This is a genomic window from Bacillus cereus group sp. BfR-BA-01379 (genome assembly GCF_022663605.1).
Lineage (GTDB): Bacteria > Bacillota > Bacilli > Bacillales > Bacillaceae_G > Bacillus_A > Bacillus_A mobilis.
In genome coordinates, this window is record NZ_JAKUFT010000036.1 from 1 (window position 1) to 52,262 (window position 52,262).

Sequence of the window (52,262 nt, forward strand, 5' to 3'; positions counted from 1 at the left end):
AAAAAATACATTTGTAGCTGATACACTACCTGCATTTATAATTTCGATTGTATATACTAAAACATCCCCTACCGTTGCGACATTCGTATTCACTGATTTCACAACTTCAAAGTTCCCTGATTGTACTGTTGTATTCACAACATTACTCGGAACATTGATTGTTACTGGTGGTTCACTCGGATTCACTTGAAAACTCGCTGTTACATTGGCTTGATTTAAAATATCTTCGTTTTCTGGATCCTGTACAATTAATACGTCAAATGTGACTACAACTGTTTGAGCCGCAGGAATATTCGGAATAGAGAATCCTGTATTTGGATTCAATCCACTTTGTGGTACTCCATTAATTGTTACAGAATTTGCAACAAATGAAACAGCAGAAGGAATAGGGTCTTGGAAAAATACATTTGTTAACGGAACGTTTCCTGTATTTTGGACGGCAATCGTGTACGTTAAAGTGTCCCCTACCGCTGCTTGCGTTGTATTCACTTCTTTTATTACATTTAAACCACCTGTATTCACTTGTGTCACAACGGTATTCGTTTGTCTATTAATCGTTATCGGTGGCTGATTCGGAATAACAACGAAATTAGCAGATACATTTCCGCGATTCGCAATCGTACCTCCTGATGGCGTAGATGTCACCCGGACTTGAAATGTAACCGTCCTACTTCCGCCTGGAGAAATATTTGCTACCGTAAACCCAGTCGAAGGATTTGCTCCAGGCTGTGAAACCCCATCTACAGTTACACTATTTGCTATAAAAGTCGTTCCAATTGGGATTGGATCTTGAAAAATAACATTTGTCGCAAGTACATTTCCTATATTCTCAATTGTAATAGTGTACGTAAGAATATCGTTAACCGTTGCAAAAGCTTTATCCACTATTTTTCTCGTTCTTATATCAGCTATATTAATAGTAGTAACTACAGTATTACTTGTCGCTTGCCCTGAAACTGGTTGTTGACCAGGTACTGGAGTAAAGTTAAATGTTGCACTCGCACGGTTCGGAATTGGATTGACAAGTGGATTAGATGTTACTCGAACTTGAAAACGCACCACAGTCGTTTGCGAAGCATTAATACTTCCTAGATTAATACTACTTGCTGGATTCGCTCCTGGACGTGCTACTCCATTCACCGTAACACTATTTGGAACAAATGTTGTTCCACCAGGGATACTATCGACAAAAACAACATTATTGGCAGTGATATTTCCATTATTCGTCACATTAACCGTGTATGTTAATACATCATTAAGTGTTGCTGTCTGTAAATCTACAGATTTTTGCATACTTATAGTTGCTTGATTCACTGTCGTTTGTACTGTATTTGAAGAAGACATACTAGTAATAGGTGGACTACCGACAAAAGGACGGAATTGATATGACACCATTGCACGATTTGAAATAGGATTTGGGTTTGGGAACGATGTTATTCGCACTTGAAATGTAACAACTCTTTGCGTGTTATTTGGAATTGTACCTAAATTAATTCCATTAGCAGGGTTCGCATTCGGCTGTGTTACTCCACCTACTGTTACACTACCTGTAACAAACGTCGTTCCGTTCGGAATACTGTCTTGTAATATGACATTTTCTGCACTTCCCGTACCTGTATTAGGAACTGTAATTGTGTAGGTAAGAATATCTCCAACTCCTGCAACTGTTCTATTGACCGATTTAACAGGATTAATAATTGGCCCCGTTGCATCAATTTGAACTCCAAAACCAGCTGCCGCATATCCATCTCCATTTGTAACGAATCGAACCGTTGCTGACGTTTGATTATTTACTAATGATGCAGAGGCATTTACATTTGTAATATCCCACCCTTGTCTTCGGACCGCTAAAGCTATCCCTAATGGCTGATTCAAATCTCCAAACGTTCCAGTTGTATCTAACTCTCCAATGTCGTTACAAATTTGTGACTGAAAGAAATTATTAGCAGGGTTTCTCGGGCCGGATAATGCAACTGTAGCATTTGCATTCGGTCCAAAGCGAAGTTGATCTCCAACAATGTTAGAATCACCTTCTTGAGCAGTTACGAGCACTCGTCCTGTTACAGCTCCTGTCGCTGGAGTAGCAAATCCTGAAATAGTAGCATCAACTGGTGGTGATGAAGCATCGATAATTTCTTGACCTGCATAAACTGACAAATTTCGAAGTGGCAAACTTGCATTTTGATAAACAACCTCAAGTGTCCAACCAGCCGAACGACTGATAGTTGGGTCAGATGAAGTTCTTGCAGCTGGCACTGCACCCGTTGTATAAGTTCCTGCCCCACCTGCACTAACAAGATTCGTTACATTAGCAGAGCGAGCATAATAAAATTGATTTCCTACTGAGCCTTGCTGTGCGGTAGCAGGATCTGGCGTAACAGAAAAGGTCCCTGCTGGCGTTGTAAATATAATGTTATCATTTAAAAATGGTAAAACATCTTCCGTATCAGTCCGGAAAGTACCAGCCCAAACTAATTCTGCATATAACACACTGCTTCCCGCTGGAAGGTTTAAAATGGCACTTGAAGAATTCAATTGCCATTCATTCGTTGTTCCTGCTGGGAATCCTGGTACTTGCAGCGCTGTATTTACTGTCGTAAACACAGCAAGTGTACCAAAAATATTACCTGGTGCAGGTGATGTAGGACTAAGTCCCAACGTATTCCCAGTGAACGTGACGGCACCAGGTACTGTTGTTGTAAAACGATTTATAAAAGGCACACAATCATCTCATTTCAATTATAGTAAAAAGTGCTCTATACTATAAAATGTAGACAAACTATGCAATGTACTTTGTCCAACAAAATTCCGCACATACGAGAGGAGCTTACTACACTATGCGTTATGTTATCGTAACAGGAACTTCACAAGGTTTAGGTGAGGCAATCGCCGCGCAATTGTTAGAAGAAAACACGAGTATCATCTCTATTTCTAGAAGAGAAAATAAAGAACTTACAAGACTCGCAGAGCAATATAACAGCAATTGTGTTTTCCACTCCTTAGATCTTCAAGATGTACATAATTTAGAAACGAACTTTAACGAAATCATTTCATCTATTCCAGAAAATACTGTATCATCTATTCATTTAATTAATAACGCTGGTACACTCGCACCAATGAAACCAATTGAAAAAGCTGAAAGCGAACTGCTCATTACGAACGTTCAAATTAATTTACTTGCACCGATGATTCTTACCTCCACTTTCATGAAACATACGAAAGATTGGAAAGTAGATAAACGTGTTATAAACATTTCATCTGGTGCAGGTAAAAATCCTTATTTTGGATGGGGCGCTTATTGTACAACGAAAGCTGGTGTAAATATGTTTACACAGTGCGTAGCAACCGAAGAAGCTGAAAAAGAATATCCGGTAAAAATCGTCGCATTTGCACCTGGTGTTGTTGATACAAGTATGCAAGCACAAATTCGTGAAACAAATAAAGAAGACTTCATAAATTTAGATCACTTTATCGCACTAAAAGAAGAAGGGAAACTACTATCACCTGAATACGTTGCGAAAGCAATTCGTAGCTTACTAGAAACTGAGAATTTCCCGCAGGGTGAAGTAATTCGAATTGATGAATAACAAAAAGGCACGCTCTACTAGCGTGCCTTTTCATTCTATTTCTCTAAAAATATAAGTACAGACTCCGCAATTTGTTCATAACCAATCTGTTGGTAAATTTTATTTGATGTCGGATTTGCCAGATCCGTATATAAAGTCGTTGTTTTGTAACCTTCATCTAACATACGTTGACTAAGTGCGGCAACACAACTAGATGCGTACCCTTTTTTCCGCGCTTCTTTCGGTGTATATACGAAATTAACTGTTATATTGTTTGTAGTCGGTCTCGTTTTTGCAGCTACAGAAACAAGTTTCCCGTCTACTTCTAGACCAAAAAGACGACGATTAGTAATGAATGTATGGGCGGTTTGTTTCGCTTCTTCTTTCGTAGTAGGAAGCTTCACATCTTCGCAAAATTGATATATCCACTGTTCTATTAACGGTAGCTCCTCACTACTTACTTCTCGAAAGATTCCATCTCCGTTCCACTTTTTCTTTACTTGTTTTAATTCATATACACCTTGCTCCATTGCAACATTCGTTTTCTTATTTTCTATCGCCGCAATCTCTTCCGCTAATCTCTGTACAATTTTCTTATTTCCAATCAACCCAGGAACATTTGGATACACTTCCGCTAATTTTTTTGCAAGTTCCACGATGTCCTCTTCTTTAATTTCAGACGTAGCAACAATGATTTGTTTCTTCTCTTCTGTTTGAAGAAATACAATTGTAATTTCTTCCTCTTGTTTTACTACCCCCATAAATATCGGTTGTTGGCCCATTTGTAATACACCTAATATAAGATTATTTTCCTGCTCATTCTTTTCTAAAAATGACGTAACTTCTTCTTTAAAAGTAAGAATCTCTTCATATACATGTAATTGAATCATCGACAATCTCTTCTCTCTATTTATAGTTTCATTAAGTATTGGCGATTAATTCACTAAATCCCTCTTTTACGATTCAATAATATTCAAAGCTAATGCATTCAAATCATTTTCAGCTTGTAAAATTCTTTGTTTTTCCCTTTCAAATACCTCTTCCTCTTTTTGAAATGACTCTTTTCGATTTTTAATCATGCGCTCCATTTCTTTTTTACTCGGGCCACCGTATACATTTCTTTTTTGAATAAAAGCTTCTGGCGATACAATCTCTTCCCACTCTTTTTCTAATAAATATATTTTAAAATTTTCTTGTAAGTATATATTTACATCTTTTACATGTAATTCATGTAGCTCCTTTTGTTGATCCAATGACATTTTCGCAATAACACTTGCTGCATGATGCGCCTGCCGAAATGGAATGTCATAGTTTTTTGTTAAAACATCTGCGAAATCAGTTATCGTAATTGCATGTTTATAGGAACGACTTTTCAACGTTTCTTCTTCTACTTTCATCGTTCGAATCACTGCATTCATAATACAAAAAACACGAATGGTCTTTTCAATTCCTTTATATAAATACGGCTGCAAGTCATCTTCCGTATCAACAATATCACCAAATGGCGTATTATGGATCATTTGAAATACTGTAAATGCTTCTCCTAAAGCGCTACTCGTAATTGCACGTGCATGCTCAATTGAAACTGGATTTCGCTTTTGCGGCATAATACTACTAATTTGTACATATGGCTTCGCAACAGTAATACCATCATATTCCTTCGTCGCTAATAGTAAGAAGTCATGAATCCATCTGCTCGTATTCGTCATAATTACCATAAGTAACGAACTAACTTCTAATAAATAATCCGCTCCAGCAACAGCATCATATGAGTTCTCAATTACATTAGTAAACCCAAGTAAATTGGCAACTCGCTCTCGTTTAATCGGGAAACTTGTTGTAGAAAGAGCCGCAGCTCCCATTGGAGATTGATTTAAAAGTTTGTACGTTCGTTTCATTCGTTCTAAATCTCTCTGCATCGTATCATAAATCGCTAACATATAATGACCAAATGTCGTTGGTTGAGCTGGTTGTGTATGTGTATAAGCTGGCATAATCGTTTCCTTGTGATCATCGGCAAGTTGCAATATACTTTCTTGCAATAACAAGTGATGCTCCATTAATCGTAGTACATATCGCCTTAAACTCATGCGATACATCGTTACACCCATATCATTTCTACTCCTGCCAATATGCATATTACTTACAAAATCGCATTTCGCTTCTTGAAAAATTAAATGTTCGACTAAAAAAAAGAGATCTTCATGCTGCTCTGTATATAGCAATTGATCTTTTGGAATTCCCTCTATCTTTTTTAGTGCGTGTAATATAACTTTAGCTTCTTCCTTTTTCATTAAATTCTCTTCTGTCAGCATCACAACATGCGCTTTATGCACCTGAAACATATCTTTTAATAAGTGATCTCGCTGAAAATGAAATACATGTTGTAATACACAATCGACATATGTTTTCCCAGGGAAATCAGCGCCTTCACTCTTTATAAACTCTTCTTTACTTTGTTTCATCACCTTTTCCCCTCTCGCCTAAGTATTACTACCCATCATACCCAGAGATAGAAAAAAAGTGCTTGTACATAAAGTGAAACTTTAATCAGCCCTCACCAATCGGACTTTTATGGGCAGCCCGATCCCCGGCTAACTTCTTTGCTTTCGCTGAATTTTGGGGTGAGGGTCTTACTGCCCATTAAAGCGGGATAAAAATAAACTCGGCGCCCTCTGCACCGAGTTTACTTAATAAAAGTCGCATCATACTTATCACTTTGCAACACTTGGAAATGTAAGTTCGCTAAATGTTTTCGTATTTCTGCACTGTCGTCCTCATTTAAATTATTTGCTAAGAACACAATTTCTGTACAGTTCCCGCGTTTATCCATCGCATAAACTGCTTTTGTAACTGTCCATGGCGTATAGCCATTTTTTTGCCCTGCATGTCTAAATGTTTTACGGTATTTCTTAGCGCTCATATCTGTTTCAACGATATTCGCCCACACTTTTTCTTCTGCGTCTGTTAGGCCACCTTTATGATTTGCCTTTTGAAGTAGTACCATATAATCATTTGCAGAAGCTGCTGGTAATCGATCTGACCAAATTTTATCGTAACGTTCCTCTAAGTAAAGAGGAATTTCCTTCTGTAATAATGGTCCCTTCTTTTTTAAGCGTTCATGAATAATCATCGCATATTCACGATATTGCTCTTGAGACATTTCTTTTAACTTTTTCTCTATTTTATATTTCGGAACATGTAGTTCTTTATGCAAATATCCAGGGATGTATAAAGATGAAACAATCGGAAATAGCGGCTGATGTGCTGGAAGTGATAAACTTTGTAAATTCCGATTAATATTATCTAATCCTAACACTTCCATTAAATATTCAGCATTCGCATTCGAACTAAATTTGACCATTCCTTTTGCCACTTCTTCTAAAGAAACTGCTCCTTCTGTTATCTTGTCTGTCTTTTGTAAATACTTTTGCCATCTATCTTGTGCACCGCCATCTGTATTCGGTACGTAATAACGATTCACATCATTAATGGAAACAAAACTAGACGGATCAATTTTCCCTTCTGTAACTTGTTTCGTATATTCAAGCGCCACGATTAACTTCATCGTACTAGCAACCGGCAATACAACACTGGGATTTACAGAATAAACAATTTTATCATTTCTCTTTACTAGAAGTGCACTATTTTTTTCATCTTTATGTTCTTCAATAAAGGATGCGATATACTGCGCATCATCATTATTTGAACTCCACACTTTTTCCACTAAAAAATTACCCGATATTAGCAAAACGAAAATACCCACAATTACTGCGCATACTATAGTTTTTTTCAAGTAAAATTCCTCTCCTATTGTGTAACTCTTCTCTATTTATCTTTTAAAAAAATAATGGAGACGGTTATTTACATAACCGTCTCCATTATTTTAACTTGTATTCTCCTATTATGTCTACGTCATAATTTTCACGAAGTCTTCGAGAAATTTTTTATAATGTAACGACCAACCGATTCGCACCCAATTCTTTAAAGCTTTTGAGTCCGGCTGAGGCCGGAAATCAGCAATACTCTCTCCTTTTGCAATTCCAACTGTATCTACATCGACACGGCGATATACATAATCTAAAAGAGACGGATTTGCCGCAACCATCATTGTAACGACGTCATGAACTGGACTGCCTGTTATTTTCGGGTTTAACTTTTTATATGCTTTATAATAATACGTAAATATCGGCTCGATTAATTTATTAAAACTCGTTTTAGAATGTTTCGTAATATATTTTACCATTTCTGGCGTGATAATTGCTTCAGATGTAACGTTTAGTGGAACTAATGTCACATTCTTGGCATTTTGCATAACTAATTGTGACGCAATGGGATCACCATGAAAATTCGCCTCTGCGACTGGTGTTACATTGCCAGGCATTAAAAAAGCACCACCCATTATATAATATTCTTTCACATACTTCATCATCGGCTTTTCTAAAATAAATGCTGTCGCTAGTGTCGTTGACCTACCAGCATCCACAATGATTAATTCTCCTTTATACTTTTCCAGAATATCAAAAAAAGCACAAAAAGGTTTTATATTTGGCGCAAAAGCTTTTGGTGGTTTAATCGGTCCTAATCCATCTGCCCCATGAATTTCTGGATAATACGTTGTAACATCCCCGGATAAAGGGATCTTTGCACCATTTATAACAGGTATATCTTCCCGCCCCGCCATTTGCAGCAAATATGCTGCATTACTCGTCGCCTTTTCTTGCGTTACATTTCCATATCCGGTTACAACACCAACAATATCAATATCAGGATGCATAATTCCGTACATGATGGCTAAAGAGTCATCAATTCCTGGGTCTCCCAAAAATAATACTTTTTTCATCGACCTCAACTCCATCCCCTCAATTGTTATTAATTTATGAATAACCTTACATATACAGAATAAAAAAGAATAAATTCACACAAAAAAACGCAGTCCTCTATAAGGACTACGTTCTTCCTCTAACCTATACTGTTTTTCTTCACAGCACTCATACTTCCAATGATATAAGCGATAAACGCAAAACAAATTGGGAAAACAACTGTATGTATACCGAACGGGTTTGGATAGAAAAGGTGAATACACATATATGAACCTACCCCAACTAAAATAGAGGCAAGCGCTCCTGTTGCATTTCCCTTTCTCCAATATAACCCTAATACGATTGGCCAAATGAATGCTGCTTCTAATCCACCGAAAGAAAATAAATTTAACCATATTAAAAAATCTGGTGGTTTAATTGCTGCTGCATAAACGAGCAGCCCTACGATACCAGTAATCCACAAACTTCCTTTTCTAATCGTACTGTCTGCTGCATCTTTATTTATGTAATTTACGTATATATCTTTAATAATTGATGAACTTACAAGTAACAATAACGAGTTTACTGTAGACATAATTGCTGCCATTGGCGCAGCTAAGAAAACACCGGCTAACCAAGGTGGCAACACTTCCATTGCGAGTAGCGGCATGACTTTATCCGGTACCGTTATACCCGGAAGTACAACTCGTGCAAATACACCCGTTAAATGCATACCAATCATAATTGTACCTACAACAACCGTACCAATTATTAACGCTTGATGCATAGCTTTTGAATTTTTATAAGACATGGCACGCACACTAATTTGCGGTAAACCAACAACGCCAATTCCAATTAAAATCCAAAATGATGTCACGTATGATTTCGTTAAACTACCATCCGCTCCGAACGGTGTAATTAAATTCGGATTGATTTGAATAAGTTCCTGCATAATCTTTTCAATTCCACCACCAGCAATGACAGTAGCAATTAAAATGATTGTCGTTCCAACTAACATAATGATACCTAATAGTGTATCTGATAAAGCGACTGCACGAAACCCACCAATTAATACGTATACAAGTACAGAAAAAGTAAATAGAAATAGTGCTGTTGTATAAGATAGACCCGTTAGCGACTCAATTAATCGGCCACCGCCGACCCATTGAGCTACTGTTGCTGAAAATAAAAAGATAATAATACATAACGCAGAAAGTATAACAACTGCTTTATTATTGTATCTTCCCTTTAAATAATCGATAAGAGTAATGGCTTCCATCTTTCTAGCGATAATTGCAAACTTTTTACCGATAACCGTTAAAACGATATACCCTGTTACAACTTGAATCGCAGATAATAATACCCATCCGAGACCCATATTGTACGCAATACCTGGACCACCAATAAAGCTACTCGCACTACCGTACGTAGCAATCATTGTCATCGCTAATAATAAACCGCCAAGTTCACGCCCACCAAGAAAATATTCTTGTAAAAATTTATTATTAGCAGTCGCTTGTACGCGTCTTGAAGCATATACACCAATTAAAAACACAACGATAAATGAAATTATCATTGGAATGATTACATACCAATTCATCTATTATTCCTCACTTTTTTCTTCCTCATCGAGTGAAATATCTTGAAATACAAAACGAACAACTAAACTAAGTAAAATAACCATAACGACAAACCCAACGATACAGCTATAAAAAAACCATGCTGGAAAACCGAATACATATGTATATTCACTTGGATTTTTACTACCAAGCCCATAAGCAAATCCGTACCATATTATAAAATTGATAATAGCAAGTCCAAGACCAATTAACGCTTCTCTATGGGCGATTCGAAAGCGTGGATCATCATGATAATCCTTCATTTTTCTCCCTCCTCTCACGATGTATTATTGTACCATTGTTCTTCTAGTTTTTCCTACTAGAAAGCAAAAACAAGCAGGAGTTTTTATATTCATATAGAAGATTCTCTTACATTACATATTTTTTACAATTGTAACACAAATGAAATTTGAATTTTCAGTATTTGTTAATTATGATTTAAATTAGAGGCTTTCCATCTAGTTCCCACATCCTTGGTTTTGGAATAAACGCCGTCTCGTACTGCGTTTACATTATATTTTCAAGGGGGTTATACAATGAGTCAACTAGCTGTAAATCTTCATGAAAAGGTAGAAAAGTTTCTTCAAGGTACAAAAAAGTTATATGTGAATGGATCTTTCATTGAAAGCGCTTCCGGTAAAACATTTAAAACACCTAACCCAGCAACCGGCGAAACACTTGCCGTCGTTTCTGAGGCTGGTCGCGAAGATATTCATAAAGCTGTTGTTGCAGCTCGCATGGCTTTTGACGAAGGTCCTTGGTCTCGCATGAGCACTGCTGAGCGAAGCCGTCTTATGTACAAGTTAGCTGATTTAATGGAAGAACATAAAGAAGAGCTTGCACAGCTCGAAACATTAGATAACGGAAAGCCAATCCGTGAAACAATGGCAGCAGACATACCACTTGCAATTGAACATATGCGCTATTATGCTGGCTGGGCTACGAAAATCGTTGGTCAAACAATTCCTGTTTCCGGTGATTACTTTAACTATACACGCCATGAGGCTGTTGGTGTCGTCGGTCAAATTATTCCTTGGAACTTCCCACTTCTTATGGCAATGTGGAAAATGGGAGCAGCGCTTGCTACAGGATGTACAATCGTTTTAAAACCTGCAGAACAAACTCCACTATCCGCTCTATACTTAGCTGAATTAATTGAAGAAGCTGGATTCCCGAAAGGTGTTATTAATATCGTTCCTGGATTCGGTGAATCAGCTGGACAAGCTCTTGTTAATCATCCACTCGTTGATAAAATTGCATTTACTGGCTCTACTCCAGTCGGTAAACAAATTATGAGACAAGCATCTGAATCATTGAAACGTGTTACTTTAGAGCTTGGAGGTAAATCGCCGAACATTATTTTACCAGACGCCGACTTATCTCGCGCGATTCCTGGTGCACTTTCTGGTGTTATGTTTAACCAAGGACAAGTATGCTCTGCTGGATCACGCTTATTTGTTCCAAAGAAAATGTACGATAATGTCATGGCTGATCTCGTCCTTTATTCTAAAAAATTAAATCAAGGTGCTGGTCTAAGTCCAGAAACTACCATCGGTCCTCTCGTTTCCGAAGAACAACAAAAACGTGTAATGGGCTTCATTGAAAAAGGGATTGAAGAAGGCGCTGAAGTACTTTGCGGAGGAAGTAATCCATTCGATCAAGGTTACTTCGTTTCTCCTACAGTATTCGCTGACGTAAATGACGAAATGACGATCGCAAAAGAAGAAATTTTCGGTCCAGTTATTTCTGCAATACCTTTCAACGATATTGATGAAGTAATTGAACGTGCAAATAAATCACAATTCGGCTTAGCGGCTGGTGTGTGGACAGAAAATGTTAAAACAGCACACTATGTTGCAAGTAAAGTGCGCGCTGGTACTGTATGGGTAAACTGTTATAACGTCTTTGATGCAGCATCTCCATTTGGAGGATTTAAACAATCTGGTCTTGGCCGTGAAATGGGATCTTACGCATTAAATAATTATACAGAAGTGAAGAGTGTTTGGCTCAACTTAAACTAACGAAAAAGAACCTGACCTATCCGGTCAGGTTCTTTTCATTATGTATTCCTTTAAACTTGCAGTCCCCCGCTCACATTTAATACTTCTCCTGTAATATAGGATGCGTATTCTGATGCTAAAAAGGCCGCTGCGTTCGCAATATCTTCTGGCGTTCCAATTCTACCAACTGGAATCGCGCCAACCATCTTTTCTTTCACTTTATCTGGTATCGTTTTTGTCATATCTGTATCCATAAACCCTGGGCAAATCGCATTACAAGTAATACCGAAACTTCCAACTTCTTTCGCTGCTGTTTTCGTTAAACCTACAACTCCTGCCTTTGTAGCAGCATAATTCGCTTGGCCTATATTTCCTTCTCTACTAATTGAAGATATATTAATAATGCGTCCATACCCTTGTTGTCTCATGTAAAGAAGCGCTGGCTGCATACAATAAAAAACGCCAGTTAAGTTCACTTGTAATACTTGTTCCCAAGAAGACTTCTCCATTTTATGTAACATTGCATCTCTTGTAATCCCAGCATTATTCACCAAAATATGTAATGTACCGAATTTTTGAACCGCATATTCAATTAATGACTTCGCTTCATTTTGATTACTCACATCACATCGATATAAACTCACTTCATATCCTTCATCCGATAATTCACGTGTCGTTTTTTGTAGCTTTTCTTCATTTACATCGCTAATTAATACTTTTGCCCCTAGTTTTGCATAAACCCTTGCAATCTCTTTTCCAATTCCCTGTGCAGCTCCTGTTACAACAGCTGTTTTCCCATTTAAAAACTCCATCCCTATCCCCCATTTCTATTACTTATACTGTATATTTCGGCTTTTTGCCTTCCAATCCCTCTTTGTATAAAAAAGTCTATTTGTGTCAAACTAACTTTGCAACGTCGCATAAAACACAAGGAGATTGTGTCGAATGAACAAAAAAAATTTCAAGCAAAACAAAGCTGCTGATGGCATTGATGTTGAGTTCTCTCGTGAACTCGCTGACCACAATGACTTAGAAGCAAACGCACGTGCAAATGCCGCTGATGCACGTCAAAAACGCCAATCAACAGAAAAATAAGGAAAGCACAACCTTATTCTTTTCAACAGGGACCTACTACCCAACAAAATAAACCGAGAGATATCCTCTCGGTTTATTTTCGATATTTTTTTATATAATGCGCCAAAGTAAGTAGCGGATATATATGGGCATAGCTATGATAACGAATATAAAAACCACCTGGTAAACCTGTTCCAGTAGGATATTTTTCATTCACATAACGATTCGCAAGCAAATATGAGATACCCTTTCGAATTGCTGGTGTTTCCTTATCATAGTAAGAAATGAGAGCATCTAACGCCCATGCTGTTTGAGATGGGGTACTGAATGGTAAAGTAACGAACCTTTTTTCCACACTACTGTGGCATGATTCTCCCCAGCCACCATCTTCATGTTGTATATGTTCAAGCCATAAAGCAGCTCGTTTCAATGATGGATTGCTAGATGGAATGCCGAGTGACCGTAAACCGGTCATCACCGCCCACGTACCATATATATAACAAATCCCCCATTTTCCATACCATGATCCATTTTTCTCTTGTACATTCATTAACCAATTTATTGCACTTTGTTTTTGTTTCTCTGGCAATTCATTTTGCGCATATGTCCCAAAAAGCTCTAACACTCTTCCTGTAATATCTGGTGTAGAAGGATCTGTAATCATGTCGCTTGCATTTTCGATTGGTAAATTTGCTAATAAATTGCTCGTCACACCTTTTTCAAATGCTCCCCAGCCACCATCATTATTTTGTAATCCTTTAACCCAAGTAACCCCTTTCTTCCATGCATAATCTACATTTTCGTTCCCTCTACTTTTTGCCAATACTCTTAACACCGCTGTTGTATCATCAACATCAGGGATTGTCGTATTCACATCCGAGAAACCCCAACCGCCTGGTGCAAGCGCTGGTGCATGTACGCTCCAATCAGCTTTTTTTGTATGCTGTTTTTTTAATAAATATGTTACTGCATGTTGAATCATCTTATTATCTTTCGGTACTTGGGCCTCTTGTAACGCATAGCTGAGTAAAGCCGTATCCCATACAGCTGAAGGCGAGTTTTGCAAATGATTCCCGCTTTCCATCTTCCATATATAAGATGTTATCCCGGTTATAGCCTTTTGAATGATTGATGATTGAAGAGAATGTCCTAACGCGAGTAAAGCGTAAATCATATAAAACGAGGCAGTTGCGTAACTATATAACGTTCCATTCTCATCAATACGTTCTTTCATAAAACGTTCGACTTCCTTATTCCCTTTATGATGTAAAGATAGTGGATACGATATAATTTGTTTTACATCACTTACTAACGTTTGAAACAACGGAGACCGATCCTCTCGAAACCATTCTCCGCCCCCTCCCGAAATATGATTTAAATTTGGCAGTAACTTTTTCCCTACTCGAAATCTTTTATTTAAACAAACCATCATCGGAATTAAATGAATACGCGCTGAGCTACTTAACTCAAATATACTGAGAGGTGAATCACTTTGGAGAAACATAATTGGTGTTGGCAAATGAAAGAGCGAAGGATATTCATATTCTCCATGAGCCGCTAATAAAAACTTCGTCATAAAATGAGCACGCGCTACCCCGCCACGCTCATTTATAAACATTTCGGCTCGCTTCATATTCGCATCTTCTTTTGTATATTTTTTTGAAGCAAGTAAGGCAGCATAAGATTGAATTGTAGCAGATAAATTACCACCTACTTCATCTTCATACAATTTCCATGTTCCTTCATTTGTTTGAAGTGATGCTAATCTTTTTACAAATGGTTCTATCTCTTTATCTCTACCTAATAATTTTAATAAAAAGATCATATGGCAATCTGTTAATGGTGCTCCTTCAAAACAAAAGCGCCACGTTCCATCTCGCCGTTGCATCGTTTGAAGTGCAGTTGTTCTTCTTGCTATCTCTTCATGCACTTTTTCATATAATAACAAGTTACTCACCCACCCTTTCGAAATCCGTATAACGATATTCAAAAAGATAACTGAATATGTATGAAAACAAAGAAAAGCAGAACATATAAAATGTTCTGCTCATAAACAATATCCTACTCCGACAATTATCCCTACTAAAGCACCGACTACTACTTCATACGGTGTATGCCCGACAAGTTCATTTAATTTCTTATATTCTGTTTGTCTACCGTGAAAAAACTCATTTAATATTTTCGCTTGTTTACTTACCGCGAGCCTTACTCCTGAAGCATCATACATAACAATAATGGCAAAAATAGCAGCGATTGCAAACATGGAACTTTCCACACCTTCCACAACGCCAACACCTGTTGCAAGTGCTGTAACAGTTGAAGCATGAGAACTTGGCATCCCACCTGAAGCAAAAAACTTTGCAAAATCAAATTCACCCGTTTTGAATAATTTAAAGACTACTTTCGTTAATTGTGCTAAAAACCATGAAATTACAGCGGCCATAAGCGGATCATTATGTAAAATTGTTTCCACGTTCTCAGCTCCCTACTGACTATAATGGAAATTCTATATAGTATCAGTATAAAGAAAAATGCGTAGAAAATACTACGCATTATGATACTTTTGCTGATTTATTTTTTATAAATTTCGGTTGTTTCTGCACTAAAAACTTTGTTTTTGCTATTGAAAACACAAATAATGCAATCCATATACAGAAAAATGCCATCATATGAGTAGATGTGAAATGCTCACCAAATACGAATACACCTAAAATTAAACTAATTGTTGGTGCAATATATTGTAAAAAGCCTACCATATAAAGCGGAATAAGTTGTGCTCCTTTTGCAAAATAAAAAAGTGGTAAAGCTGTAACAATTCCTGCTCCTATTAATAGTAACGTCGATAACATGGAAATAGATCCAAATGAGCCGAAACCATGTACTCCTGTCATAACGAGATAAATAATCGCAAAAGGCGTCACTAACATCGTTTCCATCGTAAGACCAATTGTCGCATCATAGTTTAACAATTTTTTCGTTAATCCATATAATCCAAATGAAAAGGCAAGTGATAAAGAAACCCACGGAATAGATCCAAAACGTACTGTTAAAATGATAACCCCTACGCCAGCTAAACCAACTGCAACATATTGCCAAAAGTTTAGCTTTTCCTTTAATACAACCGTACCAAGTAAAATACTAATAAGTGGATTAATATAATATCCGAGACTTGCTTCAATGACATGATTATGATTAACGGCCCATATGTAGACAAACCAGTTTCCGCTAATCAAGACCGAAGCTATTGTTAATGACATTAATAATTTAGGTCGTTTAAAAAGATTCACGAACTCCCCAATAAACTGACGAAATCTCTTCGTAACACCTAATACAAGTAACATAAAAACGAACGCCCAAACGATGCGGTGTGCTAATATTTCATCTGCTGGAACTTCCTCAACCCATTTCCAATAGATTGGTAGGATTCCCCACATCGTATAAGCACCAGCCGCATATATAATCCCTTTTTTTTGCTGTGCTGATTGACTCCCCATCTTCCCTTTTCTCCTCTTCTCATTTTTCTCCATTATACGGTCCCGCATGCTCACTTTACCAATAATCAATCTGCAATTCTTTCGACATTTCTCATACAGCAAAAAGTAAACACATTGTTATAACGACAAGTAACGGTATACCGAAAACAAATTTCTTTTTATGTGTTTTATGATGAAACATATACATACCGATCCAAGCACCAACTGCGCCTCCAGCTGCCGCTGATAAAAACAACGTACTTTCTGGCGTTCTCCACTGTTTCTTCTTCGCTTTTCGTTTATCAAGCCCCATAAGGCTAAAAGCTATAACGTTAATAATAATAAAATAAATCCATTTCATCGCTTTCTCTCCCTATGAAAAATTCGCTTAATGGTAACATGAAAAAACGATAGAAACAACTGAAGAACGCTTTTTACCAAGCTAATTAGTTACCTTTATATTTACATAACCAACTAAAACCGCAGTTACAGCGATTAAATAGAGCGATGTTATGAGCAGAACCTTATATTTCATTCCCTTCACCCACTACCATATCATCGAAAAAACTTCTCTCAATCTCTTTTTCATCAAAATGAAGAACTATAATTAGTCCTATATATAAAGAAACGAAATTTAGAAACCATTCGCCATTTTCATCTTTGTTAGCTAAACATTTAAATATCTCTTGAAATTGCATACGCTCATCTGCAGCAGCAACCGGACGCACACCAAAGTATTTCAATACGAGATTCAGCTTCAGATGCACGGATAATGATAAAATATATTTTAATAACTCCGTATACTCTATACTATCTTTTTGACTATACAGCTTCACAAGCTTTTGATGTAAAGTAGAAATCGATAATCCTTCGTCGGTCACTTTAGTTGCTTCTACCATTTCAATCATCTTTTTCATATTCATTACATTCACCCCTTCTGCAAAAAAACAAAAGCCAAAGCGTATTTATTTTATAATCAGCAATAATTGAGTATTTCTCATCTCTCGTTCTTCTTCACTAACTAAGTCATACTTCTTTAGAAGATGAAAGACATCATTTAATATTTCCTGTGAATGATTCCCTTGCAAAAATCCCTTTACCTCTTTAAAAATCACTTCCGGTAAAAAACCTTTTTGACTTTCAAGCTTATTCATTACATCTTCCATAGAATGATCAATATTACAAGCCATACTAAACTTCCCCCTCTATCCTTTATAAATAATATCCTCCGCTAACAATGTAAACACTTCTCCTACAAGAGAGTCTTCATCATATACAGATGAACCGTTGTTTTCTTCTCGTTTTGCAAAAGGTATTTGCGCGATCACTTCTGTTTGCAATTGTTCTGCAAGCATTTCGCCGCCACCTTTTCCGAAGAGATAGTTTTTTGATCCATCTTGTTCTTCATAATAAGCCATATTTTCTACAATCCCTAAAATTTCGTGTTTCGTATGTTTTGCCATAACACCTACTCTAGATGCTACGAATGAAGCTACATTGTGTGGTGTTGTAACGATAATCTCTTGCGCCTGCGGGATCATTGCTGCAACATCAATAGCGACATCTCCTGTACCAGGTGGTAAATCAAGAAGTAAATAATCTAATTCTCCCCAGTGCGTATTCGCAAGGAAATTTTGAATCCATTTATTTAACATCGGCCCGCGCCACATAACCGGGTTATTTCCTTCCGTAAAAAATCCCATCGACATAATTTTAACACCGTGACTAACGACTGGAATTGCTGTTTGATCAATCATCGTCGGTTTTTGATTCGTTTCCATCATAGCTGGAATACTAAAACCATATATATCCGCGTCTAATATCCCCACTTTTTTGCCCATACGAGCTAAAGCAGTTGCAAGGTTAATTGTCACTGTTGATTTTCCAACTCCACCTTTACCACTCGTTACAGTAATAAACCGTACCCCTGAATCAAGACGAAGCATACTCGGCATACCAGTTTCTGTTCTAGTATTTTCCTTTAACTTCTCTGTTAGCGCGGCTCGTTCTTCTTGTGTCATAGAACCAAATGTCAAATCTACCTTAGATGCACCAATTGCCTGAAGAGACTCTTCCACATCTTGTTGAATTTTTGCCTTTAATGGACAACCTTGAATCGTTAACACTACTTCAAGTTTAACCTCTGTTCCATTCATTTGTATATTTCTAACCATATTTAATTCTACAATACTTTTGTGTAACTCCGGATCCTCTACATGTTTTAATGCGTTCATTATTTGTTCTTGCGTAATCATAGCACTCATCCCTTCTCGTACTCGAATTTATATACAACATTTTCTTGGTGAAAAAGCTTTTTATCCCCCGCTAACAGGCGGGATTAATGCGACTATATCTCCAGCTTTTATCATCTCTTCATTCGTTACAAACTCTTCATTAACAGCCACCATCACTTTATTAAGCGATTGTAAACAATAACTTGCTTTCAGCCATTCTTTTAATTGCTGAACTGTCATTTCTTGTTTTTCTAAAATTACGAATCGATCCGATCCGACTTCCTCACGCAAATTTGCGAACAATAAAATTGTAATCATCTTCTCATTCTTCCTTCTTCGGTTTTCCTTCTGGATATGCCGTATTTTCAAGTTGATCTCCAATCCACATCGTTCCATCTTCCCAAAATTCTTTTTTCCAAATTGGGACGATTCGTTTTATACGTTCAATCGCGTATTCATTCGCTTCATACGCTACTTTACGATGCGGTGATGAAACTGCAATGACTACCGCAATATCCATGATTTCTAGCCGCCCTACACGGTGCGTAATTGCTACTTTTGCGTCTGGCCACTTTTCATTTATTTCTTCACCAATTCTCATAAGTTGTTTCACTGCCATCGGTTTATATGCTTCGTACTCTAAATGTAGCGTTCGTTTTCCTTTTGTTAGTTCTCTCACCGTACCAATAAATGTTGTAATTGCACCTGCTTCTCTTCTTGCGACTTTATTCGTTACTTCTTCAACTGAAATCGGTATATCTACAATTTCAAATAGTGCTTGTCCCATTAGAAACACCTCTCACTTTATCCCGCTTTAATGGGCAGTAAGACCCCCACTGATTAAAGTTTCACTTTATAAAATGTCCCAGGCCATTCACTACCTTCATTATCTTCCAGTAAGAGAATATCTACGAACATATCTTTTTTATACCCTCTCGTACCACCTGGAAGTACAATAAATATATTTGTCTCTGCTAGGGAAGAAACTGAGCTAGATTTATCAAACCCTGACGGATAAGCAATTAGTTGCCCTTCGTTATATGTCAGTTTTGCTCGCACAAATCTTGTAAATGGATTTGGTTTTAGAAAATCTTCTCCTAATAACGCTTTTTCTCTCTTCATATGTGCTTTTTCACTAAACATATACGTCCGAATACAAGGTCTTACAAACAATTCAAATCCTACGTAACAAGCAGATGGATTTCCTGATAAACCAAATAATAACTTGCCATTTAATTGCGCTACAGTCGTAACACTTCCTGGCCGCATTGCAACTTTATTGAAAAGAACCGATGCACCTAACTTTTCGTAAATAGCTGGTAAATAATCGTAATCCCCTACTGATACACCGCCTGTTGTAATGAGCATATCCACTTGGGTTAACGCTTCTTTTACAGCTGTGAAACATGTATGAAAATCATCGCTAAACTTCCCAAAATATTTTACTCTTCCGCCCGCTCTTCGAATTTGAGACAATATCATATACGTATTACTATTTCGGATTTTCCCTGGCTGTAGTGAATCATTTACATCTAGTAATTCACTACCAGTCGCTAACAATCCAATTACAGGCTTTCTTGCCACTGGTACCTCACTATATCCGAACGTAGCAAGAAGAGCCGAAATACCTGGATGAATGTATGATCCTTTTTTTGTAAGAACCGTTCCTTTACGAGCATCTTCACCTTGAAAAGAAATATTGTCACCCGTTTTGAATGATCGCTTCACTTCCATATAATTGTTGCCAGCTTCCTCATATTGACGAGTCAGTTCTAACATAACAACTGCATCACACCCATTCGGAATTTGTGCTCCCGTCATAATTCGAACTGCTTGAAACGGCCCTACTTTCTCGTGGAATATTGATCCCGCACCAATTTCACCAATTACTTCAAACACAATTGGCGTTTCATAACTTGCTACATTCGTATCTTCTGCTCTAATAGCAAATCCGTCATACGGTGAACGATTGAATGAAGGTACGTCATGGTCAGCTACTAAATCCTCTGCTAATATACGCCCGTAAGCTAATTCAATAGGTAGTAGCTCCTTTAATCCCTCATTAGCAAACCCCATTACTTTACGAACAGCTTCTTCAACCGTAATTGGCACTCTTCTTTCCATTATTGACAACCCTTTCTATTAACCGAATACGCGATAATATAATTGTTTCGCTTTCGAAATATCATTTGTACCATGAATGAAAACACGACCATCCCGAAAAATAACGACGCGGTAATCATCTAGGTGGCAAGATAGTAAATACGGATTCCGCTCTACTTTCCCTAGTTTATTTAATACTTTTTCTATATCATCAAAATCGTACTTTCTATTTTCTACTGGCCTAATTTGCACTGTATTTCTTCCGCATAAAGCAGCTACCTTCGTTTGGTTTTCGTATGATAAATAAGGATAAGTTCGATTTAAGCCGCACGAAGGGCAATCGTCTGTTTTGATTTTCCCTAGTTTTATAAAATGGTTTTGATTACTCCATATATCAAACATGAAAAACGTTTTTCTAATTGCTGCAAAATCTCCTACTAAAATTTTGAATGCTTCCGCCACTTGATATGCTGCGACAATTTGAACAGTCGGGCTAATAATTCCAGCGGTATCACATGTGACACCTGTAACAGGAACGTTCTTCAGCACACAATGTAAACATGGTGTCTCTTGCGGAATAACCGTATAACTCATACCGTACGAGCCAACGCAAGAACCATATACCCACGGAATCTTATGTTTTTGTGATAAATCACTTATTACAAATCGAATATCAAAATTATCTGTTGCATCAATGATTACATCTACATTTTTTAATAGGTCTTCCATGTTTTCTGCACTTGCATCCATTACGAAAGCATCTATGTGTACTTCCGAATTAATTTGCTCTAACCGATTTTTAGCAGCAATTGCTTTCGGTATTTTCTCTCTCGCATCTTCTTCAGAGTACAATTGTTGCCTTTGTAAATTACTCCATTCAACGTAGTCACGATCAATAATCGTCAACTTGCCAATGCCTGCACGTACGAAACTTTCAGCACTTGCACTTCCTAATGCGCCTGCTCCTACAATTAACACATGTTTATTTCGAATTTTTTCTTGTCCTTTACTCCCGATCGGTTTGAACAACTGTTGTCGTGAATACCGCTCAGCCATTACATACCCTTCCTCTCACAAACTCTATTTCATATTAGAATGTTGTTTTTGATAACAAGCAAAGTAAGCAAATCCAACAAATCCAGCTCCCCCAATTACATTTCCGATAAAAACAGGAACAAAATTTCTAGCAAGATCCATCCACGTCAGATGACCTGCAAAAATAACTGCCGAGATGACAAACATATTTGCTACCACTTGCTGAAATCCAATCACGACAAATGCCATAATTGGAATCCAAATTCCGATTATTTTTCCGACAAAATCACTCGTCCCATAAGCGAGCCAAAGCGCAAGACAAACGAGCCAATTACAACCAATTGCTAAAATTAAAGTTCTCCCAAACGTTTCATGTAACTTTCCTTCTGCAATTGCTACCGTTTTATTTAAATAATCTCCTTCTGTTAATCCGCCAAGATGACCGAAACAATACGCAACAAAAATAGCTCCCACGAAATTCATGAAAGTAATCCAAACCCAATTATTTAGTACACTTACCAATGTAATTTTCTTTGCATAAAGTGCCATAGAAAGTGACATCATATTTCCGGTAATTAATTCTCCTCCTGCTAATACGACGAGCATTAATCCAACAGGGAAAACCGCTCCTCCTAAAACATTGACTAAACTACCCCAACGCTCTGGTAAATTACCTAAAACGCGAATGTTAAGCAAAAAACCTAACGAAATAAACGCTCCTCCTAAAAAACCGAGAATAAGCATTGCTGGCAACGTCTGACTTACTTTTTGAACACCGGCCTCAATTACAAGCTCAGCAATTTGTTCCGGTTTATGAAATGCCATTACTAATTCCTCCATTTTCTCCAAATAAAAAAGCAGCTTCAAAAAACCTCCTCAAAATAAAGGTTTTTGAATGCTGCTTAATTTCTCTGCACATCTTTTACAGAGATATCAATCATCACTTTTACTATAAAATAGAAAACCTACAACCGTTGCACATTTTCCATTTTTTATATACTTCCTCAAAGCGTCACTCTTATATCAACCACCAATATGTGACATTTCAATTTTAGGCGCTCTTTTGTTACTTGTATGACTTAATCGTTCATCTGAATAACAATCTTCTCGGTTGTTCCATATATCACGCACGATATATGTTATTTCATCGTCAGTGTATTCAGATCGAAGTAATTCTCTCAAATCATTTCCTTTAGAAGCGAACAAACAAGTATATAATTTTCCTTCTGCAGAAATACGTGCTCTCGTACATGAGGAACAGAAGGAATCTGTTACGGATGAAATAATACCTATCTCTTCATCACTTCCAATATAACGATAACGAGTCGCAACTTCACCTGCATAATTCGCTTCTATCCGTTCTAACGGCATAACTTGATGAATCGCATTTACTATTTCTTGTTTCGAGACGACCTCTTTTAATTCCCAACCGTTATAATTCCCAACGTCCATATACTCAATAAAACGAAGAATATGCTTATTTTCCTTAAAGTATTGTGCCATCTGCAAAATGTCCTGTTCGTTTTTTCCCTTTTGAACGACCATGTTTATTTTTATTTTCATACCAACTTCAGCTGCAGCCTGTATTCCTTCTAGAACCCTTTGCACTTTGCTTCTATTACCATTCAAATAGAAAAAACGATCTTCTTCTAGGGAATCTAAACTAACTGTCACACGTGATAAACCCGCCTTATATAAATCAGGAGCAAACTTTTTAAGTAACGATCCATTGGTTGTTAAACCGATATCCTCCACACCATCTATTTTATTAAGGCGCTCAATAAGCTGCGGAAGACCTCTTCGAAGTAACGGTTCTCCGCCCGTAATTCGTAACTTTCTTACACCTAAAGAAACAAAAATACGTGTTATCCTTTCAATCTCATCAAAAGATAAAATTTTATCATTAGACAAAAACGAATAATCAGGACCAAATATTTCTTCTGGCATACAATAACGACAGCGAAAATTACAGCGATCAGTAACAGAAATACGTAAATCCTTTAAAGGACGTTGTAGTTTGTCTAATGTGACAGATTTCATATTTATTGCCTCGCTTTTACTTATTTTATATTTAAAACACGCTCTGGATGTGTATATACATTTAAGGATTGATTCCGAATAAATCCTATCGTAGTAATACCTAATTCTTCTGCTAGCTGCAAAGCCAACTCAGTTGGAGCTGATTTTGAGAGTATAATTTCACAACCAATTTTTGCAACTTTCAATAATATTTCCGAAGAAATACGACCACTAAAAACAATGATTTTATCACTTATAGAAATATTATTTTTTAAGCAATAACCGTAAATTTTATCTAATGCATTATGTCTACCAATATCCATTCGGCTTAAAATAATAGCATTCACATCACACAAAGACGCATTATGAACGCCACCTGTATGACGAAATGTCTCTGCAGATTGCTGCATTTCTTTCATTAATCGAAAACAGTCTTCTGCAGCAACCTGTACATGGACGCCATTCATTTTTTTTGCACTTAGTGCATCATTTGCAAAAACAAACCCTTGTCTACTCATACCACAGCATGAAGTAATATAACGTTTATTTTGCATTTGTTCGTAATACGGATTCACTTTTTTTGTTGTGACATGTACAAATCCTTCTTTCTCTTGTACCCATATGTCATCAATATCTTCATACTTCCGAATGATTCCTTCAGATGCTAAGAAGCCTATTACCATATCTTCTATATATTCTGGAGTACTAACCATTGTAACAAACTCCTGTCCATTCATTTTAATCGTGACTGGAAACTCTGTTACAATGCTGTCCTCTATATGTTTAAACGCCCCTTGTTCATAACGAAAGATTTCTCTTTCTACCTGTATCGGTTTCACGATCAGTATCCTTCTCTCACGTTATATTTTTATCAAAAACGAATACCGAAACTGCAATATCTTCTTCTACTTTCATATCTGAAAATAAATTCACTAATTTTGCTCCAACAAGTTCCTCCAAATGTTCACGGGAATTCGCAGCATACACTTCTTGAATCATTTTCGTTCTAGCCAAATGAACCATTTCCGCACCGTCCATCGTACTTGAAATGAATTTTTCAGTAGGTGTTAAGTTTCCGTAAAGTGTCGCAATCGCCATATTTTCAGCAAAAACAGTATGAATTCGTTCCGGTCCTTTTCCGAAAAGTTCCTTTCGAAGTTTTCGTATCATATCATTAAATTCATGTACTTTTTTTGACATACAATTATACCTCCAAAAAATCCTCATTTTACTTTATTATATATTTTACCAAAATGATCCTTCCGCCCAAACTATTTCGTACAAACATTTGGGCGAAAAGATTCACTTCATGAAGATTATTCGTCTTTTAACCCTTTACCCATACCTTTTAAGAAATGAAGCCCAAACCCGATAGCACGGTTAATGTCTGGGTCTTTCAATACTTTCATAAGATCAAATACTCCTACCTTTTTATTACTCTCTAGATGTTCATTACCTTCTTCTAACCCTACTAATAAACTACCTATAAGCTTTTTCGTAAGTTCCGGATCAAGTTCTGTTAAAGCACCTGCAGCACCCATCATATTATTAATTAAATTTGTAACAGGCTCACGAGTCACTTGGCCAAGAACGATTTTTGCGATTGGTTCTTTCGCTTTTAGCATAGAATTTGCGGCTTCTAGCATTCCGATGTCATTTAATTCACCGACAATATTAAACATTTGATTTAAAGCTTCTTCATTATTAGCTAGAAGCTCTTTTAAATCATCTAATTTTTGCTGTTTTATTTCTTCCTCAGTTAATTCTTGTTTTTGAATCATTTTTATAGGTGCAGCCATATTTTTCTCCTCCTACTTATCCGTTAAATGCACATACCCTGGACGTGCCCACTTACGATCTACCTCAATACCAGCTTGAGGGTGACGTTTTTTATTGCGTGGATTTGCTTTTGGCATCGGATTTTCGCCATCAACTTCTAGCACTTCCATACGCACTTTCGTCTGTTTATAAGCAGGTGTATTTGTACGCGTATCAACTGCAGGACCTGTTAAGAAATTAATTGCTGTTTCATTATCTGTAGAGTTCATCGGTAAATATAATTCATTCGCTTTTACACGATCTGTTACAAGTGCGCGTAATTTTAATGCTCCAAAAGGAGAAACAAGACGAACTAATGAACCTGTTTTCACTCCACGTTCTTTTGCAAGCGCTGGAGAAATTTCAATGAACACGCCAGGTACTTTCGTTTGAATACCTGTTGATTTATTTGTCATATTCCCTTCATGGAAATGCTCAAGCATACGACCGTTATTAATGTGAAGATCGAACTCCGCTGGGAATTCAGCTGGACGTACCCAATCAGCAATCGCAAAACGAGCTCTTTTATCTGGGAAGTTAAATCCATCTTGGAACAGAAGTGGTGTATTCGTTCCATCAAAACTTCCCCAATGGAAACTATTCCACCCTTTAAGCACTTCATAATTTGCTTGTGAGAATAGTGGTGATAAACTTGCCATTTCAGCAAAAATTTCACTTGGATGGCTATAATTCCAGTTTGCACCTAATTTATTCGCAATCTCCTGCACAATCCACCAGTCTGGCTTCGCATCTCCAAGCGTAGGAAGAACTTGATACAATCTTTGTACACGGCGCTCTGTATTTGTGAAAGTACCTTCTTTCTCAAGAGACGGTGCTGCTGGTAATACAACATCTGCATATTGAGCAGTTTTAGATAAGAAAACATCTTGCACAACGAAGAAATCAAGGCTTGATAACACTTCATGTACATGGTTCGCATTAGAGTCTACAAGAGCCATATCCTCTCCAACAAGATACATAGCTTTCATTTTCCCTTCATCAATTGCATGTAACATTTCAATATTATTAAGACCTGGTTCACTATTAATTTTTACTCCGTAAGCCATTTCAAATTTCGCACGTTCCATATCGTTAGTCACGTGCTGATATCCAGGAAGCCATCCTGGTAAAGTACCCATATCACAAGCACCTTGTACGTTATTATGACCTCGAAGTGGATATGCACCAGCACCTGGACGACGATAATTACCTGTTGCAAGAAGTAAGTTTGAAATCGCAGCGGAAGTATCAGATCCACCTGTATTTTGCGTTACTCCCATGCCCCAAAGGATACATGTACCATCTGCATCACGAATCATTTCAGCCATTTGCATAAGTGTTTCTTTTGAAATACCAGTCATTTCTTCTGCATATTGAAGTGTATATTCTGTAAGGCTCTCTTTGAAATCTTCAAAGAAATTTACATTCTCATCAATAAATTGCTGATCGTGCCAGCCTTGATCAATCATATATTTCGTAACAGCCATTAACCATACTTGATCTGTTCCTTGTTTTGGACTAATAAATACGTCTGAACGCTCTGCCATTTCTGTTTTACGAAGATCAGCTACAATTAATTTTTGTCCGTGTAATTTATGCGCTCGTTTAATACGTGTAGCTAAAACAGGATGACCTTCTGTCGGATTACAACCTACAATAATAACAAGACCGGATTTTGCGATATCTTTAATCGTTCCAGCATCTCCGCCCATACCAATTGTACGGAATAATCCGTCTGTCGCTGGCGATTGGCAATAACGTGAGCAGTTATCAATATTATTCGTTTCAAATACTTGTCGAGCTAGTTTTTGAATCACATAATTGTCTTCATTCGTAATTTTTGATGAAGAAATAAAACCGATAGCATCTTTACCGTATTCTTCTTTAATAGATCCTAATTTACTTGCAACTACATGTAGTGCTTCTTCCCATGTAGATTCAACAAACATTCCATTTTTACGAATTAAAGGTTTTGTAATTCTTTCTTTAGAATTCACGAAATCCCAACCGAATTTTCCTTTTACACAAGTAGAAATTGCGTTAACTGGCGCATCAGAAGAAGGCTGTACTTTAAGGATTTTACGCCCTTTCGTCCACACTTCAAATGAACAACCTACGCCACAAAATGTACAAACTGTTTTCGTTTTCTTCGTACGAGTATCACGCATGGCCGCTTCCACTTCTGATACCGCAAAAATGCCGCTATATCCTGGTTCAACTTCTTTAATTAAATCTACCATCGGTTCGAGAATATCTGGTTTTAATCCCGTCATAAATCCAGCTTCACCAAGCATCGTTTTCTCCATTAAAGCATTACAAGGACAAATGGTTACACATTGACCACAGCTCACGCATGAAGAATCATTAATATTTACTCCTTCATCCCAAATAACTCGTGGGCGTTCCGCTTCCCAATCTATTGATAATGTTTCATTTACTTGTAAGTTTTGACATACCTCAACACATTGACCGCATGCAATACATTGATTAGGATCGTAGCGATAAAACGGATGCGACATATCAACTTCACTTACATCTACTTTCGGTTCATAAGGATATTTTTGATGTTCAATCTCCATTAATTCTGCTGTATTATGCAGTTTACAGTTCCCATTGTTGTTATCACATACAGTACAGTATAATAAATGATTTTCTAGTAACCGATCCATCCCCTCTGTTTGTGCTTCTTTTGCACGAGTAGAATTACGTTCAATGTTCATACCTTCCGTCGCCACTGTCGAACAAGAGCGCATTAACTTTCCGTCAACTTCTACAATACAAGTGTCACATGTTTGAATAGGATCTACTTCTGGCACGTAACAAATTTGCGGATGTTCAATCCCGTTCTCATTAATAACACCCAATATCGTTGAACCAGGCTCCGCTGTATACTTTTTTCCGTCAATTGTAATATGAACCATGTTGTTATTCATGGTCTTTCCCCCTTTTTGAGAATAAAAAAACTCCACCACGAAAATATACGCACCACATTTCGGCACGTTATTATCATGGTGGAGTAGTTTATTAGCACATCTTGCTAAAATACCAATCCATTTATTCATAAATAAAACGATAGATTCATAACAGGTCATATCACGATTCCATCTTTAACACTATAATTATAGCGTTAAAGATAAAAATATACAATATAAAATTTAAACTACGCATATGTCCGCATAGAACTATCCATAATAACCCATATAAAGTGAAACTTTAATCAGTGGGGGTTTTCTTCATCCCCCACTGATTATTAGTTGAACCAATCGGACTTTTATGGGCAGTTGATCCCCCATCTAAATTCTTTGCTTTCGCTGTATTTTGAGATGGGGGTCTTACTGCCCATTAAAGTGGGATAATATATGACAAGGAGTAAGCGAACAAATGGGGTCTTTTAATAACTGGATACGTGGTGAAAAATCTTTTTCTGCACAAGAGCAAGCTGATCACCAATTAAAAAAATCTATTTCTTCTTCTCTTTCCCTTAATCTAAAGCACTTATCCAAACTGTTTAGCGGTATTCCAGAATTAATTACACGCACTTTTCCGTTAAAAAACGGAAAAGAAGCTGCACTTATATATATGGAAGGACTTGTCGATAAAACTGTTATTAACATCGATATTCTTCGCCCACTCCTATTTAAAGAGTGGAATGAGGACGATTTTTGGGAATCCTCCGTTACAATCGGGAATATAAAGAAAGTTCAGCAGTGGGCAGACATTGAACAGTCCCTTTTACATGGGAAAAGCATTTTATTCATTAATGGACAACTTACAGCTTTAGAACTAGATACGCAATCGGCACCAAAAAGGAGTATTGAAGAACCGACTACAGAAACTTCCATAAAAAGCTCACACGAAGGATTTAATGAGGTAGCGAGCGACAGTCTTGCACTTATTCGTCGCTATATTCCAAATCGCGAATTGAAAGTGAAGGAATTCACTGTTGGTGAACGAGCTACTTCAAAGGTTTTTTTGCTATACCTAGCAGACACTGCAAATGAAGATGTCGTACAAGAAATGGCATGCCGTATCGAATCCATTAAAGTGGATGCCATTCTTACTACCGGAGAATTAGAAGGATTTGTTGAAGATAATTCCTATACTCTCTTTCCCCAATTATCTATCACTGAACGCCCTGACACAACGGCCCATCATATTCTGGATGGACGAATTGCTGTTGTTGTAGATCGCTCACCAGGCGTATTAATTGGACCTATGACCTTTTCAGCTTTTTTTCAGACGATAGATGATTACAGCTTTAGGCCAATGATTCCATCTTTCATACGATTACTTCGTTTCACCGGATTATTTATTGCAATATTTGCACCAGCTCTTTATATTGCTATGATTTCCTTTCATTATGAAGTGATTCCACTTAAATTATTGTTAACAATTGGAGAATCTCGAGCTAAAATTCCTTTTCCTCCTATATTAGAAGCACTTTTGATGGAATTAGTACTTGAAATGCTCCGCGAAGCTGCGGTTCGGCTTCCTGGTCCCGTTGGACAAACGATCGGCGTCGTAGGAGGGATTGTCATTGGACAAGCCGCGGTTCAAGCAGGAATCGTAAGTAACGTTATGGTTATCGTCGTATCTATTACTGCAGTCGCTTCTTTCATCATTCCTAACATGGAAATGTCGGCAGGAATTCGGCTTCTTCGATTCCCAATGATGGTAATCGCTTCGTTATTTGGTGTCATTGGCATTATGGTCGGGATGGCAGTTATCATCATCCATATTCTTTCTATGGAATCACTTGGTGTACCATATGGTAGTCCTTTTTCTCCATCATTTGCTTCGGATTTAAAAGACATTCTCATACGTTTACCATGGAAAATAATGAGAAAACGACCACTCTCTCTTAACTTGAAACAAGAAAACCGACAACGAGATATGAAGGAAAGGAAGGAAAAGAAGTGACAAATCGCGCAAAGAGGGAGATCACTTTATTTCAATACATTCTAACAATTAGTGGTGTTCAAGTTGGATTTGGTGTACTCACACTTCCACGTGAAGTTGCACAAGGAGCGAATACCGATGGCTGGATGTCAATTATTATTGGATGGGCTATAACTACTTTAGTCAGCCTTTGTATTGTCCAAATTATGTCCAAACACCCTGGTTATACTTTGCTTGATGCATTAACACGTTACCTCGGAAACTGGTTAGGAAAAGGGATGATGCTCCTTTGGATTTTATACGCTGTACTTGCTGCTGTTTCTTTAATATTTTCCCTCTTATACATCATGCACATTTGGATTTTACCTAGATCTCCCATGTTTTTAATTATGATGTTATTATCTATTCCAATGCTTATGCTCGCATGTAAAGGTGTTCTTATTATTAGCCGCTATGCTGTGTTTACTGTCTTCTTTACACTCTGGATGCCATTACTATTATTTATCCCACTTAAAGACGGACATTGGGTTTATCTTCTGCCTCTCCTGAAAGAGGGGTGGATACCCGTTTTCAACACAGTAAAATCCACTATTATTGCGTTTCTCGGATTTGAGTTTGCATTTGTCCTTTATCCTTATCTCAGTAATAAATCATCTGCAAAAAAAGGAATTGTTCTTGCGAATTTAATTACGCTATTTGTTTATCTTCAAGTCACGTTCGTCTCTTTCGTTTATTTTAGCCCGGATGGTATAACCAAGTTTTTATGGCCCACTCTTTCTCTTGTTACTCCATTTCACTTTTCATTTCTGGAACGATTTGAAATTATCTTTTTGTCATTTTATCTCTTCATTATTTTTGATTCTTGCATTCCTTATATTTTCACTGCTTCAGATGGAATTAATCAATTACTTAACAAGAAAGGGAGTTCATTACCTGTTTGGTTTTTATTATTAGGGTGTGTTTTCATTTTATTCTTTTATATTCCATCCTCGTATCAAATAAGTGCATTGCGGGAATTTTGGGGAACCGCAAGTTATTTTATCGTTTTTCTATTCCCAGTCGTATTTCTCTTATACATGACACTTTATCAGCATTGGAAAAGGAGAAAACTTTAAATGAGACGCTTTATTTTCACTATACTTTGCTTTCTCATAACATTTCTAACAGGATGTGGTGGAGATCGGCTCGACTTAGAAAAACAATCGATTTCATTAATTTACGGTTTTGACGCAAAAGCAAAAGGAAAATTAATTGTGTACCACGTAAACCCTATTTTTAATGAGGATGTGGAGAAAAAATACGAAACTCATGAAGCAAAAGTACATACCCCTCGAGAAGCAAAAGCAACATTTAATAGTTCAAGTAGCGGTTTAGTATCTACAGAAAAATTACAGCTCATTTTATTTAGCACGAAGTTTTTAAAACAAGAAGGCGCTATGCCTTACCTTGATGTTTGGTATCGCGACCCTAAAAATACTGGAAATATGCGCATGGTTGCAGTTGACGGTCCAATTTCTTCTGTTATATATAATAATTTTAAAGATAAGCCTGCACTTCCTGAATATTTAACAGATTTAATTAATACGAACAAACTATACAATCGAACCGCGTTTACGACATTCCATGAATTTCATAGGCAAACTTTTAATAAAGGTATAACACCTGCTATCTCAGAAATAAAAAAAGGAAAAAAAGATATTATCGTTACTGGTTCCGCACTATTAACTTCTCGCGGAATTTATAAGATGTCTTTAAATCGATATGAAAGTGCCCTCCTTCTTCTATTACAAAAGAAGGCCAATACACCAGTTTCTCTTACAATGAAGATCCCTTCTACTCAAGTTGAAAGTAATAGTGATTTAAAAGATACAGACGGCAAAGATTTCGTAACAATAAATGTTCTTAGCATGAATCGTGACATTCACACAGGCTATAACGATAACCACTTCAAATTTAATATTGCAATGAATTTTAAAGTTTCCGTATCTGAACTTACATTCAACATGGATATAGACAAAGATAGAAAGAAATTAACTTCTCTTATTACAAAACAACTAAAAAAAGATTTTAACGATTTAATCCACAACATTCAAAAACAGCAACTTGATCCATTCGGATTTGGTGATTATGCAAGAGCGTTTCAATATAAAGAATGGAAAACTGTCGAAGATGATTGGCCACGTGCCTTTTCAAAAGCTAATGTGAAAGTAACTCCTACTATTAAAATTTTAGAAAACGGGATCATTAAATAGTAAAAACACGCTACTTACTCTTATACGTGTAAAGAGTAAGTAGCGTGTTATCATTTTTATTTTGAAACTTCTTATACAGTTACGCTTCTGTTTCTGGTTCTTCGTTTTCCGCTTGTTCCAATCTTTGCTGCTCCGCAAGTTCAGCTGAAATCATTCCATAATAAATTTCTGGATACAATCCAAATATTTGATATACACTTCCTAAAAACGGCATCGGAATCCCTCTTTTCTAAAGTTGTATTGCCACTTTTAAGGATTCCCTTTTCATTCATTAAACATTCGTTTTTGGCGTTTCTTCTTCATCATGAACGCTTAATAAATTTTGCCACTTTTTATAAGGAGCACTATTTGGATCTACATAACCTTTCGCATACGAACGATCCCACAATTGTTTAATAAACATTTCTTTCTCTTTCTTTGCAACCATATCGGCACCTGTACCGTAATAGTTTTGGAAATACAACTCAATTTCATCAAGAAATAGCCTTAATAATTCATCAGAAGTTTCTTCTAGCGTTGGGTCATATTTTGCTTCACGGTCATACATTAAAATCATATCTAAAATATTATGGACATGCTCTTTACGAAGCCATCTAATATCTTGAGCACCTAATACGAACGGATGTGTATATAAATGTCCGCCCTGTATCATCGCTTTTTCTTGTTCTTCTTCAAATCTGGACAAGATGTTTTCATAAATAAACGGATTATGAAGCAATGCTCTGTGTAATTTGTAACTTTCACTTGAAATATTTTTTCCCATCGACTGAATTAAAAAGCTACGTCCAACGCCGTTATATTGATACACGAACTGACCATCAACAGCAACTAAACTAATCCAGCGATACATATACGCGTATAGAAGAGCTCGATTACATTTATCGTAATCCAACTTCGTTTGCGTTGCATTTAAGTCTGGCATGAATGCTGGTAAGTGCCAATACTTATCTAAATGCGGCGTTAAACTAGATTTTTTACTATTCAACTTGTTCACACGGCGATAGTATGACTGAAAATAATCACCTTTATCATTCATAAATCCATTTGCAATGTGCCCAGACGAAAGCTTAGGGAAGTCTTGCAACGATAAACCGTAATGCGCACGATAACAAATGACTTCAAATGGCGAAAAAGCTTCATGTACTGTATCTTTTTCTTTAAACATTTCTTGAATTAATTCCTCTTGTAGTTCTTTCTTTAAAGATGGATGTATACCCCAATATTGTAATTCCCTATGATGGGAAACTTTCGGCACAAATGGACTAGCTAAATGGAACAAGTCTTCAATTTTTTCACGGACGTATTCATCACGATCACGCTTCTTATAATCCGCTTCTTTTCGTAACGCCTCAACGATATTCAGTTCTAATTTATCGCGATAACGTATTTGTAATTCATCGTAGCAATAACTTAGTATGTGCTCACGATAAAAGTCTTCTACCTTTTTCGATTGAATCTCTTCTGTTTTCGCATCCCGGCAATATTCCCCGTATAAACTCATATAAATTTCCGCAGATATATCTTTCGGTAATACACCTAAATTTAAATGTTGCTGCATATCTTGCCATATTTTTTCTTGCAACTTCTCTTCAGCTAATACGTATACATTCGTTGGGTTTGTTTTCCCTTCAAATTCCTTGCTTCGTTTTTGAATTTCAAACAATAAATTTTCACGCGTTTCATGTAAATTATCAAAAAACCTTTCCCAATATTGAATCATTTTATTAACCGCTTGATATAGCGATTGATAAACGAGTTCTAATAGCATTTCTTTACGATACTCGTTTAATTTGTGTACATACTGCGTTACAATATCTTCAAATTCTTTTTTAAACAAACGCTGCTGATTATTCATCATTTTTCCAAACCAGCCTTGTTGCTGCGCAATTTCTACTCGGCGAACAGCTGTTACCGTCCCATCAATATTACTTACATTAAATTTCTTATCGTAGTTTTGAATTAAATTACGCTTTTGTTCATTATTTTCATGTAAACGATTCATTTTCTCGACTAGCTGCTTTCGAATTTCATACAACATAAAACGAGCTGATACTGGGTGAACAGGATCTGTTTTCTTTAAAAACCATGTATTTAGCTGATACGACTGGCCTTCAGAACCACTTGGTGAAAAACGGTCTGATTCAATCATGTCATATAAAAGTGTCGTTACATGTTCATGTACGCGGCTTGGAATCGCATACGCATATAAACGAACCGCATGATCCACTCTTGCTACTTCACCTTTCATTTGTTCCATCATTTTCAGTTTCGCAGCTGAAATTTTACACTCATGCTGCAGACGGTTTAATTCCTCATCTTTTTGCACCGTACGCTGTACATAGCTTTCTACAGCCTCTAAAAACAGTTTAGATTTCGCAACACCAACCTTACCGCCTTCTGCTCCTTCACGCGTTTCATTGTACATTTGTCTATAGAAAATATGAGCCTGTTCCGGACGAGTAGCAAGATGTTCTAAGTCTTCTAAATAACTTTTCCCACGCTCTGGCTTTTCACGTTGCATACCACGTTTTACATCTTGATCGTATCTTTGTTTTTTCTCTTGAAACAGTTGATCTAAATGAAGCCACGATTCATCTAAACCTTGCACAGCCCATTTTAAAGCACAATATTTTAACACATGCTCATATGGATAAATAATCTTTGCCGTTCCTGCCCCGCAATATCGTCCTTTCCCGCTCGATTCTGCTAATTGTTGAATTTGATTATCTTCCTGCGCAAAATGATTGGCAGACATCGGACTAAATAACTGTAAATAAATCGTATTTGCCATTTGCTCCATATAATCTGATAAATTGTGCAGATGGTGTCCATGTAAGTTTTCGTAATCATATAAGAAACAATAATTGTATGGTAAATGATGCTGTTTAATCGTATGATTCGTTCTCCCATCCTCATCTACTTGATCAGGACGATACTCTAATTCAATCGTGACGCCACCGCGTTTGGATAGCTCTCCTGTAGAACCGAGTGTAATCGCATGTAATTCTTTTAACGAGGCATAGCCGTTTGCTTGCACCGTTTCAAACTCTTTCGCACTAACCGTTCTCGTCTTAACTAAAACATCAGGCATTAGAAACGCACCACGTATTAAAATGTTGTGATGCTGCAGTTTTTTCCGAAGCATTTCACGTAAATATAAAGCAATTTGTAGAAACATCCCTGAACCCGTTCCGCCCGCTAGTGATGTTACGATAATGACACGCACTCCATATTCGGTTTGATCGCTTGTAACCGGAAAAATCTTCTCGATTTCTTGCCAAAAGGACGTCAATTTATCTTCTTTCATTGCAGCACGTAACGCTAAACGGGAAATGACGCGTAACTGTCCTGCCCCTTCTGTCAGCGGTTTATCAAGTATTGTCGGGTCCATCGGAAACCACTCTGGAATCGTTGGATCTCCCGCAATATATTCTCTTGGCGTTTTACTCGAACTCGTTTGTGTTTTAAACTTTCGAATATGATCAAATTTACTCAATGTATTCACATCTGTATCAAATACGTGCATTGCTACTTTTTTCCGGCGCTCCTCAGGTAGCCTTTCATATATTTGATGTGTTACAGTACTACCGATTCCACCTAAACCAATTAATATCGTTGGAACTTGTAACGTCATGTGAACCACCTTCCTATTCTTGCTTGTTTGAAATGAGGGGGAAAAGATAAGACTCCCTCCTTTTCCCTACCTACTATTCACACTCATATTTGTAGATTTCTTTACCATACCCTCTATCAATTACTAAAAGTTCATTTGGATATAGCGTCTTATGCTCCATTCCAACCTCATCCTCTGTTATAAACATCCCATCAATAATCATTCCTACTACTTGGGACTCTTTCGCTACAAATATCGATTTCGATCCTTTCTTTGCTATAAACGTAACGGATTGTACTGTCTTCCTTTCCGCTCTATACGGAATACCAAAATAGTGCTTCCACCATTTATTTTTAAGTAATTCTGGCTCAGATTGATATAACCAATCTTTCGCTACTTCTTGATCCCATTCGTAATACAATAGTGCTTTCCGGTGAAATCTTGGGCGAACAATCCAACCTAAAATGATTATTCCTACTATTAACAGTAATAAAGTGATAGGAATAACAAACTTAAAGATAAGCGCATATTTTTCATAAAACGGTGCATTTTGAATATGAAGTGAAATACTTTTCTTTACTTCTTGTAATTTTGAATCTTGCACTACGATGGTAGCTTCTACGGTGCCAGTATCTGTAAAATTGAATGTGTCGGAGTAATGAGGTCGAGGATAAATATAAATTTGATTACCATGTTGTTTTATTTCATAGTTGATTGATTGTTTAGATGTGACACCAGTAGATTTTATTAGTTTCTTTACAGCCTCTTCTGTCATCGGCTTACCATCTAACTGTGGTTGTATAATAAAGGGTTTACTATTCTCTAAATTTGTTACTTTTTCTTCATAATCTTTCGTTATTGCCTGCAGTGATAATTTTGGTTTTTCCGTTACTTCGATTTTAAATTCTTTCGTTTGTCTGTAAAATCCCTTTATGTTCATATGAACTTTCCCGCGCACTAACCCTTTATCAATCTTCGTTTCGTAGTGAAATACATGTTTTTTATCGTCCCAATTCATCGGGTACTGTTTTCCGTCTATTTCTACTTCTGCCTGAAAATATGAAGACTGAATTGGTAATTCCGTAGGCTTTGCTTCAATAACAGCAGTAGCACCTTCGTACATTTTTTCCACATTTTTTTGAATACGATCATCTTTGTCATAAGTAGAAACAGTATAGTTAAGCGCCGGTTCAACTAGTACTTGTAGTCCTTCTTTCTCAATATCTCGATCCACCTCTATCGTATAAGTTCCTGGTTTAATAACTTCCTGATTTTCCGTACTGATATGAACTATATTTCCGAATAATTTCGCTTCTCCTGGTGCATGTATAGAATAGGAAGATTGTAATTGTAACGGTTTAGAAATTTGTGTGACCTGATAATTAGACAAAGAAGGCGATTGTCGTACAAGTGTCATACGCTTTAATGGAAATGGTGTTGTAATCTCTACTTTCTTCCCTACTACTTTCGTTTTTACAATCGATTCAACAGAGGAGAACGGATCACGATTTGCAACTAATGCTGCCACTTGATTGACGCTTTTTACAATACCATCCTCTCCACTAGATGGCATCGTAACTCCGTTTATCTCTTTCTTCCATATTTCTTTAAATGTATTTAGTTGTGCCTTTTCTTGCTGTCCTAAATCCTCTTCCATCGTAATTAAAATTGGATGTAACGATATCTTTTTTGCATCCATATCCTTTTTAAACTGTGCTAACTTCTGCAAGATTTGTTCTTTTCCGCCAACCTTATCTTTCTCTAAATCATTAAATGCCCCGTCAGTTAAGACAATAAGCCAAAATTCACGTTTTCCATCTATATCTGCTTCCTTTTTTATAGATTGCATCGCCGTTTCTACTGCGCTAAACGGAGTATTTAAATAGGTTTTCCATGCCCCAATTCCCTCAATTTCTGTTTGTCTCTTATCCTTCGTTAACGAAATGTTTAATGGATCATTCGGCTTGCTCATTGGAACATACGAAAATTTATCTTTTTCATCTAATAGCGCAACTAAACTTTGCAAAGCGTAATTGGCATATTTCCAGCGATCGTTATTTCTCATGCTGCCCGAATCATCATATACAAGTGAAACGACCCTTTCCTTTGCCTCCTCTCCTTTTGCAAAAGTCCAAAACGGATGTAACCATATAAATAGAAACAACATGAATGTGGCACAAATTCGAATTTTCATGATGAGGCTTCGCCACCTTTGTAGACAAATTCCTATGTTTAAATTTATGAGAGGAAACAAGATATATGACTTGTATTTTAGGACAACTAACATGGCATAACTTTATTATGTAAACAGTTATATAAACTGAATAGTATTCCTTCTAGCGTTTTCTATCCGATACTATAAGTAAAAAAGCCTGTTTAAGCTCTACACTTAAAACAGACTTTTCCTACTTTTCGTATTCAAAACATATATCAAAAAGTTTGATTTTGAATTAACACATCACTTCAATTGTAAATCCACCAGGTGCTTCAACATAAAACGTATACGCATGTGCATGCTTAGGAGGTTCGACCAAAAAGCCATCCTCCTTCAATCTTTGATTCATCTTATTTACTTGTTCTTCACTTTCTTGAGGAAACCCTACATGAAATGTTTGTGGATAATGTACTTCTTTCCCTTTCATTAATGTTAATATAAACCCATCATTATCACGCAAAACTGCAAAGCCATTTCCCCTTGTTCCGCTACAAGTTAAACCAAAATATTTCTCTAAAAACTCTCTAGCAGCTACTACATCTGAAACTGTTAAATTAAGATGTTTAATTTTCAAACCGCCATCTTCTTTCTTAATTTTCTAACATTTTACCATATAAAGTGAAGCTTTAACAGTGGGGCTTTTACGGGCAGCCCAACCCTTTTCTCCCGCTAAATTTTGAGGTGGTGGTCTTACTGCCCGTTAATGCGGGACAAATAAAAAACACGCCTTCACAGCGTGTTTTATTGCCTCACATACACTTCAACAACCGGATTTTCTTTATTATCCGCATGCAAGCGTAAATTCTCTTCACTTGTACTATAAATACTAGCTAATAACATAATCGTTAGCACATTAGGCGTTTTTGCATCGCTTCCGTATTTTCTTTCAAGTGCTTCCTTGTATTCAAACTCCAAATCCCCCTGCACATATGTATACACTTCAAAGCCATCTTCTAAATTGCAAACTACTGTATCAATTATATCTGCCCCTACTTGCTTCTTCATTTCCTCTCGCAATGCTTCAATAAATTCTTCCCACGGTACTTCGTATGTCTGAAACTGATCTGTAGATTTCATGCCTTTTTCCTCCTTATATATCCTCTTCCTATATTTCCCCTTTCCTATAACAATTATGATAGATAGGGCATTCGTACAAGCCGCACTTGTCCCCTTTACATATCGTATTACTGTAATGGGGAAGGAGGAAGAACATGCATAGACAAAAATGTTACGATACGTGCCAACGTTATTTCGGTAAAGTCGTTCGAATTGAAGATCGTGATGGTCGCATTCATTTAGGAAAAATAATTGATGTGACAAAAAGCTCTGTATGGATTGAACCAGTGCAACAGCGCTCATCTTTTGATACAGGATTTGGATACTATGACGCTTATGCAAACGGTGGATGTGATCTTTGCGGAGGCATTAGCAGATGTGACAGCTGCGGATTTGGTTGTGGTGGTGGTGGATTCAGCGGCTGTGGATGTGGCGGTCGTGGTTGCGGTAATTGCGGCGGCTGGGGAGGCGGCGGTTGTGGATGGGGCGTTGAACTCGGATTTGGTTTCATCTTCGGAATTACATTAGCTGCATTATTTTTCATTTAACATAGTAAAGAGTTGACTAACTTTAGCCAACTCTTTTTATTTATTTTTCACATATAAAAATACGATGGCCTAAAATATGTTGGTACATAAGTCGTACATTTTCATGCTGTACCCATGCCTCATATAATTCATTTGGAATATACGCGGATACATTCCATTCTGGCTCTTCTATATAGCCCGAGATCGTTTCTGCAATTGTACCACCACCAGCAATTGTAATTCTTTTAAAATTTGCTTTCTGAAATAATTGTACCCATTCATTCTCAGTTAATAGTTCTTTCATCCCGTATAATCGGGCAATTTTTTCTTCCTCACTCTTCTCAATGTGCCTATCAATAATCATTTCAATGACAACTAGCTTGCCATCCTTCTGTAATACACGATAACACTCTGAGATCACCCTTTCTTTCTCCGTAAAAGCGAGTATCGATTCTCCGAGTACGAACTCAAATGAGTCATGCAAACAAGGTAATTGCTCTACATTCCCTTCAATTAATTGAATGTCTAGTCCTTCAATTGACCATCTATCTTTCGCCTTTTGAATCATAATCTCATTCTTTTCAACCGCCGTTACTTTATAACCACATTCTTTTGTCATATACGCGGCTGTTTTCCCCGTACCGCAGCCTATTTCAAGGACATTCGCTCCATATTTAAAAGGTAGTTGTGCTAACAATTGTTTTGTTAACGTAAAACCACCAGGGTGAGCACTCCCTATTCCGTAATAAGCTAGGAAATCGATGTAAGCATTTCGTTCCATGGGATTCTCCCTTTTTAATTTTATATATTCGAGGAAGGAATAAAAGTGCATAGAAAAAGCATTTTCAAGTGCTCTAATACCGCAACTTGAAAATGCTTTTTCTTTTATCCTGCTATTTGCTGGGCAGCTTGATTAAAATTTCACTTTATTATTTCTCTTCTACATACGCCCATTTAAAGCTATATTCCGGACTAATATTATGTTTCACAATTCCCTTTATATTTGGTTTCATTACATAGGATCGAGCATTTTGATATAAAGGTACAAGCGCTACATCATCTTCAAGTAATATTTTCTCAGCCTTTCCTAACTCTGTCCAACGTTTTTTTGCATCAGCCATCCATTCTGTCTTACTTTTCGTAATAATGTCATCATATTTTGAATCTGAGTAGCTCATCTGGTTCTGAGAATTTGTCGTTTCAAACATATCAAGGTATGTCATTGGATCTGCATAATCTGGATTCCAGCCACCATATGAAAAATCATAATCTTGGTCTGATTCTAATTTAAGCTTTTGCTTAAATGGTTGCAGTTTAATATTTACTGTTACGCCTTTTAGATTCTTTTCAACTTGATCTTTTACATACTCCCCAACTTTTTTCGCATTACCAGTATCATAATTTAAAAGTTCAATTGTGACTTGATCTTTTCCAAGTTCTTTTTTCGCTTCTTCCCAAGCTGCTGCTGCCTTTTTGGAGTCTTGTTTTAAACCATTCTTGAACGTTTCTGCGAAATCTTTACCGTCTGGCCCACTTGCTAAACCTTTTGGTACTAAGTAATCCACTGGTTTTGAACCATCATTTAAAATAACATTCGTTAAAGCTTTCTTATCAATTGATAATGCGATTGCTTCACGTAATTTTTTGCTCTTTAACGGCGTATCTTGCCCACCACGCTTTTGGTTTAGACGTAAGTAAAACGTACTCGTTTCCGAATATGCGCCAAACTCCTCTTTGTTATTTCTATACTTATCAACAAACTCTCCTGATAAAAGGGCGAAATCAATCGCTCCTGTATCGTATAAATTCACTCGAGTAGCTGGTTCTTTTACTACACTATAGTTGATTTCCTCTAGTTTTACAGTCTTTTTGTCCCAATACTGCTCATTTTTCTTTAATTTCCAGCCTTGCTCATGTTTCCAATCAGTAAGAACGAACGGTCCGTTATATACTGTTGTATCAGACTCTAAACCAAATTTATTCCCTTTTTCTTTTACAAACTTTTCATTTAATGGATAGTATGACGCAAATGCCATTAAGTTCAAGAAATATGGTACCGGCCTTTCTAGTTCCACTTCAAGCGTATAATCATCTACCGCTTTTACACCTAATGTAGCAACTTCTGCTTTTCCTTGATTAATTGTTTCTGCATTTTTAATATAGTAGGCAATAAATGCATACTCAGCAGCTGTTTTTGGATCTACGAGACGTTGCCATGCAAATACGAAATCTTTCGCTGTTACTGGATCACCGTTTGACCATTTTGCATCTTTCCGTAATTTAAATGTATATTTTTTACCATCCTCGCTTTTCGTGCTAGATTCTGCTACAGCTGGTATTGGCTTATTATCTTTATCAAGACGATATAAACCTTCCATCGTATTCCCTAAAATTTGTGCGCCAAGTGTATCTGTACTTTTTGAAGTATCCATCGTCGGAATTTCATTCGTTTCTGTACGATTTAGCACTTGCTTCGCTGCATATTTTATATCAGATTTTTTCTCTTCCCCGCCATTATTAGACGTTGTAGTCGGTTTCTTCTCCCCACCAGATCCAGAAGAACATGCTGTTAATGCCATACTCATTGCTAAAACTGGCACTACAACTGCCGTTAGTTTTTTCATTTTTTTCTTCATTCTTGTACCCTCCCCAATTATATGTATGAAACGAACTTTGAGAGATTTTCTAAGAACTTAGTTATTAATACTTCTTCACCAATTAAAATCTTGGTAATTATCCTCATTTTTGAAGTTCCCATTATTTTATTTTCATAGTAACTATGTATTTTACTATTACTACTATACGAATTCTCCCCCATCTACTATATGTCAGTACTACTTTTCTTATTCTTCTCTATTTAATTGAATAGAAAAAGAGCGTGTTCAAAGTAATGTTTCTACTTTGAACACGCTCTTTTTTATTATTTCCCTTCCGTTACATAAGCCCACTTAAAGCTATATTCCGGACTGATGTTATGTTTCACAATTCCTTTTACATTCGGCTTCATTACATACGCTCTACCTGTTTGGTATAAAGGTACTAATCCTGCATCTTCTTCAAGGAACAATTTCTCTGCTTTTCCTAACGTTTCCCAACGTTTCTTAGGATCAGACAATAATTCATTACCTGCTTTTTTCACCATTTCATCATATTTTGGATTCGAATAACTCATTTGGTTATATGGGCTCTTCGATTCAAACATATCAATAAATGTCATTGGATCTGAATAGTCTGGGCTCCAACCTGCAAACGAAACTTCATAATCTTGTGCTGACTCCAATTTTAGTTTTTGTTTGAACGGCTGAATTTTCGTGTTAACCGTTACACCTTTTAAGTTTTTCTCAATTTGATCTTTAAAGTAGTCAGCGATTTTCTTCGCAGTTCCATCATCATAGCTTAGTAATTCAATTGTCACTTGATCTTTTCCAAGCTCTTTTTTCGCTGCTTCCCAAGCTGCCGCACCTTTTTTCGGATCATATTTCAGACCATTTTTAAATGTATCTTGATAATCTTTACCGTCTGGTCCTGTAGCAAGTCCTTTTGGTACTAATTGATCTGTTGCTTTTGAACCGTTATTTAAAATAACATTTGCTAAGCCTTTTTTATCAATTGATAATGCGATTGCTTCACGTAGTTTTTTGCTCTTTAACGGTGTATCTTGTCCGTTACGCTTTTGATTTAAACGTAAGAAGAATGTACTTGCTTCTGAATACTCACCGTACTCCTCTTTGTTTGATTTATATTTATCAACAAATTCTCCTGATAATAGTGTGAAATCAATTGACCCTGTATCATATAAGTTTACTTTCGTCGCAACTTCTTTTACTACACTGTAGTTAATTTCTTCTAATTTTACAGTCTTATTATCCCAATACTTATCATTTTTCTTTAGCTGCCATCCTTGTTCATGTTTCCAAGAAGCCATCACGAATGGTCCATTATACAACGTTGTATCTGCTTCTAAACCGAATTTATCTCCTTTTTCTTTTACGAACTTTTCATTTAAAGGATAGTAAGATGGGAACGCCATTAAATTCAAGAAATATGGTACTGGCTTTTCTAATTCTACTTCTAGCGTATAATCATCTACCGCTTTTGCTCCTAAATCTGTTAGAGGTTTTTCACCTTTATTAATTGCTTCTGCATTTTTAATATAGAAAGCAATAAACGCATATTCTGCAGCTGTATTTTTATCAAGTAAGCGCTGCCAACCGTATACGAAATCTTTCGCCGTTACAGGGTCGCCATTCGACCATTTTGCATCTTTACGTAATTTAAATGTATATTTTTTGCCATCCTCACTTTTCGTACTAGATTCTGCAGCAGCTGGGATTGGCTTATTATCTTTATCTAATCGATATAAACCTTCCATTGTGTTCCCTAAAATTTGAGAACCTAATGTATCTGTAGATTTTGAAACATCCATCGTCGGAATTTCTTGATTCTCTGTACGATTTAACACTTGTTTCGCTGCGTATTTAATTTCAGATTTTTTCTCTTCCCCACCACCACTAGACGTCGTAGTTGATTTCTTCTCTCCACCAGATCCAGAACACGCTGTCAACGCCATACTCATCGCTAAAACTGGCGCTACAACCGCCGTGAACTTTTTCATCTTTTTCTTCATTTTTGTACCCTCCCCAATTATATGTACGAAACTAATTTTGATAGATTTTCTAATAACCAGTTATCAGAAAATTCTTATTAATTAATATTCTACTAACTTTTCAGATTTTGTAAAGTTATTTTTAAAATATTCTAAAAATTATTTTTTTGTGATAATAACAAGCATGTTTTACAATTATCACAATACAAATACTTCCTTATATTTATCGATTGATTTACATTTAATCTCAAAATAAAAGAGCATTCCAAAAGTAAATAGTCTACTTTTGAAATGCTCTATCATTTTATCTTACTATTGTGGACGATGAGATTCTCACTACAAAATAAGCTAAGAAACGTGTATATATCCACTTAAAGATAGTATTACTGTTTAAAATTATTTTCCATCTTTTTCAGTCATGTACGCCCACTTGAAGCTATACTCTGGGCTAATGTTATGATGAACGATGCCTTTTGCATTTGGTTTTTGAACGTATGCATCACCACGTTGGTATAAAGGTACAAGTGCTACATCTTGCTCAAGAAGTAATTTCTCAGCTTTGCCTAGCTCTTCCCAACGTTTCTTCGCGTCACCCATTAATTCTCCACCAGCTTTTTTGATCATATCATCATATTTTGAATCAGCGAAGCTCATTTGGTTATGAGAATGATTAGACTGGAACATATCTAAGAATGTCATTGGATCAGCGTAGTCAGGTCCCCAACCAGCATATGATAAATCATATTCTTGCTCTGTTTCTAATTTCAGCTTTTGTTTGAATGGCTGAAGTTTAATATTAACAGTTACACCTTTTAAGTTTTTCTCAATTTGATCTTTTACATATTCCCCAACTTTTTTCGCATTACCAGTGTCATAGTTTAATAGCTCAATTGTAACTTGGTCTTTCCCAAGCTCTTTTTTCGCTTCATTCCATGCAGCTGCTGCTTTTTTCGCATCTGGTTTAATACCATTTTTAAATGTTTCTTGGAAGTCTTTACCGTCTGGTCCAGTTGCTAATCCTTTCGGTACTAAGAAGTCAGCAGGTTTAGATCCATCATTTAAAATAACGCTTGCTAAATTCTTTTTATCGATTGAAAGTGCGATTGCTTCACGTAATTTTTGGCTCTTTAATGGTGTATCTTGTCCACCACGTTTTTGGTTCATACGTAAGAAATAAGTACTTACTTGTGAGTATGTGCCAAACTCTTCTTTATTGTTTCTATACTTATCAACGAACTCACCTGATAATAGCGCGAAATCAATTGCATTTGTATCATATAAGTTTACTCTTGTAGCTACTTCTTTAACTACACTATAGTTAATTTCATCTAGTTTTACAGTCTTTTTATCCCAATATTGATCGTTTTTCTTTAGTTTCCAGCCTTGCTCATGCTTCCAATCAGTAAGAACGAACGGTCCATTATATACTGTTGTATCAGACTCTAAACCGTATTTATCCCCTTTTTCTTTTACGAACTTCTCATTTAACGGATAATACGACGGGAATGCTACTAAGTTTAAGAAGTATGGTACTGCTTGTTCTAATTCAACTTCAAAAGTAAGGTCGTCTACTGCCTTTACTCCTAGTTCTGTTACAGGTTTTTCCCCTTTATTAACCGCTTCTGCATTTTTAATTGGGAATGCAATGAATGCATACTCAGCAGCTGTTTTTGGGTCTAATAGACGTTGCCAAGCATATACGAAATCTTTCGCTGTTACAGGATCACCATTTGACCATTTTGCATCTTTACGTAATTTGAATGTATATTTTTTACCATCCTCACTCTTCGTGCTTGACTCTGCCGCAGCTGGGATTGGTTTGTTATCTTTATCTAATCGATATAAACCTTCCATTGTGTTCCCTAAAATTTGAGAACCTAATGTATCAGTATTTTTAGAAGTATCCATTGTCGGAATCTCATTTGTTTCCGTACGATTTAGTACTTGTTTCGCTGCTAATTTTTCTTCTGATTTGCTATCTCCGCCAGAGCTAGAATTTGTGCTTGTCTTCTTATCTCCGCCTGATGTAGAACATGCTGTTAATGCCATACTCATTGCTAAAACTGGTGCTACAACTGCTGTTAGTTTTTTCATTTTTTTCTTTTTCACTTTCTGTACCCTCCCTAATTCTTAACGCTCTCATTTAAGAATTTTCTGATAATTCTGTTTTTCTTTATATATTTATCAGAAGATTCTTATTAACTATTATTCTACTAATTTTTTGAGTTTTGTAAAGTGTTATTATTGAAAATTTTTAAAAAATTATTTTTTTACAGTAATATTCATAAAAATTCCATAATCTTTCGAAACACTATATCTCATTGAATTCTATGTATTGATTTAATAGTCTTTATATCCTTTCACTATAAAACACTTGTAAATTATTGTTAATAAATAATGTATATCGTAACAAACCTCTTTTCTACAAAAATAAAAAAGCAGACATTACGCCTGCTTCAATTCTCTTCAATCTGCTTTTCACTTAACCCTAGATGTGTTCTAAGCGTATTACTCAAACTCTGTAGATCTTTTTTATTAGGATTATAATAATATACACGTTGCCCATTTGGACCGTTAGGTAAATACAAATCATCACCGGCTAATTGTATTTTTTCAACTGAACCGTTTAAACCGTACTTATAAAATGATAAAATATCAGCCATTACTAAGTTTGTTTTAAAATCACCGTCAACCGCCTCAACCATTTTTTCTAGTTTCGTAATCGAGCCTACACTTTTTAATTTACTTAACATCGCTTCAATAACAAGTTGTTGGCGCTGACCTCTCATTGCATCACTATCAATATGACGCGTTCTTGCCAGTGCAAGCGCTTCTTCCCCTGTTAATTTTTGTAGTCCTTTTTTCAAATGAATCGCGTCAGGTTCATCTTTACTATTTTGCTCCGTAAATTCAACTGGAACATCTACTTCAATCCCATCTAATCCATCAACAATTTTAGTAAATGCATTAAAATTAAACTTCACAAAATAATCAACAGGCACCTGTAGCAACTTTTCTACTGCTTCCACTGAAGCTTGCGGTCCTCCATCTTTACCATTTTTAACGAAACCACTTCCATATGCATGCGTTATTTTATCTTTTTTCTTTTCAACTGGAACATATGTATATGTATCACGTGGTATACTCGTTAATTTCACTGTCTTATCATCTTTATTAAAAGTAGCTAGCAGTAGCGCATCTGTATGAAAAGCACCATTATACTCCTTTTGTCGTTCTTGATTTTCATCAATTCCCATAATTAAAAGTGAAACATTATTTGCAATTGGTTTTACGGCTTTCTCACGTAAATTTGATTTTTCACCACGCGCTAAATGTAAACTAGACTTTTGTACGAGATTAGAAGTTTTCATATACACATAAGCACCATATCCCACTCCGCCAAATAGTAATACTACTAACAATACACTTATTATCATTGTCTTTTTATATTGTTTTTTATTTTTCTTTTCTCTTGAAGAAGAGGTATTCTCCATATAGTTCCCTCCATTTTCTATTCATCTAATATATTTTTCAATTTTTCATACTTAGCGCTATCCTTTTGAAACACACTCTCTTTCAACCCTTTGTTTATTTGTATCCATTCAGTCGTAATCGAGTATTGAATCATACCCTCGTGGAAACTAAGGAACTTTAGCATAATCCCTGTATTTTTCTCTACAACCATTTCAAATTTCCCTCTTAAATCTTCAGATGTACTTACAGGCATTTCTATGTTTATTGTCCCTTCTATTTTGTAGCAATCCAGTCCAAGATACTTCGTTTCTTTATAATTCCAATCTTTATATCGAATTAATAGATCAGCAAATTCTGATTGAATACTATACTTCGCGAATCCCACATATTCATCATCGTATCTTTTTTTCTCGCCTGATTTTCTCAATAACCTTTCTGTGGGATTTAATTTTAATAGCTCATAGTTTTTTTCTTTCGGGCTCCATTTTGTCTCTTTATATGTATACTTCTCATCATCAAATTCTTTTTTCTTGCCCTCGTTATATATAATTGTTCGTTTTTTCGCTAGTTTATCTTCTTTCGAAGAGATACCACTTTGTCGCTCCGTATCAATCGCATATTTGTATGTTGTAGCAATTCTTGACGAGCTAGAATATTCCTCAAATTGTCCTGAAATATTTTTAAAATGATCAATAGAATCCAGCATCTTTGCATGAATTTTTTCTTTATCTGGATAATTTACGTTCGATTTTATTTCTTCTTCATTTTCATAATCAGAAAAAGCCTTTTTCTTTACATATTCAAATACTCCACCATTTTGAGCAAAAATTTGATCAGAAAACTCCGACATAGACACAATTGAAAGTGTTAGAACCGCAGCACTTATAGCCATCATATAAACTCTGTAACCTTTCTTTTTTACCGGGAGATTATGTAGGGTACTATTAATCTTTTCATTTAACTCTGTCGGTACTATCACATTCTCTTCTTTTATTCTCTTTTTTAATTTCTCATCAAATAATTTTTCGTTATCCATCCTATACACCCCCTATTCCATCTTTAATCGTTTTTGCAGTTGTTCCCTCGCACGTGACAATCTCGATTTTACTGTTCCTTTTGGTATTTCTAAAAGCTTTGCTATACTCTCTTGATTCATATCTTCATAATAATAAAGCACCGTAACAGCTCTTAACTCTTCATGTAATGATTGAATCGCATTGCACAAATCTATATCTTCATACTGATCATAAGCACTCATATTGTAATCATTTTCTTCTATTACCATTATCTTTTTGTATGACCTAATAATATTGTTGCACTCATTTATCAAAATTCGAATTAACCAAGTTTGAAAAAACTCTTCTTTTTTTAATTTTTTTATATTTTCATAGGCTTTTAAAATTGTTGCCTGTATCGCATCCTCTATATTTGTCTCATCACGTAACATTGCCTTTGCAATGCGATACATCTTCACTTTTTCTGTATGTATAAGCGCCATAAACGCTTCATGATCACCTTTTTTTGCTAAAGAAACATCCGTTTCTTCTCTTACAATCATTTTATATAAAGGGATTACTTTCACAATTGCTCCTCCTGTTTCATCCTCACTTCAAATTTAACTTTACATCTATTAGACGGATGAGCCTAGAAAAAGGTTCATTTTTTTGAATATTTTCATAAAAAAGGTAAACATTTTTCATGTTTACCTTTACTCAGATGTAATTCTAAGGAAATACCCATCTGGATCCACAATTTCAAACCCTCTCATCTCCCATGGATAAGTTTGAATTTCTTCTTGTATCGCACACCGATTCTCTTTACAACGTTCATATACTTCTTCAATCCGATTGACAACAATAATTAGTTCAAAGCCATTCCCCTTCATTTCTTTTCGATTGTAAAAGTAGTGATTTTCATTCAATCTTGAATCACTAACTAACAATAAAGAAAACTGGTCATGATTAAAACGAGCTCCATGCATACTTCTTTTATACAACTTTAAACCAATTACTTCTTCATAGAACAATAATGACTTTTCGATATCATTTACATATAGCTGCACCCGGAACAAATGATTCATTCGTTTCCTCCTCATCAAAAAAAGCCCACTTTCTCAGTGGACTTTTTACTTTACAACGGTAAATCCCTCTTTCTAAACACTACAATTGCTACGATGAAAATACAAAGGGCTCCAGCAGTTAAACCTATACTCACTGGCCATATATTATACGTTCCCTCAGCAATCTCTTTCGGACGAAATAACGTAAATAATGATATATTTCTCATCCACTCTAACTTATCACTTAATTTACCTACCATATCCGTTATGAAAAATAAAATTGTTAAACTTGCTGAATAGCTAAGTGCCTTTCTTTCATCATTACATATACAAGAAAAGAAAAATGAATAAGCACTAACGACTAAAAATATGAGCCCTCCGACTACGTTTATCTTCAGGAATAATTCTTTATTTAAGTTATTATCTTCTAAAAACCATTCTGCTCCTACTATACCCGCTACATACGTAACAGTTACAATAATCAGTAGTCCCAATATGAGAATAGCCGCTTGCGTGATTGCAATTTGCACTCTAGATACAGGGGTTGCTAGCAAGTATGCCATCGCTCCTTTATCTACATGACGAGCAATTAAATGCGTTGCAACTGTTACACAAAAAATTGTTAATATGATAATAAACAATAGACTATAATATTCGCCAGCTAAAAAATCCATTACATTTTGAATTGGACTTTCCATGCCAACAATTTTTTTCACACTATCAGGCATAGCACTTATTAATTCATTTAACCCTTTCGCTGATACCATTGAAGGGAAGATCCAAATTAATAACCATAAATATAGAGCTGCACCAGTTGCATAACTCAAAATACTTTTCTGTGTTTCTTTCAAACTAGCTAAAAACAATTGCTTATTCATGCTTTACCCCTTCTTTCTGATCGTAATAATGCATAAATAAATGTTCTAAATCCATTGCTCTCGTTTGAAGCGCTGTTACATTATAGTTTGAAAGTGTTTGTAAAACAGCTTGATAGTTTCCTTGTACAATAATCGATGCTTCTCTTCCTTTCACCGCTTCAAATTGCAAATTACATTGCGCCAGAGATTCAATCTCTTCTTGCGATGATACTGTTACATCTATTACCTGACGTCTCATACTTTGTAAATCATGAATATTTTCAACCGTTACAAGGCAACCATCTTTAATAATCGCTACTCGATCACACGTACGCTCAATTTCAGTGAAAATATGTGACGACATAAGAATTGTTTTTCCTCTTTGTTTTTCCTCTACTATTAAATCTATAAATACTTGCTGCATAAGTGGATCAAGCCCTGATGTCGGTTCATCTAAAATTAACACTTCTGGATCATGCATAAACGCAGCAACAATTCCTACTTTTTGCTTCATTCCTTTAGACATTTTTCGAATCGGTGTTTTCACATCAAATTGCAGACGATCTATTAATTCATCTCGTCTTTTCGTATCCTTAAGCCCACGCATGCCTTGCATTAACTTTAAAAACTCTAATCCATTCATTCCTTCAATAAAAGAGATTTCTCCTGGCAAATAGCCAACTTCTCTTTGAATTTTCGCTGCTTCATTCCAACAATCTAATCCAAAAATTGTCGCTTTACCATCTGTCGGTTTTATAAATCCCATTAAATTACGAATTGTTGTGGATTTCCCGGCACCATTTGGTCCTAAGTAACCGAATACTTCTCCTTCTTTTACATCAAATGTAATATGAAACAAACCTTTTCCATTTGAAAACTGTTTTGTGACATTTTGAACTGAAATCATAATTCCACCTCATTTTTTGAAATATTAAATATGTGATATTTCAAAATTATTGTA

47 protein-coding genes are annotated in these 52,262 nt (G+C 36.2%); 7 read left to right on the top strand and 40 right to left on the bottom strand.

All coding sequences use genetic code 11. The features are described from left to right. A partial coding sequence (locus tag MR113_RS15135; protein ID WP_242255238.1) for a DUF11 domain-containing protein occupies positions 1-2,721 on the bottom strand: 2,721 nt, incomplete at its 3' end. Between the two features lie 116 nt (positions 2,722-2,837). Here MR113_RS15135 and MR113_RS15140 point away from each other — a divergent pair. Beyond that, positions 2,838-3,587 carry a (S)-benzoin forming benzil reductase gene (locus MR113_RS15140; protein ID WP_242255239.1) on the top strand — a complete coding sequence of 250 codons (750 nt, stop codon included), beginning with the start codon at positions 2,838-2,840 and terminating at the stop codon, positions 3,585-3,587. A 35-nt stretch (positions 3,588-3,622) separates the two neighbouring features. On the opposite strand, the gene MR113_RS15145 is transcribed toward MR113_RS15140, so the two are convergent. From MR113_RS15145 to MR113_RS15170, 6 genes are all read right to left on the bottom strand, one after another. Further along, positions 3,623-4,456, bottom strand: a complete 834-nt coding sequence (locus MR113_RS15145) for a GNAT family N-acetyltransferase (protein ID WP_242255241.1) — start codon at positions 4,454-4,456, stop codon at positions 3,623-3,625. 66 nt (positions 4,457-4,522) lie between these two features. Beyond that, complete coding sequence (gene argH / locus MR113_RS15150) at positions 4,523-6,031, bottom strand: argininosuccinate lyase (protein WP_242255243.1); 1,509 nt, start codon at positions 6,029-6,031, stop codon at positions 4,523-4,525. Between the two features lie 221 nt (positions 6,032-6,252). Beyond that, the gene (locus tag MR113_RS15155) at positions 6,253-7,362 is read right to left on the bottom strand and encodes a serine hydrolase (RefSeq protein ID WP_242255246.1); all 1,110 of its coding nucleotides are present in this window, start codon (positions 7,360-7,362) and stop codon (positions 6,253-6,255) included. A 114-nt stretch (positions 7,363-7,476) separates the two neighbouring features. Further along, positions 7,477-8,409 carry a nucleoside hydrolase gene (locus MR113_RS15160; RefSeq protein WP_242255248.1) on the bottom strand — a complete coding sequence of 311 codons (933 nt, stop codon included), beginning with the start codon at positions 8,407-8,409 and terminating at the stop codon, positions 7,477-7,479. A 119-nt stretch (positions 8,410-8,528) separates the two neighbouring features. Further along, positions 8,529-9,968 (bottom strand): sodium/pantothenate symporter, encoded by a 1,440-nt coding sequence (gene panF, locus MR113_RS15165; RefSeq protein WP_001104842.1) that lies wholly within the window; start codon positions 9,966-9,968, stop codon positions 8,529-8,531. Positions 9,969-9,971: 3 nt separating this feature from the next. Next, positions 9,972-10,250 carry a YhdT family protein gene (locus tag MR113_RS15170; RefSeq protein ID WP_000656242.1) on the bottom strand — a complete coding sequence of 93 codons (279 nt, stop codon included), beginning with the start codon at positions 10,248-10,250 and terminating at the stop codon, positions 9,972-9,974. 273 nt (positions 10,251-10,523) lie between these two features. On the opposite strand from MR113_RS15170, the gene dhaS reads away from it, so the two are divergent. After that, positions 10,524-12,008 (top strand): aldehyde dehydrogenase DhaS, encoded by a 1,485-nt coding sequence (gene dhaS / locus MR113_RS15175; RefSeq protein ID WP_061678475.1) that lies wholly within the window; start codon positions 10,524-10,526, stop codon positions 12,006-12,008. A 50-nt stretch (positions 12,009-12,058) separates the two neighbouring features. On the opposite strand, the gene fabG is transcribed toward dhaS, so the two are convergent. Beyond that, positions 12,059-12,799: a 3-oxoacyl-ACP reductase FabG gene (fabG, locus tag MR113_RS15180; protein WP_061678476.1), complete on the bottom strand. Its 741-nt coding sequence runs from the start codon at positions 12,797-12,799 to the stop codon at positions 12,059-12,061. A 133-nt stretch (positions 12,800-12,932) separates the two neighbouring features. Here fabG and MR113_RS15185 point away from each other — a divergent pair, with 133 nt between their 5' ends. Further along, positions 12,933-13,082 (top strand): YfhD family protein, encoded by a 150-nt coding sequence (locus MR113_RS15185; protein ID WP_001035806.1) that lies wholly within the window; start codon positions 12,933-12,935, stop codon positions 13,080-13,082. Positions 13,083-13,155: 73 nt separating this feature from the next. On the opposite strand, the gene MR113_RS15190 is transcribed toward MR113_RS15185, so the two are convergent. The 17 genes from MR113_RS15190 to fdhF all read right to left on the bottom strand — a co-directional run bounded on the left by MR113_RS15190 (position 13,156) and on the right by fdhF (position 28,676). Then, a complete protein-coding gene (locus tag MR113_RS15190; RefSeq protein WP_242255253.1) occupies positions 13,156-15,009 on the bottom strand; it encodes a terpene cyclase/mutase family protein in 1,854 nt (617 codons plus the stop codon). A 99-nt stretch (positions 15,010-15,108) separates the two neighbouring features. After that, positions 15,109-15,534 carry a divergent PAP2 family protein gene (locus MR113_RS15195; RefSeq protein WP_073515868.1) on the bottom strand — a complete coding sequence of 142 codons (426 nt, stop codon included), beginning with the start codon at positions 15,532-15,534 and terminating at the stop codon, positions 15,109-15,111. A 79-nt stretch (positions 15,535-15,613) separates the two neighbouring features. Then, the gene (gene rarD, locus MR113_RS15200) at positions 15,614-16,555 is read right to left on the bottom strand and encodes an EamA family transporter RarD (protein ID WP_063262506.1); all 942 of its coding nucleotides are present in this window, start codon (positions 16,553-16,555) and stop codon (positions 15,614-15,616) included. A 91-nt stretch (positions 16,556-16,646) separates the two neighbouring features. Next, positions 16,647-16,895, bottom strand: coding sequence for a DUF1294 domain-containing protein (locus MR113_RS15205; protein WP_242255255.1), 249 nt, complete (start codon positions 16,893-16,895; stop codon positions 16,647-16,649). Positions 16,896-17,058: 163 nt separating this feature from the next. Further along, positions 17,059-17,457 carry a nucleoside triphosphate pyrophosphohydrolase family protein gene (locus MR113_RS15210; RefSeq protein ID WP_242255257.1) on the bottom strand — a complete coding sequence of 133 codons (399 nt, stop codon included), beginning with the start codon at positions 17,455-17,457 and terminating at the stop codon, positions 17,059-17,061. A 42-nt stretch (positions 17,458-17,499) separates the two neighbouring features. Next, complete coding sequence (locus MR113_RS15215) at positions 17,500-17,724, bottom strand: group-specific protein (RefSeq protein ID WP_242255259.1); 225 nt, start codon at positions 17,722-17,724, stop codon at positions 17,500-17,502. Between the two features lie 15 nt (positions 17,725-17,739). Beyond that, a complete protein-coding gene (locus MR113_RS15220; protein WP_242255261.1) occupies positions 17,740-18,789 on the bottom strand; it encodes a P-loop NTPase in 1,050 nt (349 codons plus the stop codon). A gap of 60 nt (positions 18,790-18,849) precedes the next feature. Next, positions 18,850-19,086, bottom strand: coding sequence for a molybdopterin converting factor subunit 1 (moaD, locus tag MR113_RS15225; protein WP_242255263.1), 237 nt, complete (start codon positions 19,084-19,086; stop codon positions 18,850-18,852). Positions 19,087-19,090: 4 nt separating this feature from the next. Continuing rightward, positions 19,091-19,555 (bottom strand): molybdopterin synthase catalytic subunit MoaE, encoded by a 465-nt coding sequence (gene moaE / locus MR113_RS15230; RefSeq protein WP_242255266.1) that lies wholly within the window; start codon positions 19,553-19,555, stop codon positions 19,091-19,093. A gap of 53 nt (positions 19,556-19,608) precedes the next feature. After that, positions 19,609-20,892: a molybdopterin molybdotransferase MoeA gene (gene moeA, locus MR113_RS15235; RefSeq protein ID WP_242255268.1), complete on the bottom strand. Its 1,284-nt coding sequence runs from the start codon at positions 20,890-20,892 to the stop codon at positions 19,609-19,611. A gap of 18 nt (positions 20,893-20,910) precedes the next feature. Continuing rightward, the gene (locus MR113_RS15240; protein ID WP_242255270.1) at positions 20,911-21,927 is read right to left on the bottom strand and encodes a molybdopterin-synthase adenylyltransferase MoeB; all 1,017 of its coding nucleotides are present in this window, start codon (positions 21,925-21,927) and stop codon (positions 20,911-20,913) included. 24 nt (positions 21,928-21,951) lie between these two features. After that, complete coding sequence (locus tag MR113_RS15245; protein ID WP_002107908.1) at positions 21,952-22,731, bottom strand: formate channel; 780 nt, start codon at positions 22,729-22,731, stop codon at positions 21,952-21,954. A 198-nt stretch (positions 22,732-22,929) separates the two neighbouring features. Further along, on the bottom strand, positions 22,930-23,946 hold the full coding sequence (moaA, locus tag MR113_RS15250) for a GTP 3',8-cyclase MoaA (RefSeq protein ID WP_242255271.1): 1,017 nt from the start codon (positions 23,944-23,946) through the stop codon (positions 22,930-22,932). 20 nt (positions 23,947-23,966) lie between these two features. Next, the gene (gene fdhD / locus MR113_RS15255; RefSeq protein WP_061678489.1) at positions 23,967-24,764 is read right to left on the bottom strand and encodes a formate dehydrogenase accessory sulfurtransferase FdhD; all 798 of its coding nucleotides are present in this window, start codon (positions 24,762-24,764) and stop codon (positions 23,967-23,969) included. Between the two features lie 16 nt (positions 24,765-24,780). After that, a complete protein-coding gene (locus MR113_RS15260) occupies positions 24,781-25,125 on the bottom strand; it encodes a Na-translocating system protein MpsC family protein (protein WP_000039580.1) in 345 nt (114 codons plus the stop codon). A 116-nt stretch (positions 25,126-25,241) separates the two neighbouring features. Continuing rightward, entirely contained in the window at positions 25,242-25,724 is a 483-nt protein-coding gene (locus MR113_RS15265) for a helical membrane plugin domain-containing protein (RefSeq protein WP_000729894.1), read from the bottom strand. Positions 25,725-25,736: 12 nt separating this feature from the next. Next, on the bottom strand, positions 25,737-28,676 hold the full coding sequence (fdhF, locus tag MR113_RS15270) for a formate dehydrogenase subunit alpha (RefSeq protein WP_242255273.1): 2,940 nt from the start codon (positions 28,674-28,676) through the stop codon (positions 25,737-25,739). A gap of 448 nt (positions 28,677-29,124) precedes the next feature. Between fdhF and MR113_RS15275 the strand changes: the two genes are divergently transcribed. From MR113_RS15275 to MR113_RS15285, 3 genes are read left to right on the top strand one after another with little or no spacing between them, the layout of a single operon-like run. After that, on the top strand, positions 29,125-30,663 hold the full coding sequence (locus MR113_RS15275; protein ID WP_242255275.1) for a spore germination protein: 1,539 nt from the start codon (positions 29,125-29,127) through the stop codon (positions 30,661-30,663). After that, on the top strand, positions 30,660-31,757 hold the full coding sequence (locus tag MR113_RS15280; protein WP_242255277.1) for an endospore germination permease: 1,098 nt from the start codon (positions 30,660-30,662) through the stop codon (positions 31,755-31,757). Before MR113_RS15275 ends, MR113_RS15280 begins: the two co-directional genes overlap by 4 nt. Beyond that, positions 31,758-32,894: a Ger(x)C family spore germination protein gene (locus tag MR113_RS15285; RefSeq protein ID WP_242255281.1), complete on the top strand. Its 1,137-nt coding sequence runs from the start codon at positions 31,758-31,760 to the stop codon at positions 32,892-32,894. Positions 32,895-32,973: 79 nt separating this feature from the next. Here MR113_RS15285 and MR113_RS15290 read toward each other — a convergent pair whose 3' ends face one another. The 5 genes from MR113_RS15290 to MR113_RS15310 form a co-directional block, all read right to left on the bottom strand. Further along, complete coding sequence (locus tag MR113_RS15290) at positions 32,974-33,108, bottom strand: hypothetical protein (protein ID WP_001116178.1); 135 nt, start codon at positions 33,106-33,108, stop codon at positions 32,974-32,976. 57 nt (positions 33,109-33,165) lie between these two features. After that, entirely contained in the window at positions 33,166-36,528 is a 3,363-nt protein-coding gene (locus MR113_RS15295; protein ID WP_064449868.1) for a tubulin-like doman-containing protein, read from the bottom strand. Between the two features lie 73 nt (positions 36,529-36,601). Then, positions 36,602-38,701, bottom strand: a complete 2,100-nt coding sequence (locus MR113_RS15300; RefSeq protein ID WP_242255283.1) for a vWA domain-containing protein — start codon at positions 38,699-38,701, stop codon at positions 36,602-36,604. Positions 38,702-38,957: 256 nt separating this feature from the next. Beyond that, on the bottom strand, positions 38,958-39,296 hold the full coding sequence (locus tag MR113_RS15305; protein ID WP_060631802.1) for a VOC family protein: 339 nt from the start codon (positions 39,294-39,296) through the stop codon (positions 38,958-38,960). Positions 39,297-39,463: 167 nt separating this feature from the next. Then, entirely contained in the window at positions 39,464-39,799 is a 336-nt protein-coding gene (locus MR113_RS15310; protein WP_242255285.1) for a hypothetical protein, read from the bottom strand. A gap of 134 nt (positions 39,800-39,933) precedes the next feature. Between MR113_RS15310 and MR113_RS15315 the strand changes: the two genes are divergently transcribed. After that, the gene (locus tag MR113_RS15315) at positions 39,934-40,326 is read left to right on the top strand and encodes a hypothetical protein (RefSeq protein WP_063262489.1); all 393 of its coding nucleotides are present in this window, start codon (positions 39,934-39,936) and stop codon (positions 40,324-40,326) included. A gap of 40 nt (positions 40,327-40,366) precedes the next feature. Here the strand turns inward: MR113_RS15315 and MR113_RS15320 are convergent, their stop codons facing one another. From MR113_RS15320 to MR113_RS15365, 10 genes are all read right to left on the bottom strand, one after another. Next, positions 40,367-41,086, bottom strand: coding sequence for a class I SAM-dependent methyltransferase (locus MR113_RS15320; protein WP_242255287.1), 720 nt, complete (start codon positions 41,084-41,086; stop codon positions 40,367-40,369). Positions 41,087-41,234: 148 nt separating this feature from the next. Further along, positions 41,235-42,941: a peptide ABC transporter substrate-binding protein gene (locus MR113_RS15325; RefSeq protein ID WP_242255289.1), complete on the bottom strand. Its 1,707-nt coding sequence runs from the start codon at positions 42,939-42,941 to the stop codon at positions 41,235-41,237. A 284-nt stretch (positions 42,942-43,225) separates the two neighbouring features. Further along, positions 43,226-44,932 (bottom strand): peptide ABC transporter substrate-binding protein, encoded by a 1,707-nt coding sequence (locus MR113_RS15330; protein WP_242255291.1) that lies wholly within the window; start codon positions 44,930-44,932, stop codon positions 43,226-43,228. 375 nt (positions 44,933-45,307) lie between these two features. Further along, entirely contained in the window at positions 45,308-47,020 is a 1,713-nt protein-coding gene (locus tag MR113_RS15335; RefSeq protein WP_242255294.1) for a peptide ABC transporter substrate-binding protein, read from the bottom strand. Positions 47,021-47,367: 347 nt separating this feature from the next. Beyond that, complete coding sequence (locus tag MR113_RS15340) at positions 47,368-48,405, bottom strand: LCP family protein (RefSeq protein ID WP_242255297.1); 1,038 nt, start codon at positions 48,403-48,405, stop codon at positions 47,368-47,370. Positions 48,406-48,422: 17 nt separating this feature from the next. Continuing rightward, entirely contained in the window at positions 48,423-49,421 is a 999-nt protein-coding gene (locus tag MR113_RS15345) for an anti-sigma factor (RefSeq protein WP_242255299.1), read from the bottom strand. A 12-nt stretch (positions 49,422-49,433) separates the two neighbouring features. Next, a complete protein-coding gene (locus MR113_RS15350) occupies positions 49,434-49,967 on the bottom strand; it encodes a sigma-70 family RNA polymerase sigma factor (protein ID WP_097841632.1) in 534 nt (177 codons plus the stop codon). Positions 49,968-50,093: 126 nt separating this feature from the next. Beyond that, positions 50,094-50,465 (bottom strand): VOC family protein, encoded by a 372-nt coding sequence (locus MR113_RS15355; RefSeq protein ID WP_242255301.1) that lies wholly within the window; start codon positions 50,463-50,465, stop codon positions 50,094-50,096. A gap of 50 nt (positions 50,466-50,515) precedes the next feature. After that, positions 50,516-51,322 (bottom strand): ABC transporter permease subunit, encoded by an 807-nt coding sequence (locus MR113_RS15360; RefSeq protein WP_242255304.1) that lies wholly within the window; start codon positions 51,320-51,322, stop codon positions 50,516-50,518. Next, positions 51,315-52,208, bottom strand: coding sequence for an ABC transporter ATP-binding protein (locus tag MR113_RS15365; RefSeq protein WP_242255306.1), 894 nt, complete (start codon positions 52,206-52,208; stop codon positions 51,315-51,317). Before MR113_RS15365 ends, MR113_RS15360 begins: the two co-directional genes overlap by 8 nt. Positions 52,209-52,262: the final 54 nt, after the last annotated feature.

What these genes read in the sequence shown, in the direction of transcription:
- argH (WP_242255243.1), bottom strand. Translation starts at nt 6,031, where the DNA reads ATGAAACAAAGTAAAGAAGAGTTTATAAAGAGTGAAGGCGCTGATTTC.
- MR113_RS15220 (WP_242255261.1), bottom strand. Translation starts at nt 18,789, where the DNA reads ATGATTACGCAAGAACAAATAATGAACGCATTAAAACATGTAGAGGAT.
- MR113_RS15320 (WP_242255287.1), bottom strand. Translation starts at nt 41,086, where the DNA reads ATGGAACGAAATGCTTACATCGATTTCCTAGCTTATTACGGAATAGGG.
- MR113_RS15285 (WP_242255281.1), top strand. Translation starts at nt 31,758, where the DNA reads ATGAGACGCTTTATTTTCACTATACTTTGCTTTCTCATAACATTTCTA.
- MR113_RS15145 (WP_242255241.1), bottom strand. Translation starts at nt 4,456, where the DNA reads ATGATTCAATTACATGTATATGAAGAGATTCTTACTTTTAAAGAAGAA.
- fdhF (WP_242255273.1), bottom strand. Translation starts at nt 28,676, where the DNA reads ATGAATAACAACATGGTTCATATTACAATTGACGGAAAAAAGTATACA.
- dhaS (WP_061678475.1), top strand. Translation starts at nt 10,524, where the DNA reads ATGAGTCAACTAGCTGTAAATCTTCATGAAAAGGTAGAAAAGTTTCTT.
- MR113_RS15205 (WP_242255255.1), bottom strand. Translation starts at nt 16,895, where the DNA reads ATGAAATGGATTTATTTTATTATTATTAACGTTATAGCTTTTAGCCTT.
- MR113_RS15360 (WP_242255304.1), bottom strand. Translation starts at nt 51,322, where the DNA reads ATGAATAAGCAATTGTTTTTAGCTAGTTTGAAAGAAACACAGAAAAGT.
- MR113_RS15330 (WP_242255291.1), bottom strand. Translation starts at nt 44,932, where the DNA reads ATGAAGAAAAAGATGAAAAAGTTCACGGCGGTTGTAGCGCCAGTTTTA.
- moeA (WP_242255268.1), bottom strand. Translation starts at nt 20,892, where the DNA reads ATGGAAAGAAGAGTGCCAATTACGGTTGAAGAAGCTGTTCGTAAAGTA.
- MR113_RS15260 (WP_000039580.1), bottom strand. Translation starts at nt 25,125, where the DNA reads ATGTCAAAAAAAGTACATGAATTTAATGATATGATACGAAAACTTCGA.
- MR113_RS15355 (WP_242255301.1), bottom strand. Translation starts at nt 50,465, where the DNA reads ATGAATCATTTGTTCCGGGTGCAGCTATATGTAAATGATATCGAAAAG.
- MR113_RS15295 (WP_064449868.1), bottom strand. Translation starts at nt 36,528, where the DNA reads ATGACGTTACAAGTTCCAACGATATTAATTGGTTTAGGTGGAATCGGT.
- MR113_RS15340 (WP_242255297.1), bottom strand. Translation starts at nt 48,405, where the DNA reads ATGGAGAATACCTCTTCTTCAAGAGAAAAGAAAAATAAAAAACAATAT.
- MR113_RS15215 (WP_242255259.1), bottom strand. Translation starts at nt 17,724, where the DNA reads ATGGCTTGTAATATTGATCATTCTATGGAAGATGTAATGAATAAGCTT.
- MR113_RS15140 (WP_242255239.1), top strand. Translation starts at nt 2,838, where the DNA reads ATGCGTTATGTTATCGTAACAGGAACTTCACAAGGTTTAGGTGAGGCA.
- MR113_RS15310 (WP_242255285.1), bottom strand. Translation starts at nt 39,799, where the DNA reads ATGAAATCTACAGATCAGTTTCAGACATACGAAGTACCGTGGGAAGAA.
- MR113_RS15365 (WP_242255306.1), bottom strand. Translation starts at nt 52,208, where the DNA reads ATGATTTCAGTTCAAAATGTCACAAAACAGTTTTCAAATGGAAAAGGT.
- MR113_RS15345 (WP_242255299.1), bottom strand. Translation starts at nt 49,421, where the DNA reads ATGGATAACGAAAAATTATTTGATGAGAAATTAAAAAAGAGAATAAAA.
- moaE (WP_242255266.1), bottom strand. Translation starts at nt 19,555, where the DNA reads ATGGGACAAGCACTATTTGAAATTGTAGATATACCGATTTCAGTTGAA.
- MR113_RS15275 (WP_242255275.1), top strand. Translation starts at nt 29,125, where the DNA reads ATGGGGTCTTTTAATAACTGGATACGTGGTGAAAAATCTTTTTCTGCA.
- moaD (WP_242255263.1), bottom strand. Translation starts at nt 19,086, where the DNA reads ATGATTACAATTTTATTGTTCGCAAATTTGCGTGAGGAAGTCGGATCG.
- MR113_RS15185 (WP_001035806.1), top strand. Translation starts at nt 12,933, where the DNA reads ATGAACAAAAAAAATTTCAAGCAAAACAAAGCTGCTGATGGCATTGAT.
- moaA (WP_242255271.1), bottom strand. Translation starts at nt 23,946, where the DNA reads ATGAAATCTGTCACATTAGACAAACTACAACGTCCTTTAAAGGATTTA.
- fabG (WP_061678476.1), bottom strand. Translation starts at nt 12,799, where the DNA reads ATGGAGTTTTTAAATGGGAAAACAGCTGTTGTAACAGGAGCTGCACAG.
- panF (WP_001104842.1), bottom strand. Translation starts at nt 9,968, where the DNA reads ATGAATTGGTATGTAATCATTCCAATGATAATTTCATTTATCGTTGTG.
- MR113_RS15170 (WP_000656242.1), bottom strand. Translation starts at nt 10,250, where the DNA reads ATGAAGGATTATCATGATGATCCACGCTTTCGAATCGCCCATAGAGAA.
- MR113_RS15240 (WP_242255270.1), bottom strand. Translation starts at nt 21,927, where the DNA reads ATGGCTGAGCGGTATTCACGACAACAGTTGTTCAAACCGATCGGGAGT.
- MR113_RS15300 (WP_242255283.1), bottom strand. Translation starts at nt 38,701, where the DNA reads ATGAAAATTCGAATTTGTGCCACATTCATGTTGTTTCTATTTATATGG.
- rarD (WP_063262506.1), bottom strand. Translation starts at nt 16,555, where the DNA reads ATGGGGAGTCAATCAGCACAGCAAAAAAAAGGGATTATATATGCGGCT.
- MR113_RS15160 (WP_242255248.1), bottom strand. Translation starts at nt 8,409, where the DNA reads ATGAAAAAAGTATTATTTTTGGGAGACCCAGGAATTGATGACTCTTTA.
- MR113_RS15210 (WP_242255257.1), bottom strand. Translation starts at nt 17,457, where the DNA reads ATGAATATGAAAAAGATGATTGAAATGGTAGAAGCAACTAAAGTGACC.
- MR113_RS15290 (WP_001116178.1), bottom strand. Translation starts at nt 33,108, where the DNA reads ATGCCGTTTTTAGGAAGTGTATATCAAATATTTGGATTGTATCCAGAA.
- MR113_RS15315 (WP_063262489.1), top strand. Translation starts at nt 39,934, where the DNA reads ATGCATAGACAAAAATGTTACGATACGTGCCAACGTTATTTCGGTAAA.
- MR113_RS15325 (WP_242255289.1), bottom strand. Translation starts at nt 42,941, where the DNA reads ATGAAGAAAAAAATGAAAAAACTAACGGCAGTTGTAGTGCCAGTTTTA.
- MR113_RS15245 (WP_002107908.1), bottom strand. Translation starts at nt 22,731, where the DNA reads ATGGCATTTCATAAACCGGAACAAATTGCTGAGCTTGTAATTGAGGCC.
- MR113_RS15265 (WP_000729894.1), bottom strand. Translation starts at nt 25,724, where the DNA reads ATGGCTGCACCTATAAAAATGATTCAAAAACAAGAATTAACTGAGGAA.